Genomic DNA, 50,633 nt, shown 5'->3' with positions numbered 1-50,633 from the left:
CCGCGGGCAAGCTCATCTGCCCCGGAAAGGGCGATGACCTTCCGGCCAAGCACGCGAGCATAGACTACGAGATAACCGTCCGGTACAACTAAGGAACGCGCAAGGGGGACGCAAGTCCCCCTTGTGTAGCCCCCTGGTAGAGAAGCGCCTCTTACCCTCTCCATAGTTTTTAAGGTGTCATAAACTTTCCCTCCTCCAACTTTCCTATTACAAATAGCCTTATTACATATAGTCTCTTTAAATACTATTTGTAAGAAATTTATAGTACCCCATGCCGCAGGCCAAGCCCGATGACCGCTGCCTCGCCCTGGGCCAGAACATCAAAAAGCTCAGGGAGAAAAAGCATCTCTCGCAGGAAAAGCTCTCGGAGAAGGCGGACATCCATGTCTCCTATATAGGGCAGATAGAGCGGGGCCTGCGCTACCCGTCACTCAAGACCCTTTTCCGCATCGCGGACGCACTGGACGTAAGAATCAATGACATATTCAAGGGAATATATGATGTCAGGCGGAACGGGAAAGAAGACGCATAAAACCCCTCAAGAAGCGAAACCCTTTCTCAAGTGGGCGGGTGGCAAGAGATGGCTTATCCCGTATATCAGAAAAGATGGACCTTTGCTTTGATCCCTCTAAGGCGGCGGGCTACAAGAGTGGTTCCCAGATAGCACGTGTCCTAACCGAAAGCTGGGCGCGAACGAACCTCTACTGCGTTTCGTGCCGGGCCGACCGATTGGTACCAGCCCGCGAGAACACCAGGGTCGTTGACTTCGTCTGCGACAGGTGCAAGGAGCAGTACCAGTTAAAGAGCCAGAGCAGGCCCCTGGGCAGCAAAGTCGCGGACGCCGCCTATGCGCCCATGGCCGAGGCGATCGCACACGACAGGTCGCCGAACTTCTTGTTCATGCATTACAGCAGGGATGCAAAATGCGTGGAGAACCTTCTTCTGGTTCCAAGGCATTTCGTCACCCTCTCATGCATCGAGATGCGAAACCCCCTTTCACCCAAGGCACGGCGCGCGGGTTGGCAGGGATGCAATATCCTTTTGGGCGCTCTGCCCGGGGACGCCCGGATTCCGCTGATCCATGGCGGGCACGCGATGTCTCCCCGTGACGTGCGGAAGGACTACGCGCGGTTCAGGTTTCTTTCGGAGCAAAAGGCCAATGAAAGGGGCTGGCTGGCGGATGTCCTGAAATGCGTGCGCGACCTGGGCAAGGAAGATTTCACATTGCGGGAGGTCTATGAGTACGAAGCTTCCCTAAAGAGGCTTCATCCAGCCAACAAAAACGTCCGCCCCAAGATCCGCCAGCAGCTCCAGGTCCTCCGGGACAGGGGAATGCTAACCTTCCTCTCCCCCGGCCATTACCGGCTGAGGGTCTGAAACCCTATATCTTCCCCTTGGTGGAGGGCACGCCCTTCACCCGGGGGTCCACCTCCACGGCCTCGCGCACGGCGCGCCCCAGGGCCTTGAAGACCGCCTCCACCATGTGGTGGGTGTTCCGCCCGTAGGGCACAGAGACGTGGAGCGTCATGCCCGCAGCAGTGGAGAGCGCCTGGAGAAAGTCCTGCACCAGGTCCACGTCGAAGCCCTTGATGCGGGAGCGCTTGGGATAGCTGACCTGGTAGACCAGAAAGGGCCTCCCGCTCAGGTCCAGGCTCACCTCGGCCAGGGCCTCGTCCATGGGCACCCGGGCGCTTCCGTACCGCCGCACCCCCTTCATGTCCCCCAGGGCGCGTTTGAGGGCGGCCCCCAGCACCAGGCCCACGTCCTCCACGGTGTGGTGGTCGTCCACGTGCACGTCGCCCTTGGCTTTCACCGTGAGGTCCAGAAGGCCGTGCTTGCTCATAAGCTCAAGCATGTGGTCGAGGAAGGCAATGCCGGTGGCCACGGCGTACTTTCCCCGCCCGTCCAGCTCAAGCGTAAGGGAGATGTCCGTCTCCCTGGTCTTTCTTGTCTCGGTCACTTTTCTCATCGAAGCGTCTCCTTGAGGGCGTCCAGAAAGGCCCCGTTTTCCTCCGGCGCCCCCACCGTCACCCGCAGGCACCCGGGCAGGGCGCCCTCCATGTTCCTGACGAGCACCCCCCTTTTCAAAAGCCCCTTGTGCACCCGCCCGGCCCCCGGCACGCGGAAGAGGATGAAGTTCGCCTCCGAGGGATAGGCCGTCACGCCGGGCACCCTCCGGAGCTCCCGCATGAGGCGGCCCCTCTCCCTGACGATGCTCCGAACGGCCGCGCGCCTGGCGCGCTTCTCCCCCAGGGCCTCCACCGCCAGGGCCTGGGACGGGGCGCTCAGGTTGAAAGGCAGCCGCACCTTGTTGACCTGCTCCAGGGCCTCCGCCGAGCCCACCAGAAACCCCACCCTCAGGGCCGCCAGGCCCACCTTGCTCAACGTGCGCAGGATGAGGAGGTTGGGGTAGTCGCGAAGAAGCGGCAGGAAACCACGCTCGCTCGAGAAGGGCTGGTAGGCCTCGTCCACCACCACCATGCCCGGGGCCCGCTCGATGAGGCTGAGCACCCGCCCGGCGGAAAAACAGTTGCCGGTGGGGTTGTTGGGCGTGGAGAGAAAGGAAAGCCGGGGCTTCCTCTCACGCACGGCCCTGCGCATGGCCGTCTCGTCCAGGTCGAAGTCCTCGGAAAGGGGCACCTCCACGGTCTCCTCCCCCAGGGCCCGGGCGATGGCCCCGTACATGACGAAGGTGGGCGTGGGATAGAGGACGGGCCCGCCGAAGGTGGTAACGAGATAATAGATAAGCTCGTCCGAGCCGTTTCCCACCAGGACATTCTCCCTCCGGACGCCGAACTCCCGGGCCGCCCGCTTCCTCAGCTCCCTGGCCTCGGGGTCGGGGTAGCGGTTGGTTGCCGGCAGGGGAGAGCGGAGGGCGAACCCGTACGGGCTCTCGTTGGCGTCGAGCTTCACCCTGGCCGGCACCTCCCTGGCCTCGTATGCCTTGAGGCGCCGCACCGCAGGCCTAACCAGGCGAGTAATGTCCATGTTTCTTTTCATAAACACGCATTATACCATGCGCACCGCCACCAGCGGCCCGCCAGTGCCCACCAGTGCCCACCAGTGGGCTCTCTCTTAGGGCTGCCGGGGGATTTTGAGGCTGGCTGCCTTTCTTTCCTCCAGGCGGAGACGCAGAAGCAGCCAGGGCAGCACCCAGCCGGCCCCGGCCAGGAGGGCGTCGGTCAGGTCGGGATAGCGCCCCGGCACCCAGCGCTGAAGCCATTCCACGAAGAAGGCGAAAAGCAGGGCGGCCCCGCCGCCTGCCAGCAGATAGACCGAAGAGCGGGCCCTGTACAGGGTGAGCACCAGGTAGCCCACCGCCATGAAGGGCCACATGGCGTCTATGACGTCCTTCAGGGCGAAGATGCTGCCGAACTGCCCGCGGAAGGGGACCCAGTTGAACCCTCCCGCCAGTGCCCGCGGGCCCGGTGCAAGGGCCTCAAGGACGAAGCCCGCCGTAAGCGCCGTCACGCCCGCCCAGAGAAGCACCTCGCGGGGGGCCTCCCGCGCCATCCAGAAAAGGCCCAGGGCCACCCCGGCCCCGAGGACCGCCTCCAGGGTGAGCATCCTCTGCACCGCCGGCACCTTCAGGGCAAGCACCAGGAGCACGGCCGCCGAGAGAAGCCAGAGGGCCCTTTCCCTGGACCATTGCAAGGTGAGCGCCACCGCCCCCACGCCCAGGACCGAAAACCCCTCGGTGAGGGCCGTCGTCCCGTCCAGCCTGCCGGGGTCCCGCAGGGCCTCCAGGAGAGGCCGTACGCCCTGGGCCAGGTTGGCCGCCCTGAAGGAAGGCACCAGAGGGAAAAGCCCCGAGACCGCCCAGAGGACGAGCACCAGGAGGCCCACGCCCCGGAGGGGACCGTCATCATCGCGGGCGCCGAGGAAAGCGGCCAGACTGTCCCCCGAAGCCGACCGCGTGGCCAGCAGAACGCCCACAAGCGCCCCGGCCAGAGTGCCCGCGCTGTTTAACATGACGTCCAGGAGCGAGGTCACCCGGCCCGGAAGGAAAAGCTGAAGAAGCTCCAGGCTCCCGCTCAGGGCCGCCCCCATGAGGACCGCCCCCGCCGCCGACGCCCAGAGCCCCAGCCGCCCCCTCAGGGCGCGGGCGGCCAGGAAACCCAAGGGCACATAGAGCAGAAAATTCGTGACCACGTCGCTTCTGGAGATATACCGGGGCCAGCCCCCCTCCACGCTCTGGACGGCCCCGCCTCCGGGCCAGCTCCATCCCGAAAACGGGAAGAGCGACCCGTAAAGGATGAAAAGGGCCATGGCCACGACAGGAAGAAACCCACCCAGAGAAACCCGCCTCATTATCCTCATAGTATAAAGCATGGCGAGGGGCGGCCGGTACGGAGATATCAACGAGACAAGTGACGGGAAAGCGCAAGAGAAGGAGGGGAAGGGAAGGAGCCTAGAGCAATTTAATAAATTATGTAGCCGAAGGCCTCCTTGTCGTTGCCGTTTGACCTGAGGCGGCTTGGCAGTGACTCCTTTGGGGGAACTGCCTATGGAAGGCACCTCTCCCTTAAATCGGCCACAGGTTAAGTTGGATTGCTCTAGGGAGGAAAGAGGAGGGTCGAGGGGCGCTTCTTCTTCAATCACGCAGTGAAGCGGAAAGGGAGAAAAGGGGAGAGAAAAAGGCATCTGGATGCCTGGCTGGCCGCGGAAGTGGGGTCGAAAGGCAGTTCTCCTTCAATCACGCAGAACGGAAAAGAGGGGGAAGAAAAGGGCATCTGGATGCCTAGGGGATGACTTTGTTGAGCTGGTACTCCACGATGCCGGTGGCCCCGGCCGCCTTGAGCCGGGGGATGAGGTCGCGGACGACCTTCTCGTCGATGATGACGTCCAGGTCGTACCAGCCCGGCGTGGAGAGGGTGGAGACCGTGGGGGAGTGCAGCGAGGGCAGAAGGCTGGTGACCTTCTTCAGGTCTTTCTCGCGGACGTTCATTTTGAGTCCCACCTTCTCCTCGGCCGCCAGGGCGCCCCGGAGCAGAAGGACGATGTTTTCCATCTTCCGTCTTTTCCAGGGGTCCTTCCACGCCTTGCGGTTGGCGATGAAGCGGGTGGTGGACTCAAACAGGGTCTCGATGACGCGCAGGTTGTTCGCCCTCAGGGAGTTGCCCGTCTCGGTGAGCTCCACGATGGCGTCGGCCAGGTGCGGGGGCTTGACCTCGGTGGCGCCCCAGGAGAAGTCCACCTCGGCGTTTACGCCCTGTTTCTTCAAGTAGCGCCTGGTGTAGCCCACCAGCTCGGTGGCGATGCGCTTGCCCTCCAGGTCCTGGACCTTCCGCACCCTGGAGTCATGGGGGACGGCCAGCACCCAGCGGACCGGGCGGAGGCCCTCCTTTGCGTAGTTCAGCTCGGTGACCTCGTGCACCTTGGCCCCCTGCTCCAGGATCCAGTCCTTGCCGGTGAGGCCGCAGTCGATGATGCCCTTCTCCACGTAGCCGGCCATCTCCTGGGCCCGGATGAGCATGCCCTGTATCTGCGGGTCGTCGAAAGCCGGGTAGTAGGAGCGGCTGGAGACGTTGATGTGGTAGCCCGCCTTGCGGAAGAGCTTGAGCGTGCTCTCCTGCAGAGAGCCCTTGGGGAGTCCGAGCTTCAGAATGTCGGCCATCGTTTAAATTAGCAGAAGCCTGCGGGTGTTTTCAATAACGGCGGACGTTCAGCACCCCGTCCATCTGCACCACCTGCCGGAGGATGTGCAGGAGCTGCCGCTTGTCCCTGACCTCCAGGACGAAGACCAGGCGGGCCCTCCGGTCCTGGCTGCTGGTGGTGGCCTCCAGGTGGGAGATGTTGACCTTCTGCGCGCTCATCACGGCGGAGAGCTCCGCGATGATGCCGGGCTTGTCCACCGTGTTGGCCACGACACGGGCGTAGGAGGTGACGTCGGGGTTGGGCTTCCAGTCCACCTCGATGAGGCGGGCCTCGTCCACGGCCAGCCGCTCCAGGTTGGGGCAGTCGCTGCGGTGCACGGCCACCCCCTTGCCCCGGGTGATGAAGCCCAGCAGGTCGTCCCCGGGCACCGGGAAGCAGCACTTGGCCGTGTGGTAAAGGACGTCGTCCACCCCCTTGATGGTGATGCCCTTTATCTCCTTCTTCTGCCGGGTGATGCGGGGGCCCTCCTGCACGGCCTGGTCGGGCTGGAGGCGGTTTACCACCTGGTGGGCCGAGACCTTTCCGTAGCCCAGAGAGGCCAGAAGGTCGTCCACCGAGCGGAGCGAGAAGCTCCGGGCCACCTCCTCCAGAGCCTTGTTGTCCTTCATGAGGGCGCCGGGCAGGTTGTGCTTCTTGAGCTCGTCCTCCAGGAGCCGGGTGCCCAGCTCGATGCTCTGGGCGCGCTCCTCGGTCTTGAACCACTGCTTGATGCGGTTCTTGGCCCGGGTGGTGACCACGAATTTCAGCCAGTCGCGGCTGGGCTTGTGGGTCTGGGAGGTGATGACGTCCACGGTGTTTCCGCTTGCCAGCTGGTGCCTCAGGGGGACCATCCGGCCGTTTACCCGGGCCCCCACGCACTTGTGGCCCACCTCGGTGTGGATGGCATAGGCGAAGTCCACGGGCGTGGAGCCCAGGGGAAGCTCCTTGATGTCCCCCTTGGGGGTAAAGACGTAGATGACGTCCGGGACGACCTCGCTCTTGACCGCCTCCAGGAAGGCCCGGGCGTCGTCGGAGCCCTCCTCCTTCTGCACCTGCACCAGCTCCCTCAGCCAGGCCACGTAATCCTCGTCCTTCCGCTCGCTCGTGGACCTCTCCTTGTACTTCCAGTGGGCGGCGATGCCCTCCTCGGCCACCCGGTGCATCTCCTCGGTGCGTATCTGGATCTCCACGCGCTCGCCCCCGGGGGCGATGGCCGTGGTGTGCAGGGACCGGTACATGTTGGACTTGGGCACGCCTATGTAGTCCTTGAACTTCCCCGGGATGGGCTTCCACAGGCCGTGCACCAGGCCCAGGACGGCATAGCAGTTGGCCTTGGTGTCGGTGATGATGCGGAGCCCCAGCACGTCGTGCACCTGCTCGAAGGGGATGCCCTGCCGCTGCATCTTCTGGTAGATGCCGTAATAGTGCTTCACCCTTCCCTGCACCGCACCGGGGATGCCCTCCTCGGCGAGGTGCTTCTCGATGGCGGCGGCCAGGGCCTTGATGTAGCCCTCGTGCTCCTCGCGCATCTTGCGCACCTTGCGCACAAGCTCGTTATGGAGGTTCGGCAGAAGGAACCTGAAGCTCAGGTCCTCGAACTCCGTGCGGAGCTGCCCCATCCCCAGGCGGTTGGCCAGGGGGGCGTAAATCTCCAGGGTCTCGGTGGCGATGCGGTGGCGCTTGTTCTCCGGCAGGTGCCTGAGGGTGCGCATGTTGTGCAGGCGGTCGGCAAACTTGATGAGGATGACCCGCACGTCCTCGCTCATGGACAGGAGCATCTTCCTGAAGCTCTCGGCCTGGGCCACCTCCTTGGACTTGTACTCCATCCGGGAGAGCTTGGTCAGGGCGTCCACGAGGAAGGCCAGGTCGTAGCCGAAGCGCTTGCGGATGTCCTCCGTGTGGATGTAGGTGTCCTCGATGGTGTCGTGCAGGACACCCGCGGCGATGGTCGCCACGTCCATGCGCATGTCGGCCAGGATGGAGGCCACCTCCAGGGGATGTTTCATGTAGGGGGAGCCGTCCTGCCTGTTCTGAAGGCCGTGGGCCTCGCTGGCGAACCAGTAGGCGCGCTTGATGAACTCGGTGTCCGCCGCGGAGTTGTAGGAGCGCACCTTCCGGCACAGGTCCTCCACGCTCCTGACCTCCTGGACAGCCGGCTTACCGTTGAGCTTTTTCCCCATCTTTTCCCTCACTTCTATTATAAAGCGGGGAAAGGAGGATTTTCGAGACCCCGGGGAGCCTTTGAAGAAACGGGGTCGATTAAACCGAGGGGGTCGAGAAACCCGGAAGAGAACCTTGGGAAAGGACAAGCGGCGGCTCCACGCCCGGGAGGCCTTCGTCACCGCGGGCCGGGCGTCCGGGCCGGAAGAAAAAGAAAGGGGAGCCCTGTGGCTCCCCGTCGGGGCGTGTCAGGTTTTCTACCCCTCTATCCCTTGCCCATCTCCAGGACGTAGATTTCCATGTCCTTGTTGCCCCAGCGGATGGCCTCGTTGTATGAGTCCACGAAGAGGTCCACGTGGTAGCCCTTGACGGCGCCGCCCCGGTCCTCCACGGTGGCCTCTCCGTAGCCGGGGATGTAAAGACGGGTCCCCGGGGGAAACACGCGCCAGTCGGCTGCCGCGATGCCCCGGCGCGCCTGGGTGTTCGTGGCCGTAAGGCCGTCCCTCCATTTGGCCACGTCGATGGAGTAGGGGTCGTTGCTGTAGGCCGTGGCCTTCACATTGACCTTCATGGCCGCGGGGATGCTCGCCCGGAGCTTGGTGATTTCCTCATGCATGGCCATGTTCTGCACCATGAGGTCGTTCATCTCCGTTCTGGTGGCCAGGTAGTGATGCATGTACCCCAACAACCACCCCGCGAACAAGAGAATCAGTATGGCCGCCCGCCTGTTCATTGCACCCTTTACCTAACAATATCAATGCCAGGAGAATTGTCAAAGAAATAAAGACGAGTTATGGCGAGAAATGTATCGGGAAAGGGCCCAATATGGTGGAAATGACACAGTGTTAGGGCACAATTCGGCAATTTCACCACTTTTGGTCAACGGCCCTCCTGCGCGCGCACTCGCGCTGTTTCTTCGGCCTGCCTTGGTTGGTACAATAGGGAAATGAACGCCATCCGTTTTCCCGAGGACAGGGAGCGCCTGTATCGCTGGGCCGCCGCGCTGGCGCTGGTGACGGTCTCGTACAATTTTGCCGAGGGCCTGGTCTCCCTGTTTTTCGGGCTCGAGGACAAGACCTTCGCGCTCATGGGCTTCGGCCTCGACTCCTTCGTGGAGGTCATCTCCGGCGTGGGCATCTGGCACATGGTGCGGCGGATACGCCGGGGCGGCCAGGAGAGCCCGGACCGGTTCGAGGCGCGGGCCCTCCGCATCACCGGGGGGGCCTTCTACCTGCTGGCGGCGGGGCTGGCCGTAACGTCAGTCGTCAACCTCGTGGAGGGCCATGCCCCCGTGACCACCTTCTGGGGCATCGTGGTGGCCCTGGTCTCCATAGCCACCATGTGGCTTCTCATCCGCTACAAGATGGGGGTGGGCCTGGCCCTCCGGAGCGAGGCCATCGTCGCGGATGCCGCCTGCACGAGGACCTGCCTTTACCTCTCGGTCATTCTCCTCCTTTCAAGCGGAGGCTACGAGCTGACGGGCATCGGGGGGCTGGACAGCCTGGGGGCGCTCCTCATCGCCCTGCTGGCTTTCCGTGAAGGAAGAGAGGCCTTCCAGAAGGCCCGGGGGAAGCTCTGCTCCTGCGCGGCGGGCACGTGCCCCGGCCCGGAGCAGGCGGAGGACGCCAGAGCGGAGAAGCCCGCTACCCCCATCACCTTCGGCAAAGGCTAGAAACTGGAGACTGGAGATTAAGGGGACTATACAAGGGGACGCCAGTTGGCCCTGCGAGGAACAAACACCCTCACATGAGACGAAGAGAATACTTTTTCTTACCAAGGGGTACGTAGGGACACCGTTAGTCCTCCCTACGTAAAGCAAAGCTTTTCCGTTTTTTCCGGGGGGATACATGAGGGGGAGAAACTCCCCCTTATGCGCAGAGGGGGATACGTAAGGGGGATGCGAAATCCCCCTTACGCCCTCTAGAGATTCAGGGCGTCCAGGAGCCTGCCCACCGTGGGGTTGAACAGAAGCATCCCCCGCCCGGTCAGGCGCACCCTCCGCTGGCCGACCTCAAGAAGACCCTCGTCCTCAAGCTCCCGGAGGGCATCCCCGAGGTCCACACCCAGCTCCCTCTCGCACTTTTCCCTCTCGATGCCCTCCGTCTTCCGGAGGCCGAGGAAGAATACCTCCCTGAGGATGTCCTCCCGGCTGAGGGCGTTGCTTTCGGCCACGGGAAGCGCGCCCTCCGAAAGGCTTGCGATATAGCCCCCGATGTCCCTGGTGTTGCTTTCCCGCCTCTCCCAGAGGAGGGAGTGGGCCCCCGCCCCCAGGCCCAGGTACTCGCCCCTGTCCCAGTAGTTGAGGTTGTGGCGACATTCCCGTCCCGGCCGGGCGTAGTTGGATATCTCATAGCGGAAAAGGCCGTGGGCGGCGAGGGTGTCCACGGTGCGGGCGAACATCTCCAGGACCACGTCCTCCCCGGGCATGACGAGGTCTCCCCGCTCCAGGGCCTCCATGAGCGGGGTGCCCGCCTCGGGGGTGAGCTCGTAGGCCGATATATGGGCCGGGGAAAGGGAGAGGGCGCGCTCGAGGGTCTCCTGCCAGCCCTCCGGGGTCTGCCCCGGGATGCCGAAGACAAGGTCCAGCGAGACGTTCTCAAACCCGGCCTTCCTGGCCCTCTGTGCGGCCTCCTCGGCATCCCGGGCGCTGTGCACCCTTCCCAGGAGCCGCAGGTCCTCGTCCCTGAAGGACTGCACCCCGATGCTCAGGCGGTTCACACCCAGGGAGCGGAGCGTCCCGGCCCTGCCACCTCCCAGGGTGCCGGGGTTGGCCTCCATGGTGACCTCCGCGCCGGGCAGAAGGGTGAAGCGCTCCATGAGCGCCCCGAAGAGGGTTTTTAAGAGCGCATCCGGCAGGACGGTGGGCGTTCCCCCGCCCAGGTAAAGCGTCTTTATCTCGCCCCCCTCCCGCAGGCGGACCTCGCAGGCCAGGGCCTCCACGTACGCCCGGGCGAGCCCGGGGTCGAAGGGCACCGAGAGGAAATCGCAGTAGACGCACTTCCGCACGCAGAAAGGCACGTGGATGTAAACGCTCTCCATACCCCTATCTTAGAGGGGACCAGGGGGGCCAGCCCCCCTTTTTAACTCCATCGAAACGGGTTAGGAAGCAGGCCGTCCTAGGCATAATCCCCTTCGATGTCAAGTCGCTCCGGCCCGCTGGCCGGGGACCAGTCCCCTCTTTAACGCCAGTGAAACGGGACGGGAAGCAGGCCGTCCTAGGCATAATCCCCTTCAGTGTCCAGCCGCTCCAGGCCGCGCCTGGCTACTTGCCCAGGAGGTTCAGGAACGTGTTGTGGTGGTTCTCCTCGTCCCGCAGGATATCCTCGAAGAGCTTTCGGGTGGTGTAGTCCCCCTCCTTCTGGGCAAGCTCGATGATTTCCCGGTAGAGGGCCAGGGCCTCCTCCTCGGCCTTGACGTCGAGTTTGAGCATGGCCTCCGGGTCGGAGCCCCCCACGTTTATGGTTGCGGGCTCGGTGGTGGGCTTCCCGCCCAGGTAGTCCAGGCGCTCGGCTATCATCTCGGCATGGAGCATCTCGGTCAGGGCTATCTGCCGGAAGACGGGCCCCACCGACTGGGCATACAGGCCCTTGACCATCACGTGCTGCCACATGTACTGGATGCTCACCGCTATCTCCCGGGCTATGGCCTGGTTCAGCAGTTCCCCCATCTTCTTCGCTGCCATGGATGTCCCTCCTTGGTGGCTGAGTACCCCAAGTGTACCGGAACGGGAGGGCCGGGGCAAGGCCGCCCGCCGCCTTGCACCGGCCTTGCGGAAGGCTTTTCCGGAAGGGTATACTCAATCTATGAGCGCTACAAATAAGGGAAAAATCCTCATTATCGAGGATGAGCGAAGGATAGCGGACATCACCAGGGCCTACCTCGAGCGGGAGGGCTACCAGGCGGCGGTGGCCGAGACAGGTGAGCAGGCCCTGGCCCTCCTCAAGCAGGACCACGACCTGGTCATCCTGGACCTCATGCTCCCGGACATGGCCGGCGAGGAGATATGCACCCTCCTCAGGGAAAACTCCGACGTGCCCATCATCATGGTGACGGCCAAGAGCGCCGAGGAGGAGAAGGTCAAGGGCCTGCACATCGGGGCCGACGACTACGTGGTCAAGCCCTTCAGTCCGCGGGAGCTGGTGGCGCGGGTGAACGCCCTTCTGAGGAGGACGAGGAAGCCCGTGCGGGTCCTGAGCTTCAACGGCGGCATCCTCACGATAAACGTCCAGAACCACGAGGTACAGCGCGACGGCGCACCCGTGACCCTCACCCCCACGGAGTTCAGGATGCTGCAGATACTGGCCGAACGCCCCCAGGCCGTGCTGAGCAGGCTTCAGCTGGTCAACCTCGCGCAGGGCTACGACTTCGAGGGGTACGAGCGCACCGTGGACGCCCATATCAAGAACCTGAGGCAGAAGATAGAGCCCAACCCGCGTGAGCCCGTCTTCATAAAGACGGTCTACGGCCTGGGATACAAGTTCATCGGCACGCGGGATGAGGACTAAGCTTTTCCTGGCCTTCTTCGCCGTCATCCTCACCGCCCTGGTCAGCAACTTCATCTTCGAGCACCTTATCATCAAGGACTTCGAGGACTATGTCATGGGGGCCCGGGAGGACCGCCTCTACTGGGTGCTGGCCTCGGTGGAGGGCAGTTACGACCCCCGGAGCGGCTGGGACAGGAAGACCCTGGAGGACTACCTGCACTGGGCCACCATGCTGGGGTTCGACGTGCAGGTGCTGGACGCCGGGGGGAAGGGGGTCCTCACCTCGCGGGAGGCCCTGAAGGGGCTCACCCCCACCATGCGGAGGCGCATGGAGGCCCTGGTGAACCTGAACCAGCCGATGGGGGAGTTCGAGAGCTATCCCCTCTTTGCCCAGGGCAAGGAGATAGGCTCCCTGCACATACGGCCCCTGGAGAGGAGGGGGCTTCTGAAGGCCAAGGAGGGCATCTTCAAGCGCCGGGGCCGCACCTTCCTCGTCACCAGCTTCGTCATCGCCGGCGGGGGCGCCGTCTTCCTGTCGGCCGTCTTCAGCATCTTTCTCACCGGCCCCATAAAGCGTCTCACCCGCGCCGCCGGAAAAGTCTCCACCGGGGACCTGAGCGTCCGCGTGCCGGGCGGGTCCAAGGACGAGATAGGCCGGTTCACCCAGGCCTTCAACCACATGGTGGAGTCCCTGGAGAGGGAGGAGGCCCTGAGGAAGCACCTCACCAGCAACGTGGCCCACGAGCTGCGCACCCCGCTGACCGTGATGAAGGCCCACCTGGAGGGCGTGGCCGACGGGGTCGTCCGGTGCGACCGGGAGACCGTGGCCGGGCTGGCCGGCCAGGTGGAGAGGCTCATCTCCCTGGTGGAGGGCATCGAGGACTTCGCCAAGGCCGAGGCCAGCTTCTTCAAGCCAGCCGAATACGAGACCGTGGAGCTGGGCAGCCTCGCCCGGGGCGTCGTGGCCTCCCTTTCCCCCATGCTCGCGGGAAAGCCGGTGGAGGTCTCGGTCCTCCCCGAGGGGGAGTGCGCGGTCACCGCCGACCTGGAGAAACTGGAAATCATCCTCAGAAACATCATCACCAACGCCATAAAGTACACCGACAGAGGCGCCGTCCGGGTGGAGCTGGGCAAGACGGACGGGAGCTTCCACATCCAGGTGAGGGACACCGGGCGGGGCATAGCCCCGGAGGACCTGCCTCATATCTTCAAGAGGTTCTACAAGGGAAAGGGCTCCTCCGGCATGGGCCTGGGGCTGGCCATCGTCAAGGAGCTGGTGGGCATCATGGGCGGCCGGCTCGACGCCACAAGCGACCCGGGCGCAACGGCGCTCCCGGCCTTCAGTGCACCTTTCGGTAGAGACTCAAAGGGCCGAAAGAGCGCCCGCTTTTCAGGATGCCGCCCGCCCCCTCAGGAGAGCTTGACCTCCTTGCTGTATTTCCAGAGGCCGTGGATGTTGCAGTAGCTCGTTGCGTACAGCGTGCCGGGCTTGGCCGTCTTCATCTGCACGGTGACCGCGTGATGGGCGTGCACCGCCCCCGTGTCCGGCCCCTCCAGGCCCTCGCCGTGGGCCGTAAACTGGCAGTTTGCCACCTGCAGGGGGAACTTCTCGCCCTCGGGATGAAAATACAGCTCTATCCAGCGGATGTGGTGCTCCGTCTTGTTGGGATGGGCCACTTCCTTGCCGATGGTGGCCGTTACCGTGAACATCTCGCCGGCCTTCACCTTATCGGGACACTCGATGACAGGTACGTGCTTCTCCGTCTTCCAATCGGCGGTCTGGAAGAGTTCTCCGAATTTGGCCACTGTAACGTCCGCCATGGTGATGCCTCCTTCTCCTGGGATTCCCCGAATAAAAGAGTTGGTTCGCGCCCCGTCTCCGCGCCTTCCGTCAACCGGAATCCGGCTGTTAAGGAAAGCATGTCACCAAACCGGCACCCTGTCAAGCGGTTGGAGAGTCCGGAAACGGCAAAGGAAGGGCGGGCCGGTTTGAAAGCGGCCGCTTAGCTTTTTCGGTAGAGGCGGGAAATGTCCTCTTCGGCCAGAAGCTCCCTGACCACAGGGACGAGGGCCGCTCTTATCTCGTCCCGGGCACGGCGGAACTCGTTCATTACTTCCTCTTCCGTGCCCCGCGCCCCGACCGGGTCGTCGATGGGCAGGTGGAGGCGGCGGACCGAAGGCGGCGTGGAGGGGCAAGTGGCCTCGGCATGGCCACAAACGGTGATGACCAGGTCCATCCGCCGGAGGAGGGCGGGGTCCAGCTCCTTGGAGCTCTGCCCGGAGATGTCGATGCCGGCCTCCCGCATGGCTTTGACGGCCCGCGGGTTGACGCCCGCGGCCATGACGCCCGCGCTGTGGGCTTCTATCCTGCCCTTGCCCATGGCCCTCAGGAACCCCTCGGCCATCTGCGAGCGGATGGAGTTTGCCGTGCACAGCACCATCACCCGCTTCACCGGAGCACCCCCCGCACGATGACGTCCACGGCCTCCTCGGGCGTCAGGCCGTGGGCCAGCAGGGTCTCCAGCTGCCTCTGGTCCACGCTCCCGATGGCGGCCTCGTGGGTGATCTTGGCCCCCGGGTGGGAGACATTGACGATGGGCACAGCCCGGGCCACCGCCCGGTCCCTGACAATCTCCATGCAGTCCACGTGCCCCCGCGCCCCCTGGGCATTGCCCTCCGTGGCCCCGGTTATGTCCCCCCGGGCCTCGTCCTTCAGGGCCACGCGGGTCTTGATGAGGCTCCGGGCGTCCGCGCCGGAGAGGACGACCTTCTCGTCGATGGAAATCCTGTCCCTGCCCCGGCCGAAAACCCGGGCCGTCATCTCCACCACGGCGCTCTCCCGGGCGTCCGCGACGTAGTCGATGCGCAAGTCCCCCACCCTTCCGCGCGTAAGGGAGAAGTCCGTGAAGTACCGGGCACGGGGACCGACCTGCACCCGGGCGGTGGGCCTCACCTCGGCTCCCTCATGCTCCCCGTGGAAATGCACCTCGCTGTAACGCATCTCGGCCCCCTCCTCAAGCCCTATCTCGGCGTCCATCACGTGGCCCACGCCCGAGATGTCGGGAAACACGCAGTGGGCCAGAAAAGACGCCCGGGCCCCCCGCCCGAAGCGCACGTCGAGCACGATGTGCTGAAGCCCGCCGTGGAGCATCCCGAAGCACAGGTGCACGGGCTTCTCAAGCCTCACGCCCTCGGCCACCCGGATGGACGCATCGAGCCCCTCGGGGGTCTCACGGGCCGCGCAGGCGAAACCCTCCACCTCCCGCATGCTCACGATTCTGTTGCCCTCAAGCATCAGGTGGGCCGTGGCCCTGTCCGCAAGGGCGGCGTCCTCGCCGCCGGCCTCGCGATACGCCCGAAGGAGCCCGCCGAGCTCAGACATAGACGCACTCCCGGCCGTCGCATATCACGCACTTCCTGTTGCGGTAGTACTCGGCCACCCTGCCGGGGTCTCCCGCGCAGACGATGCGTCCCCCGCACAGGAGGCTCGCCGTGTCCGCCCCCCGGGCTATCTCCTCCCTGTGGGTGATGAGCAGAACCGACGCCCCCCTGCCCTTGAACGCCTGAATGACGTTTATCACGTCCTTCGTGGAAAGCATGTCGATTCCGCTGTCGGGCTCATCGAGAATCGCCAGTGCGGGGCCGAGCCCGAGCACCGAGGCCAGCTCCACGCGCTTTCTCTGCCCGCCGGAGAGCGAGCGGTCCACCATCCGGTGCAGGTAAAGCTCCGGACTCAACCCCACCATCTCCAACAGAGGGGTCACGGACCCCTTTTCACTGTCATTCGAAGCCTGGTTCTCAGTGGAACCCGCGGCGTTGTCGGGCCGCGTCTGCGGGGCTTCGGGAGTCCCCGGGGTCACGGACCCCTTTTCCTCGTCATCCGAGACGCGGCTCTCAGTAGAGCCCTCGGTGTTATCGGGCTTCGCTTGGAGAGACCGGGAGGTCACGGGGGTCACGGACCCTTTTTCACTGTCATTCGAAGCGTGGTTCTCAGAGAAGCCCGCGATGTCATCGGGCCGGGTGCGGGAGGTCACCGACCCCTCCCTTTTAAAAGCTTCCCCACCAGAGGTCGTGGAAAGGGGTCCGGGACCCCCGGGCCGTTGCCCTGCCGCCCCGGGCCGCTGCCCGGTCGCTGAGGGACGCGCCTGGTCAGTCGTTGTAGGCCCTGCTCGGTCTGTCGTTGCGGGCCGCGCCCACCCCAGGTGCAGGTAGTCCTTGACGGTAATGCCTTCAAACCGCACGGGCTCCTGCCAGGCCATGGTGATGCCCCGGCGGGCCCGCTCGTGGATGGGTAGGCCGGTGATGTCCTCTCCCTTGAAGAAGATGCGGCCGGCCTGGGGCCGGAGGCCTCCGGAGCCCATGATGAGGTTGGCCACGGTGCTCTTGCCGGTGCCGTTGGTGCCCAGGAGGGCGTGAATCTCTCCTTCCTTGATGGAGAAGGTAAGGCCCTTGAGGATGCTTCTCCCTTCCACGGCCAGGGTGAGGTCTCTTATGTCAAGAAGGGCCATTGAGGTGTTCCTCAGTGGGCGTGGTCCTCGTGCTCCTCGTGGGGGCGCACGGAGCAGGTGCGGCAGTACAGCCCGTCGGTGTCGCACTCCATGCACTCGAACTGAAGCATGATGTGCCGGATGCCCTTGTTCCTCAGAAGGTCCTCTATCTCCGTCCGGATGCCTTCCACTTCGCTCAGGAGCCGGTCGCGCACCCAGACGTGGGCCGTGAAGGCCACCCTGCCGTGGGTAAGGGAGCGGATGTGCACGTCGTGGACCCCCAGGACTTCCGGCAGGGAGAGAATCTCGTCGGCAATCTCCTCGACGTGAAAGCCCCTGGGCACGAGGTCGAGGAAGATGCTCCCGGCCTCCCGCACCACCCGGACACCCCCGACGATGATGATGGCGCCGATGAGAAGGCCCGCCAGGGGGTCGGCATAGACCCAGCCTGTAAAGTAGATGACCACGCCCGAGGCGATTACCCCCAGGGAGGACAGGGTGTCCCCCAGGACGTGGAGCCACGCGCTGCGGACGTTGAGGTCCTCGTGGTGGTGGCCCAGGATGGCGGCCATCAGAAGGTTGGCGAGAAAGCCGCCCACGGCCACCGGGAGCATCACGCCGAGGTGGACCTCCGGGGGGTTCATGAAACGCAGGTAGGACTCGTAGAAAATGTACAGGGCGATGCCCAGAAGGCTCAGCCCGTTTATGGCCGCCGCAAGGATGCCCACCCGGTGATAGCCGTAGGTCGCCCGGGGGTCCAGCGGCCTCATGCTGATGCGCGCGGCCGCCACGCTCAGCCCCAGGGCCAGGGAGTCCGTAAACACATGGCCCGCGTCGCTCAACAGGGCAAGGCTGTTGCTGATGATGCCGCCGGCCACCTCCGCCACGAGGATGAGCGCCGTGATGGAAAACGTTATGGTCAGCCGCTTCTCGGGCTTCATCGCACTCATGTTTTTATTTTATCGGAACGCACCCGTCCGTGCCAGAGGGTGATGAAAGGGGAAAGGTCTGCCGAAGGCGACGGAGCCCGGTTCTCTCAGGGAGAAGCGTCCATGCGCCTGAACTCTTCCAAAAGCTCCTTCTCCGTGATGAGGTTCTTCCTCAGGAGAAGTTTTACCAGGGCCTCGTAGAGCGACGGATGCCCCGCCCCGGCAACACCGCTTTGGGGCGGGTGCGGCCCGCAGCGGCCGGACGGAATGGATGACCCGGGCATTCGGGCTGTCCGTCCCGCGCCCTCGGTCCTCACGGTCCATCCGGCCCATTTCTTCTCCATCGACGCCTCGAAGTCCGTCCCCTCCAGCCCGTAATGCCTGACGATGGCCGCGATGATGTCCGGCTCCAGGGCCATCAGGGGGCGGATTCTCTTTCCGAGGAGAAACTGAAGGGTGTCCATCACTTCCAGGTCCATGGGGTTGGTGGCTGCCAGGGTGAGGGTCTTGCCGTCGTACTCCACGGGTATGACCAGGTACGAGGTGGCCAGGTCCGCCGGCACCAGGCGCAAGACCTCTTCCGGGATGTCCCGGTCGAAAAGCTGAATCCACCGTATGCCGAGCTGCTCCTCCAGGACGAGGGCCAGCTCCCGCTCGGCGACGAACCCCAGCCGGAGAAGCTCGGCCCCGAGCTTGCCGCCCCACTGTTTCTGCTCCCCGAGGGCCACGGCAAGCTGCATCTCGTCGATGAGGCCCGCCTCAAGGAGCATCTCCCCCAGGCGCTTTCTGCGGTTCCTCCCGCTCTTGCGTACGGACATGCGTCCTCCCCTCTCTCGAAAGCGCCCTACTATAGCATTTTCGCCTGGTGGCCCGGAAGGCCCGTGCTCACCGGAAGAGGGTCAGACAGGGCGGGAGCCGATGTATTTTTCCCAGACCTCAAAAAGGCCCTTGGTGGCGAAGAGGTCCCGGGCGCAGTAGCGGGCGATGTCCAGGTGGCGGCCCTCGCGGTACAGGCCGGCCACCTCGTAGCCGCTCATCTCCTGCTTGGGGCTCTCCAGGCCCAGGGCGCGGCACCATATGTCCAGGCTGAACTTCCGCCTGACCGAGCCGAAGAAGGAGAGGCGGTCCATGAGGTCGATGTGCAGGTCGCTGTAGCGGTTGGGCATGAGGTCCCGCGTGGGCGCTATGCCGTGCACGGCGGAGCGCACCAGGAGAAAGGGGCAGTCGAAACCCCGGCCGTTAAAGGTGACCAGGGATTCATAGGTCCGCACCGTCTCCCAGAACCTGGCCAGTATCTCCCTCTCGGAGCCCGTGGCGTACGTGATGCCGCCCTCCTCGAAGGGCAGGAGGGGGTCCTCGCCGGGGGTCTGGAAATACACGGCTCCGCGGGAGGTGTCGGGGTTGAGCAGGCCGATGGCCACCACCTCGGCCGTCACCGGGTAGAAGCCCAGGGTCTCCTCGACCTCCTTGACCTCCTCGGCCGTCTGTTTCCCCCGCAGAAAGTACGCCCTGGTGACATCGTCGAGCTCGCGAAGCTCCTTGCCTACCGTCTCGATGTCAACTATGAGCCGGGACATTCTCCACGCGGGGCAGAAACTCGCCGTCGGGAAGCTTCTTGAACGTCTCCCAGGCCTTCAGAAGGTCGATGGCCCGCTGAAGCTGGGTGTCGTCCTCCGGGCTCAGGCTGGAGAATATGACGGCCTTCTCCTCGCCGGTATCCGATGCGTCGCCCTGGCCCGCCTGTTCGTTCTCCAGGTGGCCCTTGAGGTCCTTCTCCCGCACCACGACGTGCTCGGCGGCTCCGTTGGCGGACTTCAGCTTCACCACGATATCCGGGGTTATGCCCGTGTTCTGGATGCTCTGGCCCTTGGGCGTATAGTACCGGGCGGTGGTGAGCCTGAGGCCCGAGCCGTCCGAAAGGCCGATGACGCTTTGCACGGAGCCCTTGCCGAAGGTCTCGGTCCCCAGCACGATGGCCCGCCTCCAGTCCTTGAGCGCGCCGGCCACTATCTCCGAAGCGCTGGCGCTCCCCTGGTTGACCAGGACCACCATCGGGATGTCCTGATAGGGCCCGTCCTGCACCGTGCGGTAGTCGGTGCGGTCCTCGGCCCGGCCCTTCGTATAGACCACCAGCTTGCCCGAGGGCAGGAACAGGTTGGCCACGTCGATGGAGCTGGTGAGGAGCCCGCCGGGGTTGTTCCGGAGGTCCAGGATGAGGGCGGTGACCTCCTCCTTGCCCACCAGGTCCTGGAGCGCCGCCTCCATCTCGGCCGCGGACTTCTCCTGGAACTGCTTGAGCCGCACGTAACCGATGCCGTCCTCGACGACCTTCGCATCCACGCTCTTTATCTCGATGATGTCCCGGACGATGGCGTAGTCCTTCGGCTCCTTCTCGCCCTCGCGGAAGATGGTGATGACGACCGAGGTGCCCTTGGGGCCGCGCATCTTGTTGACGGCCTCCTGGAGGCTCATGTCCTGGGTGGACTCACCGTCTATCTTGATGATCTTATCGCCGGCCTCTATGCCCGCGCGCCAGGCCGGGGTGTCCTCGATGGGGGCGATGACGGTAAGGACGCCGTCCTTCATGGATATCTGGATGCCCAGGCCGCCGAACTTCCCGCGGGTGTCTATCTGCATCTCCTTGTACATGTCCGGCGTCATGAACCCCGAGTGGGGGTCCAGGGACTTCAGCATGCCGGCCAGGGCGTCGTAGATGAGGTCCTGGGTATTGGTCTCCTCGACGTACTTGGTTTTCACCACCGAGAGGACCTCGGTGAAGACCTTGAGGCCTTCGTATACTTCGCCCTCCGCGCTCACCCGGGAGCCGGGGGCCCAGACGGCCAGGGAAATGGCCGCCACTACGGCAAGCGTAACAAGGAGGGCCAGAGCCCTCTTCCTTCGCATCACGTCGCTATCCCCTCCAGTTCTATCGCCTGTTTTTCGACAGCCATTGGGTCGGGTTCAGCGGTTTGCCGTTGTAGCGAATCTCAAAATAAAGGGACGGCCTGCTCAGCATTCCCGAGGTGCCGACCCGCCCTATGACATCGTCCTTCCCTATTATATCGCCTTGCTTCAAAAAAATCTCCGAGAGGTTCCCGTACAGGGAGTGGTAGCCGCCCCCGTGGTTGATGATGACCACCTGCCCGTAGCCCCGGAACCAGTCGGCATAGACCACGTCCCCGCCGTGCACGGCGCGGGCCAGGGCGCCCGGGGGGGCGGCGATGTAGATGCCGTTTCGGAATACCGGGGTCTTGAAGCGCGGGTCCTCCTGCACGCCGTAGGGGACGGCCACCGGGCCGTGCACCGGCCAGGGCAGCCTGCCCTTGAGCTTGCGGATGCTCGTCCCCCGGTAGCGGGTGGCCTGCTTGTACTGCTTGAGCATTTTCTGCAGGCGGGCCGAGGACCGCCGGAGCTCCTTGAGCATACGCTCATAGGAGCCCTTCTTGCTCCGGACCCGGGCCAGCAGCGCCTCCTTTTTCTTCTTCTCCCCGAGGAGGGCCTTCTCCGCCAGGAGCACCTTGTGCTCCTGATCCTTGAGCTCGCCGGTGACGGCCGCCAGCTCCTTGCGCTTTTGGGCACGCTCCGTGAGGTCGGCACGGTAAGCCTCCATGACGTCCTTGTCGTGGCGGGCCAGGACCCCCAGGTAGTGCCACCGCCTCACCAGCTGCCCCAGGTCGCTGGAGCCCGAAAGCACAAGCAGCATGTCCCCGGACCTGCTGTGCCGGTTCATGGCCCTCAGTTTCCGGACCAGCCAGTGCTTCCTGTCCTCGATGCGGGCCTCGAGAAAGGCCATCTCGCCCTCCAGGACGACCGTGCGGCTCTGGGTCTTCTTGAGCTTGGCCCTGTAGACGGACAGCTGCTTGGAGACCCGCACCAGCTTGCGGTCGGCCGCCTCCAGCTCCTTGAGGGTGACCCGCTCGAGCTTCCGCGCGCTCTTCAGCTGCGCTTCGTTGCCCTCTATCTTCTTCTGGACGTCCTCGAGGCGCTCCTGTACCGTGCCGGGGTCTTCGGCTGCAAATGCGGAGGGAACGAGCAGCACCAGGGAGAAGGCCGCGGCCAGAAGCAGGCTCACTCGCCGGAAAGCCATACGCTCAGAACTTTATCCTGCCCACGGCGAAGAAGGCCCCCACCAGGCCGACCAGGAGGCCCGCCGGCGGAGCGAGGAGGACCAGTTCCGAGGGGGTGGCTATGCTCAGAACGGCCGGCAGGGAGGCCCCCAGGCTCCCCAGCACCACGGAGTAAAGGACGGCCACACTGAGCCCGCTTATCGCGCCCCCGGCCAGCCCCACCACGCCGCCCTCGATGAGGAAGGGGGAGCGGATGAACCACCGGGTGGCCCCGAGGAGCTTCAGGGTGTCGATTTCGGGTTTCTTCCTGTAAAAGAGTATCTTCACCGTGCTGTAGCAGACGAAGAGCACCCCCGCCGAGAGGACCGTCACCAGAAAGAGCCCGAAGGCCCGCGAATAGCGGCCCACGCTCCTGATGGCCGCAAGCAGCTCCTCGCCGTACTGCACGTCCTGCACCCCCTGGAGGCCCGAGAGCGTGGCGGCCAGGTCGCCCACCCGGCCGCCCTTGACGGCCTCTTCCCCGAGCGTAAGCACCAGGGCGTCGGGAAGGGGGTTTTCATCCAGGCCCTCCAGGACGAAATCGGCGTCCTTGAGGGTGGAGGCCAGGTCCCTCAAGGCGTCGTCCTTGGAGACGTAGACGACCTTCTTCACCCCCGAGAGCCCCCGGACGGCCTTCATGACGTCCCCGGTGGCCCCGTCGTCCAGGCCGTCCTTCAGATAGGCGGTGATGGTGAAGCGCTCCGGCAGGGACCGGGTGGCCAGGTTGAGGTTGTAGACCACCAGGGCAGCCAGCATCATGATGAACAGGCCCGCCCCGATGGTGCACATGGACAGCACGTTTATCCATTTCTCTTTCCAGAGGCCCTCGAAGGCCACGCGGAAGGGATAGCTCACAGGCCCGCCTCCGGGAAAAGGCCGCCGCCCTCCAGGCGGAAGACCCTGCCCGCCGAGCCCCGGAAGAGGTCGCGGTTATGGGTTGCGTGAAGCACCGTGGTCCCCCGGGCGTTTATCTCCTTGAAGATGCGCATGATGCCCCAGGCCGTTTCGGGATCGAGGTTGCCGGTGGGCTCGTCGGCCAGAAGCACCGTGGGCTCCCCGATGAGGGCCCGGGCGATGGCCACCCGCTGCTGCTCGCCGCCGGAGAGGGTGGGCGGATAGCTGTCGGCCTTGTGCCGGAGGTTGACCATCTTCAGGGTCTCGAAGACGGCGGGCTTGATGGCCGACTCCGGCAGGCCCCGCACCCTCAGGGTGAGGGCCACGTTCTCGTAGGCGGTGCGCCGCTCCAGGAGCTTGAAGTCCTGAAACACCACACCCACCTTCCGCCTGAGGCGCGGGATGTCGGAGTCCCCGAGCTGGTCTATCCGCTGCCCGTCCACGGTGATGGTGCCGTGGTCGGGCTCCTCGGCAAGGAAGATGAGCCTCAAAAGCGTGGTCTTGCCCGCCCCGCTGGGGCCGGTCACGTAGGCCATCTCGCCGCGCTCCACCGAAAAGGTGATGTCCTTGAGGGCGGAAAGGGCGTCGTAGGTCTTCGAGACGTTCTGGAAATGTATCACTGGCCCTCCGGCCCGACGATGTAATCGATGATGGTCTCCTCCAGGGACTTCTCCTTCCCGTTGCCGGAGGCCGCGGGGTCGGGGTCTTGGCTCCAGCCGCCCTTCATGAGCTTGCGGATGACCGTGCGGTGCTGCTCCTTCATCCGCTCCAGGGCCTTCTCCTCCCAGTTCTCGTCGATGAGGAGGTCGGCATAGCTGGATTTCTCGGAGGCCAGTATCTCGCCCTTGTGGTAAAGGAGGGTGGTAAACACAGGGTTTCTCGCGCCGCCGTCTTCGGTCTGCACGTGGTACATCTTGCCCTTGAAAGGGACGTTGGTGTTGAACCCTGTAAGCATCGGGATATTATACTATAAACCCGGCCGGGCAGGAATTGAAAGCCCGGCTCTGAAAAAACGTGCAAACCCTCGATTCGCGCGCATTCCGGGAGAGGTGGCGCCGTGGCGGACATTCTGAGGCTCACGCTGTCTTTTCTGCTCATCGTCGTTCTGCTGAGGATGAAGATGAAGATAGGCTACGTCATGCTCATGGCGGCGGGCTTTCTCTCCCTGTCGGCCTGGATGAGCCCCTATGAAGTGGGCCGGGCGGTATACGTCTCGCTGACCGACCCCGTGACGGTGGAGCTCATTGCCGCGCTCTGGCTCATCAGGATGTTCGAGATGGTCCTCCGGGAGCACGACATCCTCGGCGAGATGATGGCGGCCGCCGGTGCGCTTACGCCGAGCCGCCGCGCGGCCATCGTCTCCATGCCCCTTCTCATCGGGACGCTCCCCTCGGTGGGCGGGGCCTATTTCAGCGCCCCCATGGTGGAGGCGGCCACCAGGGGGGAGGAGATGCCTCCGGAGGAAAAGGGCTTCGTCAACTACTGGTACCGCCATCCCTGGGAATACGTGCTTCCCCTGTACCCGGGCATACTCCTGGCCGCGGCCCTCTCGGGCATCGCGCTCCGGGACCTCATCCTGGCAAACCTCGTCTTTGCCGGGGTGATGGCCGCCTCGGGGTTTGCGGTGAGCATGCGAAACGTGAGGGGAAAGGAGGGCGGCCGGGGCCGGGAGGCGGGAAGAAAGCGCCTGGCGAGCTTCCTTCCCATCGGAGGGGTGCTCCTCCTGGTCATCGCCTTCCGGATGGAGCTGTACATGGCCATCCTGGTAGTGCTGGCCGCCCTGTTTCTGTTTTACCGCTACGGGTGGAAAGACCTGGCGAGGACCCTCCGGTACGGGATTTCCTGGGAGGTGGCCGTGCTCATCGGCGGGGTGATGCTCTTCAAGGGAGTAATGCAGGCTTCCGGCGCCGTGGAGAACCTCAGCGCGTACGCGGCCGCCCAGGGCGTGCCCCTTCTGCCCACGCTGTTTTTCCTTCCCCTCGCCACGGGGCTCTTGACGGGCCTTACCATAGGATTCGTGGGCTCCACCTTTCCGCTTCTGGCCAGCCTGGCCGGGGGCGGCTCTCTGGGGGCCGTGGCCCTGGCCTTCGCCGCGGGGTTTACGGGGGTGCTCTTCTCCCCCGTGCACGTCTGCCTGGTCCTCACCCGGGAGTACTTCGCCGCCGACATGGCGGGCATCTACCGGCGGATGCTCCTTCCCGCGGCCCTGGTGCTCGCCGCGGCCTTCGCGCTTTATTTTCTTCTGTGAGCGGCCTTCGCAGGAAACACGCGATGGAGGAAAAGAGAAAAGCCACTGGTGGGCGGCTGGCCGCCCGCTGGTGGCCTGGCGGCCGATTGACCGGTATTTGTTTTTTGTGATAAGGTTTTATTCTTTTCGGCGACCTTCGGGCGCCGGAAAGATTTTTCTTCGGAGGACGCGGTGAAGAAGATCGTTCTAGCCTACTCCGGGGGGCTTGACACCTCGGTGGCCATCGCCTGGCTCAAGGAGCGGTACGGCGCGGAGGTCGTCGCCTTCTGCGCCGACCTGGGCCAGAAGGAGGACCTGAGGGCGGTACGGAAAAAGGCCCTCGCCACCGGGGCCTCGAAGGTCTACGTGGAGGACCTGAGGGAGGAGTTCGTCCGCGACCATGTCTTTCCCATGCTCCGGGCGGGCGCCGTCTACGAGGGGGGCTACCTGCTGGGCACCTCCATCGCCCGGCCCCTCATCGCCAAAAAACAGATAGAGGTGGCGCGCAGGGAGAAGGCCACTGCCGTGGCCCACGGGGCCACGGGCAAGGGAAACGACCAGGTGCGCTTTGAGCTTGCCTACTACGCCCTCATGCCCGAGGTCACGGTCGTCGCGCCCTGGCGCGAGTGGGGCTTCGAGGGCCGCGAGGCCCTCATCCAGTATGCGAAGGAAAAGGGCATCCCGGTGCCCGCCACCCGGAAAAAGCCGTACTCCACCGACATGAACCTCCTGCATATAAGCTACGAGGGAGGAGTTCTGGAGGACCCCTGGGCCGAGCCCCCGGCGGACATGTACACCATGATGGTGCCGCCGGAGCGGGCCCCCCAGAAGCCCGCCTACGTGGAGGTGGGCTACCACGAGGGAAACCCGGTGAGTGTGAACGGGCGGAGGATGAAGCCCCACACGCTCCTTGAGAAGCTCAACGCCCTGGCCGGCAGCCACGGGGTGGGACGCCTGGACATCGTGGAGAACCGCTTCGTGGGGATGAAGTCCCGGGGGGTCTACGAGACCCCCGGGGGGACCGTGCTTCACGCCGCGCACAGGGCCGTGGAGTCGGTCACCCTGGACAGGGAGGTCATGCACCTCGGCAACTCCCTCATGCCCCGGTACGCCGAGCTGGTGTACAACGGCTTCTGGTTCTCCCCCGAGCGGGAGGCCCTGCAGGGCATGGTGGACGACATCCAGAAGAAGGTAACCGGCACCGCCCGGCTCAAGCTCTACAAGGGCTCGGTCTCCGTGGTGGGCCGAAAGTCCCCGGTGAGCCTCTACCACCCGGGCTATGCTACCTTCGGGCCCGAGCGGGTATACGACCAGGCCGACGCCGAGGGGTTCATAAAGCTTACCGCCTTACGCCTGAGAATCGGACGCCTTCTGGGCCGCCAGTAAGGCCGGCCGCCCGTGGACACCGCCCTGCTGGCCCTCTGTTCCCTCCCCCTGCTGGGACCGATGACCGTGCGGCGCCTGCTCCGGCACTTCGGCTCCGCGGAGGCCGTCTTCGGGGCCGACACGGGGGAGCTTGCCCGGGTGCCGGGCATGGGGGGAAAAAGGGCCGCGGGCATCCGGGAGTTCGGGGGCTTCGAGGAGCTGGAGAGGAATCTCGCCCTGCTCCGGCGCGAAGGCGTCAGGGTATGCCTGGAGGGCGAGGAGGGCTACCCCGAGGGTCTCCTCGCCCTGGGCGAGGACGCGCCCCTGGTGCTTTACCTGAGGGGAGAAATCGTCCGGGAGGACCGGTTCGCCGTGGCCATGGTGGGCTCACGGCGGCCCACCCGCTACGGGCTGGCCACGGCCGAGACAATGGCCGCCGAGCTGGCCGGCATGGGCCTTACCGTGGTGAGCGGATTGGCCCGGGGCGTGGATGCCGCCGCCCACAAGGGGGCGCTCAAGGCCGGCGGGCGGACCCTGGGCGTGCTGGGCTCGGGAATAGACGTGCTTTATCCGGCCGAAAACAGGGGGCTCATGCTCCGGATGACCGAGACCGGGGCGGTGATGTCGGAATTTCCGCCGGGCAGGCCGCCGCTTCAGCAGAATTTCCCCCGGCGAAACAGGCTCATAAGCGGCTTGTCCCTGGGGGTGGTGGTCATCGAGGCCGCGGCCCGGTCCGGCTCGCTCATTACGGCCCGCCATGCCCTGGAGCAGGGCAAGGAAGTATTCGCCGTCCCGGGCAACATCAGCTCGGCGGTCTCCGAAGGGACCAACGCCCTCATACGCGACGGGGCACGCGTCGCCCTGGGGGCCCAAGATGTGATTCAGGAACTTGCGCCCCAGCTCCGAGGTTATATAAAATCTGCCAGAAGGGGGGACACGGTCCCTCTCTCCGACGAGGAGAAGGCCCTATGCGAGGCGATGAGCAGGGAGCCCAGGCATATAGACGACATCTCCCGGGAGTGCGGGATGGGCGTCTCCACGGCCTTGGCCCTTCTGCTTCAGCTGGAGCTGAAAGGGGTCGTCGGACAGACTGAGGGGAAGAGGTTTCAGATTCTTTAGGCGTGGCAAAGGGACAGATAGAAGAAACCCGGGAATTCACGGACTACCTCAATGACTCCGAGGCAATGGACAGCCTCCGGGCGGCGATGGTCCTTATCCTCATGAGGGAGACCGACATGGACATGGACACCATCTACTCCGTGGTCTTCCTGGGCGGAGACAAGATTACCTGGCATTAGAACCTGTCTCAAAAATTGATTTCGAAGCGTATCAATGCCCTAAAGTCCATGGGGTGTAAGGTATTTTCACAGCTTCAATGCAAAGACAAAAACTAACTGGTTAGTAATACGTCGCACGGGAGGGGAAAAGCAGACATGGCTTCAAAGCTCGTTATCGTGGAATCACCCGCAAAAGCGCGGACTATCAATAAGATACTGGGCAAGCAGTACGCCGTCAAGGCCTCGGTGGGCCACGTCAAGGACCTGCCGGCCAAGGTGCTCGGCGTGGAGGTAAAGGACGCCTTCCGCCCGGACTACCAGATAATCCCGGGCAAGGAGAAGGTGGTCAAGGAGCTCAAGCAGGCCGCGGCCAAAGCCCGGGACATCTATCTGGCCCCGGACCCCGACCGCGAGGGCGAGGCCATAGCCTACCACATCGCCACCGAGATAAACGGCTCCAAGGAGCACGCCATCCACCGGGTGACCTTCAACGAGATTACGGCCCGCGCGGTCAAGGAGGCCATGGAGCACCCCGGCAGGATAGACATGGACAAGGTGGAGGCCCAGCAGGCCCGGCGGGTGCTGGACCGGCTGGTGGGCTATCAGTTGAGCCCCCTTCTGTGGAAGAAGGTCCGCCGGGGATTGAGCGCGGGCCGCGTCCAATCGGTGGCCCTGCGCCTCGTCGTGGACAGGGAAAGAGAGATAGAGGCCTTCAAGCAGGAGGAGTACTGGTCCATCGTCGCCTCCCTGGCGGGACCGAAACCGCCCGCGTTCAACGCCCGCCTGCACACCCTGGAGGGCGCGGTCGTCATCAACCGCGACGCCCCGGAGGGCGAGCGGTTCCTCCTGACCAGCGCCGAGCAGGCCGAGAGAGCCGCCGGCGACCTCCGCCAGGCCGAGTACACCCTATCCGGGGTGGAGAAGAAGCTCCGGAGGCGCTCCCCTGCCGCGCCCTTCACAACCAGCACCCTTCAGCAGGAGGCCTCGCGCAAGCTGGGCTTCGCGGCCAAGAAGACCATGGTCCTGGCCCAGCAGCTTTACGAGGGCGTGGAGCTGGGGCCCGAAGGAGCGGTGGGCCTCATCACCTACATGAGGACCGATTCCGTTCGCGTGGCCGCCGAAGCGCAAGCCGGAGCGCGGAAATACATCCGGGAGAGGTTCGGCAAGGACTACCTGCCGCCCTCGCCGCCGGCCTACAAGAGCAAGGCCGGCGCCCAGGAGGCCCACGAGGCCGTCCGGCCCACCCTCATGACGAAGCCCCCGGAGGCGGTAAAACCCTACCTCTCCCGCGACCAGCAGAGGCTCTACACCCTCATCTGGAACAGGTTCATGGCCAGCCAGATGAAGCCCGCGGAGCTGGAGCAGACCACCTTCGAGATAGCCGCCCGTAACGGCGCGGCGGCCGTCTTCAGGGCAACGGGCAACGTGATGAAGTTCCCCGGGTTCATGGCCCTGTACTCCGAGGGCGCCGACCAAGCCCCGGGCGAGGAAGAGGAGGGCGCCATGCTCCCGCCCCTGGCCGAGGGAGACAGGCTCACCCTCAAGGAGCTCCTGCCCCGGCAGCACTTCACCCAGCCGCCGCCGCGCTACACCGAGGCCTCGCTGGTCAGGACCCTGGAGGAGAAGGGCATCGGCAGGCCCAGCACCTACGCCGCCATACTCTCCACCATCGCCGACCGCAAGTACGTCCACAGGGAGGACAAGCGGTTCGTGCCCACCGAGCTGGGCATGGTGGTCAACGACTACCTGGTGGAGAACTTCGCCGAGCTCCTGGATCTCGGCTTCACCGCCCGCATGGAGGACAAGCTCGACAAGATAGAGACCGGGGACTTCCGCTGGGTGGACGTGGTCAAGGACTTCTACGGCCCCTTCGAAAAGGACCTCGTCTCCGCCTCCCAGGTGCAGGGCAAGGTCAAGCCCAAGGACATCGAGACCAACGAAGTCTGCGAGAAGTGCGGCGCCCCCATGGTCATCCGCTGGGGCCGCCACGGCAGATTCCTGGCCTGCTCGGCCTACCCCGCCTGCAAGAACACCCGCCCCCTGGAAGGAGAGAAGCGGGAGGCCCCCGAGGAGAAGCCCACCGGAGAGGTCTGCCCCACCTGCGGAGCGCCCATGGTGCTCAAACGAGGGCGCTTCGGCCCTTTCATTGCCTGCTCGCGCTACCCCGAGTGCAAGACCACCAAGCCCCTCTCCACGGGGGTCAAATGCCCCGAAGACGGCGGCGACCTCATCGAGCGCCGCACCAAGAGGGGCAAGCCCTTCTGGAGCTGCTCGAACTACCCCCAGTGCAAGTTCGCCATCTGGCACAAGCCCATCCCGGAGAAATGCCCCGCTTGCGGAGCCCCCTTCATGGTCATCAAGAAAGAGCGCTCCGGCCGGGTGGTGAAAAGCTGCATCCGCAAGGAATGCGGCCACAAGGAAGAACTCAAGGAACCCGAAGCCGCCTAGGGCACCAGTGCCCATTTTAAACATCAATTGAGACGTGGTTGGGGCACCAGTGCCCCTTTCTTTAACCAGCGAAACGTCGTTGGTTCCGGAGCCGTCTCTTGAACAACACACGCGGTCCCACCGTCCCTTGAGCACCACGCTCCGATGTTAAGTCGTTCCGGGCCGCGCCCGGGGGGACCAGTCCCCTTTTCTTTAACCATCGAGACGTGGTTGGACCGTCCCTTGGGCACCACGCCCCGATGTTAAGTCGCTCCAGGCCGAGCCTGGCCGGGCCGTGCCCGGCCAGTCCCCTTTTTAAACTTCAATCGAGATGTAGTTGGTTCCGGAGCCGTCCCTTGGGCACGACATTTCGATGTCAGAACGCTCCAGGGCGCGCCCGGGTGCCTGGGATGGTGGAAAAATTTTATAATAAATGCATGGCTCCTTTTCTCATCGGCATCGGGGGCGCCCATTCGGGCGCGGGCAAGACCACGGCGGCCGAGGTCCTCCTCAGACACCTGAAGGGGTGGGGCGCCCTCAAATGCACGCCCACCCTCCTTTACACCGCCCTCACCGATGGCCGGAGCGCCCTGGCGCAGAAGGACAAGGACACCGCCCGGATGCTTGAGGCGGGGGCTCAGGAGGTCCTTTGGGTGCAGGCCACCGAGGAGGACATGGCCGAGACCCTCAGGATGTCCGTGGAGAGGCTTTCCCACCTGGAGGGCGTGGTGGTGGAGGGAAACAGCGCGATTGAGCTTTTAAAGCCCGATATCGTAATATACATGGCTGGTGAGCCGGGCAGAGGCAAAGAAAGTGCACGGGCCGTGCTCAGAGTGTCCGACATCGTCGTCCACGCCGGTGCGCCCCCCGAGGAGACGCCTTCCGGGTGCGCGCTCTTTCACCGCGACGACCGTGACGGCCTGCTGGCTCACATCGACGAGGTTTTCCATGAAAGAAGAACTGAAAGACATGCTTAGAGAGCGCGCCCGTGACGGCAGGCTCTCCTGCGCGGAGGCCATGGGCATCGCCAGGGAGCTGGGGGTCCCCCGCAAGGAGGTGGGCCAGGCCGCCAACGAGCTTTCCATAAAGATAACCGACTGCCAGCTGGGGTGCTTCTGATGAGTGTATATCCCTTCGAGCTGGCCCTGACCTTCTACTTCGCGGCCGCCCTGTTCGGCGTCATCGAGATCATCCGCGGCTCCCGCGCCACCTCCTGGCTGATGATGATATCGGCGGGCCTGGGGTTTGCAAACCACACGGTCAGCATCCTCTACCGGTACGCCGCCGCCGGGCATCTGCCCATCAGCAGCCCTCATGAGGCGGCGAGCTTCTTCGCCTGGTCCATCATGCTTCTTTTCTTCGTCCTCAGGATGCGCTACCGCATCGGGCTCATGGGCTCCTTCATCATGCCGGTGGTCTTTCTGCTGATGCTGGCCTCCTCGATGCTCTCGCGCGACATCAAGCCCCTGTCGCCCACGCTTCAGAGCTACTGGCTGTGGATACATACGTTCCTTGCCTTCACGGGCGACGCGGCCTTCGCGCTGGCCTTTGTCACGGGCATCATGTACCTGGTGCAGGAGCACTATCTGAAGTCCAAGCACATGGGGGGCCTGTTCGACCGGCTGCCGAGCATCCAGATGCTGGACTACCTGAACTACCGGCTCATCACCATCGGGTTTCCCCTGATGACGCTGGCCATCGTCACCGGGGCGCTCTGGGCCGACTCGGCCTGGGGCAGCTACTGGAGATGGGACCCGCGGGAGGTGTGGTCGCTCATCATCTGGTTCCTTTACGCCATCATCCTGCACGCCCGGCTGGTGGCCGGCTGGCGGGGCAGGCGCGCCTCGGTGCTCTCCATACTGGGCTTCCTGGTCATCGTGGGGGCGTTTTTCGGCATCAAGTTCTTCCATAAGGGGTTGCACATCTTCCCATGAGGCTTCTGGTCGTGGGCCTGAACCACAAGAGCGCCGCCGTGGAGGTGAGGGAGAAGCTCGCCTTCGACGGCCCGAAGCTCCAGGACGGGCTCACGGCCCTGTGCTCCCTGCCGGAGGTGCAGGAGGCCCTGGTGCTGTCCACCTGCAACCGGGTGGAGATGTACATAAGCACCCGGGAGCCCGAGCTGGCCGCCCGGTCCGTCGAGGCCTTCTGCGCGAGCTTCCACGGCATAGACCCCTCCCTGCTCGAGGGCGCCCTGTACGTGAAGACCGACCAGGAGGCCGTCCGCCACGCCTTCCGGGTGGCGGCCAGCCTGGACAGCATGGTGGTGGGGGAGCCCCAGATTCTGGGGCAGATGAAGGACGCCTTCGAGTTCGCCCTCTCCAGGAAGGCCACCGGGGTCTTCCTGAACAAGCTCATGAAGAAATCCATATCCGTGGCCAAGCGCATCCGCACCGAGACGGCCATTGCAGAGAACGCCGTCAGCATCAGCTTCGCCGCCGTGGAGCTGGCCAGAAAGATATTCCGTGACCTGAACGAACACGCCGTCATGCTCCTGGGCGCGGGGGAGATGGCCGAGCTTGCCGCCAAGCATCTCCAGAGCACCGGCATCAGGGAGCTCATCGTGGCCAACCGCACCTACGAGCGGGGGGTGGAGCTGGCCCGGGAAATGAACGGCAGGCCGGTACATTTCGAGAGCTTCCTCGACGAAATGCTCGGGACCGACATCGTCATCTGCTCCACCGGCGCTCCCACCTACGTGATTACCCGGCCCGACATGCACGCCCTCATGAAGGAGCGCAAGCAGAAGCCCGTCTTCGTCATCGACATCTCGGTCCCGCGCAACGTCGACCCCGGGATAAACGACCTGCCCAACGTCTACCTCTATGACGTGGACGACCTGCAAGGGGTCGTGGACACCAACGTCAAGGAGCGCGAGAAGGAGGCCCAAAAGGCCGAGGGCATCGTCGAGGAGGAGATAGAGACTTTCCGGCGCTGGCAGGCGTCGCTGGATTCCGTCCCCACCATCAAGGCCCTGAGGGAGCACGCCGAGGGGATAAAGAGGCAGGAGCTGGAGCGGGCCCTGAACAAGATGGGCGGCCTGGGCGAAAAGGAGAGAAAGGCCGTGGAGGCCCTGGCCTCGGCCATCGTCAACAAGCTCATCCATCCGCCCACCGCGGCCCTCAAGGAAGACGCCGAGGACAAGGACATCCTCATCGCCACCATCAAGCGCCTCTACACGCTCAACGACAAAGGCGGGGACTAGGGACCCGTCCCCGGGGACCAGTCCCCCTTTTAAATCATCCGGGAGGCTGTACGACATGGGTACTTCAATGAGAAGCGAGGTCCGAGAGTGAAAGACAAGGTCGTTATCGCCACGCGGGGGAGCAAGCTCGCCCTCTGGCAGGCCGAGTGGGTTCGCTCGCTCATTGCCGGCGCAAACCCGTCCCTGGCCGTGGAGCTCCTGAAGATAAAGACCACCGGGGACAAGATACTGGACGTCCCCCTGGCCAAGGTGGGCGGCAAGGGCCTCTTCGTCAAGGAGATAGAGGAGGCCCTGCTCAGGGGCGAGGCGGACCTTGCCGTGCACAGCATGAAGGACGTGCCCACCTACCTGCCCGAGGGCCTTCACCTGGGGGCCATCCTTCATAGGGAGGACCCGCGCGACGCCCTGATAAGCACCAAGGGGACCTTCAAGGAGCTTCCCCGGGGGGCCACCGTGGGGACGTCGAGCCTCCGGCGCTCCTCGCAGCTTGCCAACGCCCGCGGGGACCTCGAAATCGTCTCCCTCCGGGGCAACCTGGACACCAGGCTCCGGAAACTGGAGGAGGGGCAGTTCGACGCCATCGTGCTGGCCGCCGCCGGGGTGAAGCGCCTGGGGTTCGAGGACCGCATCACCGAGGTCCTGGAGCCCTCGGTCTCGCTGCCGGCCATAGCCCAGGGGGCCGTGGGCATAGAGTGCCGGAAGGACGATGCCTTCGTAAACGGGCTTATCGCCCCGCTGGCCCACGAGGAGACCACTGTCTGCGTGACGGCGGAGCGCGCGGCCCTCATCAGACTGGAAGGGGGCTGCCAGGTGCCCATCGCCGCCCATGCATACCTGGCAGACGGGAGGCTCGTCATGGACGGGCTGGTGGGCAGCGTCTCGGGCGACACCATCATCCGGGCGCACCGGGAGGGAGCGGCCGCGGAGGCCGCCGCCCTGGGGACCGCCCTTGCCGAGGAGCTTCTGGGGATGGGGGCGAACCGCATACTGGCCGAGATCTACGGAAAGGAGCCGCCGCTGAACGGCGAGCTGTCAAGCTAGAGGGTGTTCCGCTTTCTCATCCTGAGCATCGTAACCGGTGTTGCGGGCGCCCTCATTGCCGAACGCAAGGGCAGAAACACCGCCCTATGGGGTGCGCTGTGCTTTCTCTTCCCCATTCTGGTCCTTCTGGTCCTGGTGCTTCCGTCCACCGTCTCCAGGGGCAGGACGAAGAAATGCCCCTATTGTGCCGAAATCATCAAGGAGGAGGCCCAGGTCTGCAAGCACTGCGGGCGGGAGCTTCCCATCGAGATGGTGGAGTGCCCCGGTTGCGGAAAGTACGTGCCCCGCGGGGAGAACTGCCCGGAGTGCGGCCATTCCCTTCCCCGGTAAGGAAGCGGAAAACTTGACAGAATTTTCCGCAACCACCTATACTTTTTTCATGCCTTGGGAAACGAAGGAACTTTACGAGCGCGCCAGCGACCTCTTCGAGAAGAACAACTACATCGAAGCCGAAGGCATCCTCAAGGAGGTCGCCCGGCAGAAACCCCGGTATGCCGACGTCCTGAACAAGCTCGGCGTCATCGCGCACCTGGACGGCCGGCTCGAGGAGGCGTGCGAGTACTTCGAGCGGGCCCTCAACGTCAACCCCGGCTATACGGAGGCCGCCCTGAACCTCACCATCACCCTCAACGAGATGGGGGCCACCGACCGGGCCTACGAGGTCTTCATGACCCTGGTGAAGGACGCCCCCCGGCAGAACGGCTACAGGGACTGCTACGCCGCCGGGAAGCTGGCCAACGAGCATTACAGGCTGGGCAACATCTACTACTCCATGGGCTCCTTCGACGAGGCCATAGAGGAGTACCGGAAGGCCCTCGCCCGGCGGCCCGGCCTGACCGACATCCACACCCGCCTGGGGATGGCCCTCAGGGAGAAGGGCCTCTTTGACGACGCCATCACCGAGCTGACCAAGGCCAAGCAGGCAAACCCCGTCTACGGGCAGGCCCGGGTGCAGCTTGGCCTGACGTACTATCTGAAGGGCCACATGGGCCTGGCCTTCGCGGAGTGGGAGCAGGCGGCGGGGCAGGACCCGGAGCTCAAGGAAGCAAGGACCTTCCTGCACATCCTCCGGCGGGGGGGCTGACCCAGGGAGTGTCCGTCCTCGAAATCAACGGCCTGAACATTTCCTTCCACTCCGCCCAGGGCGTGGTCGAGGTCGTCAAGGACCTGTCGCTTTCCCTGAAAAAGGGGACCGTCTTCGGCCTTGCGGGGGAGAGCGGCTGCGGCAAGAGCCTTACGGCCCTGGCCGTCATGGGCATCCTGCCCCCGGGGATGCAGGCCACCGGGGAGGTCGCCTACGGCGGGAGAAACCTCCTCGGCCTCAAGGACGCCGAGCTCCGGCGCATTCGCGGGTGCGAGATATCCATGATATTCCAGGAGCCCATGACCTCCCTGAACCCGGTGCTCCGGGTGGGCTACCAGATAGAGGAGGTCATCAGGACACACCTGAAAGTGGGCCGCAAGGAGGCCGAGAAGATAGCCCGGGGCATCCTCCGCGCGGTGCACATCCCCTCCCCGGAAGTCCGTATGCGGGAGTATCCCCACCAGATGTCCGGCGGGATGAGGCAGCGGGTCATGATGGCCATGGCCATCGCATGCAGCCCCGCCGTGCTCATCGCGGACGAGCCCACCACGGCCCTGGACGTCACCATCCAGGCCCAGCTGCTCCGGATGCTCAGGGAGCTGGTCGACGAAAAGCATATGGCCCTTCTGCTCATCACGCACGACCTGGGCATCATCGCCGAGAACGCCGAAACGGTGGCCGTCATGTACGCCGGGCGCCTGGTGGAGACCGCACCGTCGGCGATGCTCTTCGAGAGACCGGCCCATCCCTACACGGTGGGTCTTCTCCGCTCCCTGCCCAGCGCCCGGGGCGTGGAGCTCCGGCCCATCCCGGGAACGGTGCCCCGGCCGGGACACCTTCCTCCCGGCTGCACGTTCTCCGACCGGTGTCCCTGCGTGGTTGACGCCTGCCACGACCGGGAGCCCGAGCTCCTGGAGGTACGCCCGGAGCAGCGGGCCCGGTGCATACGCTCCGAGGAGATACTCCGCGGAGATGCCCGAGTGCACGTGCCGATGCAGGAATTGAGATGAAAAGCAAGTTGTTGCAAGGTTTCAATGTGAAGATGAAAACTGACTGGTCAGTGCCATGAGTGAGACGGGGACCGGGGAAGCCCTTGAGAGAAGGCCCGCCGGGGCAGGCACGGCTGTGCCCCTCCTTGAGGTGCGCGGCCTGGCCAAGCATTTCCCTTTCAGGCGGGGAGCCTTCGCCCGCCGGGAGCACCTGAGGGCCGTGGACGGGGTGAGCTTCACCCTGGGGCGCGACAGGGTCTTCTCCCTGGTGGGGGAGAGCGGCTGCGGGAAGTCCACCGTGGCGAGGCTGGTGCTCAGGCTTCTGGAGCCCACCGGGGGAGAGGTGCTCTTCAAGGGCAGGAACATCTCCGCCCTCCACGGGGAGGAGCTCAAGAGGTTCCGCCGGGGGGCGCAGATAATCTTTCAGGACCCCTTTGCGTCCCTGAACCCCCGCAGGACGGTCTTTGACACCGTGGCCGAGCCGATGCGCATCCATGCCCTGGCACCCCCGGAGGAGCTGCGCGACAGGGTGACCGCGCTCCTTGAGAAGGTGGGTCTGCAGGACGTCATGGACCGCTATCCCCACGAGTTCAGCGGCGGGCAGCGGCAAAGGATATGCATCGCCCGGGCCCTGGCCGTCTCACCCGAGCTCATCGTGGCCGACGAGCCCCTCTCGGCCCTGGACGTCTCCATCCAGGCCCAGATCATGAACCTCCTGATGGACCTCCGGCGGGAGTCCGGCATATCCTACCTGTTCATAAGCCACGACCTGCACGTGGTGGAGTACCTGAGCGACGAGGTGGCCGTGATGTACCTGGGCAAGATAGTGGAGCAGGCCCCCGCGGATGAGCTCTTCCGGGAGCCCCGCCACCCTTATACCGTGGTGCTTCTGAGCTCGGCCCCGTCGCTAAAGCCGACCGGGCGCGAGAAGGTCATCCTCACCGGCGAGGTCCCCAGCCCGCTGAACGTGCCGCCGGGCTGCCCCTTTCACCCCCGGTGCCCCAGGCGGTTCGAGCCCTGCGACAGGGTCGTGCCCCGGCTGGCCGCGGAGAGCGGACGGCCCGTTGCCTGCCACCTGTGGAACACACCGAGACTGGAAACTGGAGACTAGAGAGGAAACTAGTCCGGCCCCACCCTCGCTCTCTCTCCCCTCAAAAGGAAAAGAACGTTTATGACGCACCAAGCCCCCGGTAGATAAAAAAGACTTTTCCTTACCAGGAGGGTACGTAAAGGGGATGCCAAATCCCCATACATGTTTTTGGGGGGATACACAAGGGGGACGCAAGTCCCCCTTGTGAGCGGCGCGAGTCCCCCTTACGAGCGCTATCGAATGCCCACCTCGCCCAGCCCCTTGAGCGAGACGTTCACAAGGACCGTGAAGTCGTCCGGGGGGCGGCGCACATAGGCCACCCTGGCCCCCCAGCACTGGCTCAGGTAGCCCAGGGAAGCCCATATCTCTTCGAACCCCCCTTCCTCCTTGTCGTCGTACCGCAGCCCGGCGGCCACATCCAGCGCCCGGGTAAGGGGCCGGCTCATCCGAAGCGTGTAGGTGGAGACGTCGGCCCGGGCATCGAAGCTCTGCCCGGCCGTAAGCCTCAGGAGGCGGTAAGAGAAGGAAAGCGCGGAGTTCACCGCGGCCACCCGCCCTTCCTCCTGGTCGTACGTGCCCGAGACCGCGGCATAAAAGGGCCGCCGGAGGACGACCTCCAGGAGCAGGGGAAGAAAGTGAGCGTTCCCGTCGCCAAAGTCGTAGCCCTGCTCAACCCGGGCCGTCAGGTACTCCCCGCCCTCTCCGTAAAGGCGGTTCAGGAGCGTGAGGGCCACGACCGACTCGTCCCGGACCTGTTCCCTCAGGTCGAAAAATGGGGCGGTGTCCCCTTCGGTAAGCACATACCGGTAGGTCAGGGCGGGCTCCAGGGAATGCCGGTATCCGCCCACCGGCCGGATGAACGCGCCCTCCAGGGCGGCCTGGTAGGTGAAGACCTCGCTGTGCAGCGAGTCCTCTCCGGGGGCTCGGGCCAGGTCGTACAGGGTTTCCCGGACCTCCACGCTCTGCGTAAGGGCGGGCACACGCCCAAGCGTATGAAGGGTCCTCAGGCGGAGGTCGTACCGCTGTCCGCGCGCCCCCAGGTCCCGGTCGAAACGCACCCCGTCGGCATCCCCCATGAACAGGAGAGGGCCCACCCGCGTGGGCGTGAGGAAGGCGCCCGCCTCCGGGAGGCTCTGCACCACCGTGTCGTCATCCACGCCCTCCTTGAGGTCCTGCCGGAAGCGGCCCAGGAGGAAGAGGCGGGCCGGGCCCGCCCAGGCCCAGAGCCTGGCGGTGGATTCCGTAAAGCGCGTGGCGCTTTGCTCCAGGTAGGGCTCGTAGATGCGGAGGTACTGGTCGTGGCTTATCACCCGGAGGTCCAGGATGCCTCCGGCGTTTCGGCTCCTCTGCCGGTGGAAGGCCTGCCACTCGGAGAAGACCTCGTCCCGCTCGCTGTCGTCCAGGGCGCGCACATAGAGCCTGCCTTCCGTCTTGGGACCCTCCACGTAGCGGTACTCCACCGAACCGCCCAGGGCCCGGCGGCTGTAGTAGTCGACGGTGAAGGTGGCGTCCCGGTTATCGGCCATGGCCCAGAAGAAGGGCTGGCTATAGAAAAACCCGGTGAGGTCCCGGTAGCCCGCCGTGGGCATGAGCAGGCCGGTCCTTCGCTCCCTGATGATGGGGACGTTGAGGTAGGGGGTGTAAAGGACGGGGACGCCCTTTATGCGGAAGGTGGCGTGGGTGGCCTTGAGCCACTCCCCCAGGAGGATGTTCACCTTCCTGCCCCGCAGGCACCAGTCGGGGGAGCCTTCCCCCCCTGCGGCCCCGTCCCCCTCACAGGTGGTGGCCGATGCCCGGCGGAGGGTGTAGCGGTCGGGGGCGACGCGCCGCACCTCCTCGCCCTTGACGTGGAAGCCCTCTTCCTTGATGTAGATGCTGGCATCGTGGAGGGTGCCGGTGCGGGTGACGAGGTTCAGTTCCGCCCGCCGGGCCTGGATGCTTACCTGGGGGTCCTCGTAGGTGACCCCGCCGGTGGCCTCCACGTCCCCGGTGAGGCGGTTATAGAGGGCGCGCTCCGTCCTGATGACCGCTCCTTCCCTCTTAAGCACCACCGAGCCCTCGAAGAGATAGGCCTCACCCATCCCGGTCATGGAGTCGGCGGTGATTTGCACCTTCGCCCCCCGGGCGGGGGCTGTCAGAAGGAGAAGAAACCCGGCCAGCAGAATGAAAATCTTTCTCAGACCGGCTTGTGCCATTCCCTCAGGCGTGAGAGTGTGCCCCGCGTCCCCAGGGTCTCCATGGCCTCGCCGATGGTGTAGAAGGAGCCGGTGACGAGCACCGGGTCCCCACCCTGCCGGGCGGCCTGGAGGGCCTCTCCTACGGAGGGCGCCGCCTCGGAGGCAAAGCCCAGGGAGGCCGCCGCTTCCCGAAGCGCCCGGGGCTCGGCCGACCGCCCGAAGGCGGGGGCGGCGAAGATGACCCTGCTTGCCAGGGGCAAAAGGGGCCCCAGTATCCCCTTTATGTCCTTGTCGGCCATGACCCCCGCAAGCAGGGTGAGGCGCTCGCCGGCACGGAGAAAGCCCTCCCTCAGCGCCTCTGCCAGGGCGCGCGCGGCATCGGGGTTGTGGGCCCCGTCGATAAGCACCGGGGGGTCTTCGCCCACGACCTGAAGCCGCCCGGGCCACCTCAGGGAGGCCAGGGCCGCCCTTATCAGGCCGGCAAGCTCCCCTTTCTCGGGGGCCAGGAGCTCGAAGGCCCGGATGGCCAGCGAGGCGTTCAGGGCCTGGTAGTCCCCGGCCAGGGGGAGAAAGACGTCGGCCACCCGGCGAGAATCGCTCCGGTACTCGAAGGCAAGCCCGCCTGTGGTCCGCGCCTTTATGCCAGCCTGGAAATCCTTTCCCGCAACATGGAGAGGGGCTTCCCTCGAGAGAGCCGCCTCCCGGATGACGGCCATCTCCGCCGTGCCGTGCGGTGCCGTGACCACGGGCACCCCGGGCTTGATGATGCCCGCCTTCTCCCGGGCGATGTCCTCGGGCCTTTCCCCCAGAAACTCCCGGTGATCCATCCCCAGGGTGGTGATGATGGTAAGAGCGGGCGCAAGGACGTTGGTGGCATCCAGCCTGCCCCCGAGCCCCGTCTCCACCACGGCCCAGTCCACCCCGGCCCGGGCGAAGTGGAGAAAACCCATCACCGTGACCACCTCGAAGAAGGTCGGCGTAAGCCCCCCCGACCGCCCCCGGACCTCCCGGGCCAGGGAGACCACCTCGGCCTCGGTTATCTCCACGCCGTCCACCGTCATTCGCTCGGTGAAACTCACCAGGTGGGGCGAGGTGAAAAGCCCCACCCGGGCGCCGCCTTGCTTGAGCATGGCCGCCAGGCAGGCGGCAGTGGAGCCCTTGCCGTTGGTCCCGGCGATGTGGACCGAGCGGAACCGCCTCTGGGGGTTGCCGAAGCGGGCCAGAAGCTCGGTGGTGTTGTGCAGGCCGAGCTTGGTCCCGTGCCGCCCCAGGGCATAGAGGTACTGGATGGTGTCGGTGTAGCCCATACAGGAGAGATTTTACATCATGCCATGTCCCCCTGTCATAAGCGCGCCGAGGAGGGGGCTTGGGAGGCTACCGGGCGACGGCCTCTTTGGCGGGGGGCGGGGCGAGGTGGCCGATAAGGATGGCCAGGGTCTTTTTCATGTCCCTGCGCTGCACGATGGCGTCGATGAGCCCGTGGGACAGGAGGAACTCCGCCCGCTGGAAGTCCTGGGGAAGCTGCTGCTTGATGGTCTGCTCGATGACCCGGGGACCGGCAAACCCGATGAGGCTCCGGGGCTCGGCCAGGATGACGTCGCCGAGCATGGCGAAGCTGGCCGTCACGCCGCCGAAGGTGGGGTCCGCGATGACCGAGATGTAAGGGACCCCGGCGTCCTTGAGCCTGCCGATGGCCGCCGAGACCTTGGACATCTGCATGAGGGAGAGGATGCCCTCCTGCATCCGGGCCCCGCCGGAGGAGGAGACGGCCACCAGGGGCGTCCTCTCTGAAAGGGCCAGCTCCGCGGCCCGCACGAGCTTCTCGCCCACCGCCGAGCCCATGCTGCCGCCCATGAAGGAGAAGTCCATGACGACCAGCACCACCGGGTTGCCCTTGATGCGGGCCTTCCCCGAGATGACCGCCTCCCTCAGGCCGCTTCTGGCCTGGCTCTCGGTTACGCGCTCGGGGTAGGGCTTCTGGTCCTTGAACTGAAGCGGGTCCGCGGAAGTCACCCCCCGGTCCAGCTCCTCGAAGCTCCCGTCATCGGCCAGGTACTTCAAACGCAGCCCGGCGTTTATGCGGAAGTGGTACCGGCACTTGGGGCAGACCTGGAAGTTCCGGTCTATCTCCTTCCGGTAGATGATCTCCTTGCACCCGTCGCACTTGACCCAGAGGCCCTCGGGTATCTTGACCTGCTTCTTCGGCCCCCCCTGCTTCGTCTTCTTGAACCAGGCCGACATATCCCCTATACCTCGAACACCTCCCCGTCCCTCAGGACGTGGAGGTTCTTCATGCGGAGAAAGCGAAGCTCCCGTGCGACGGCGTCATGGTACTGGGGCTTGACGTGCGAGATGAGAATCTGCTCCGGAACCCGATGCATTTTCCTGATTTCCTCCCCCAGAAGAGCGGGCGTGAGGTGCCCCGCCCGAAGGGCCAGCTTCCGCATCCTGTTGGGAAGCGAACACTCTATGATAGCACAGTGGATGCCCCGGGCGGTCTCCTTCCAGAGCGTCTCCGTGGGGCCGGTATCCCCGGTGTAAAGAAGCCGTCTGCCCCGCCTGTCCTCAAGCACGTAGCCCGCGGCAGGCACCGCGTGGTCCACCCGGTGGGCCCACACCCGATAACCCCCCACCTCGAAGGGACGGCCCGCACGCACGGCATCCAGGGAGAAGACAGGATGGGCTGGTTTTTCCGTGAGGTCGGGCCAGACCCTGTCGTTCAGAATGTTGGTCGCGAGCGCCCGGAGCACGGGCGGGAGCGCCCGCACGGAGACCGCGCACGTCCTGCCCCGGAGGGCCAGGTTGTCCCCGAAGAAGGCCAGCGCCCTCAGGTGGTCCAGGTGCGGGTGGGTCAGGAGGACGGCGCGTATCTTCCGCTGCTCCTTTTCCGTGAGAACGCCCCCTATGGTCCCTGCGTCAAGCAGGACGGTGCCGTCCACGAGGAACGCCGGCAGATGCCTGCCGGGCATGTCGCTGCCTGAAGCTCCCAGAACGCGAACCTCCACGCCGTCGCCTTCCTTTCCCTCAGATGGCCTCTCTGAGGGAGGTGAGGAACTCTTCGAGGCCGGAGTCGGGAACACCAGTGTCCGGGGCGACGGTGCCCTGGGCACTGGTGCCCTGGGCACTGGTGTCCTGGGCGATGCGCTTGACGATGGCGCTTCCCACGATGACCCCGTCGGCCATGGCGGCCACCTGGCGGGCCTCCTCGGGGGTGGAGACCCCGAAGCCCAGGGCCACGGGTTTGCCCGACATCTCCCTGAGGGCCCGGATGCTCTCCCCGGCCTCCCCGGCCAGGGCGAGCCTGGCCCCCGTGATGCCGGTTATGGATACGTAGTACAGAAACCCGGAGGAGGCCCGGGCTATCTTCTTCCTTCTCTCCTCCGTGGAGGTGGGCGCCACCAGAAATATGGTGTCCACGCCGTGGGCCCTGGCCAGTTTCCGGTACTCCCCGGCCTCCTCCGGCGGAAGGTCCGGCACGATGACCCCGTCCACGCCGGCCTCCGAGGCGTCGCGCATGAAGGCCTCCAGGCCGTAGCGGAAGACCGGGTTGAAGTACGTCATCAGGACCAGGGGAATCTGCGTCTTCCGGCGGATGTCGGAGACGAAGCGGATGACCTTCCGAAGCGAGACGCCCCCCTTCAGGGCCCGCTCCGCCGCCCGCTGGATGACCGGCCCGTCGGCCAGGGGGTCGGAGAAGGGAACGCCCAGCTCCACGATGTCGGCCCCGTGCCTCTCCAGAAGACCGATGAGCTCCCCGGTGCGCTCAAGCGAGGGGTCCCCCGCCATGATGTAGGGGATGAAGGCCTTTCGGCCCTTCCGCTTGAGCTTTTTGAATGTCTTTCCGATGCGCGTCATGCTGACCAGTTGCTCTTCACTTTGGCTGAGTCATTTGGTTTCCCGTGCCGGGCTTCGGGCGCTCAGACCTCCGCCCCCCGCAGCCGGGCCACGTGCTCCACGTCCTTGTCGCCCCTGCCCGAGAGGTTCACCACCATGATGGCGTTCGGCATCGCGGGGGCGAGCTTCGCGGCCTCGGCCAGGGCGTGGGCGCTCTCCAGGGCGGGTATGATGCCCTCGGTGCGGGATAGGAGGTCGAAGGCGCTCAGGGCCTCCTCGTCCGTGGCGTAGGTGTAGCGCACCCGGCCCACTTCCCTGAGATGGGCGTGCTCCGGCCCCACGGAAGCGTAGTCCAGCCCCGCCGAGACCGAATGGGTGGTAAGGACGTTTCCCACCTCGTCCTGAAGGAGATAGCTCTTACAGCCCTGAAAAACACCCACGTCCCCGCCGGCAAAACGGGCGGCATGCCTGCCGGAGGCGATGCCCTGCCCTCCGGCCTCCACGCCCACCATCCGGACGTCGTCCTTGAGGAACTCGTGGAAAAGGCCCATGGCGTTGCTTCCCCCGCCCACGCAGGCCACCAGCACGTCGGGCAGCCTTCCTTCGGCCCTCAATATCTGCTTGCGCGCCTCACGGCCTATGACCGATTGAAAGTCCTTCACCATGGAGGGGAAGGGATGGGGGCCGAAGACGGTCCCCAGGACGTAGTGGGTGGTGCGGACGTTGGTCGTCCAGTCGCGCAGGGCCTCGTTGATGGCGTCCTTGAGGGTGCGGGAGCCCAGGCTCACCTCCCTCACCGTGGCCCCGAGAAGGCGCATCCGGTAGACGTTCAGGGCCTGCCGGCGCATGTCCTCGCTGCCCATGTAGACCTCGCAGGCCAGGCCCGCCAGGGCGGCACCCGTGGCGGTGGCCACGCCGTGCTGCCCCGCCCCGGTCTCGGCGATGAGGCGCTCCTTGCCCATCCTGCGGGCCAGAAGGGCCTGTCCCACGGCGTTGTTTATCTTGTGGGCGCCGGTGTGGGCCAGGTCCTCGCGTTTGAGGTAGATGCGCGCTCCCCCGAGCTTCGCGGTCAGGCGGGAGGCGAAGTAAAGGGGGGTGGGCCGACCCACATAGGTGCGCCGAAGCTCATCGAGCTCCCGCCGGAAGGAAGCATCCCTCCTCAAGCGCGACCAGGCGCCCTCCAGCTCCTCCAGGGCGGGCATGAGGGTCTCCGGCGCGTACCGGCCGCCGAAGGCCCCGAAGTATCCCTTCAAAAGCGCATCTCCCGGCCGCAGTTGCAGTTGCGCCCGTGGGTGCAGCCCTCCTGGGAGTCAAGCGCCAGCGAGGCCGGGATGAACTCCCCGCAGCGGCACTCCCATCCCTCCGCGGTGCGCTGCTCTTCGTCCAGCTCCCGTCCGCAGATGGGGCAGTGCAGGATGCTCTCCCGGGGGGCGTTTTTCCGCTCGTCGTTTTCCATATCCAATTATTATATCAGACTATTATCGGGTCCCGGGCGCGTCCCGTCACAATTCCGTTGACAACGCCCCTGCTTCTTAATACAATGCTAATCTAGTGACATTCAAACCCCGAGGTGTGCATATGTCCGCTGAAGCAAAACGTCCCCGTTCCGCCAGAAGGGCAAAGAAGGAAACGCCGAAGACGACCAGGGACCCCATGAAGGCCACGGCCCCAGCCCCCGAGACGGCTTCGAAAGCCCCGGAAACTGCTGCCAAAGCCCCCGGGACACCTCCCAAGGCCCCCGAGACGACTCCGGGAGCCCCTGAAGCCGCTCCCAAAGCCCCCCCGGCAGCGGCCGCCAAGGCAAAGAAGGCGGCCCCGAAGGAAGCCCGGGCCAAAGGGCCTTCCCGCGAGGCCCCGGCATCGCCCCACGTGTGCAAGTCCACGGACTACGCGGCCAAGAAGAAGTACCTGAAGAGCAAGCCGGAGTGTCAGGTGACCTTCGTCCTGCCCAAGGATGCCGCCCCCAAGGCCCGTAAAGTGGTCCTCGTGGGAGACTTCAACGACTGGGACATGAAAGGCATTCCCCTGAAGGCCAGCAAGGACTCTTTCAAGGTGACCGTCAAGCTGCCGTCCAACGGCGCCTACCGCTACCGTTACCTCATCGACGGCTCCCGGTGGGAGAACGACTGGTGCGCCGACCGCTACGAGCCGAACCAGTTCGGCTCGGACGACTCCGTCGTCGTCACCTGAGGCGGCCAGCCGGCGCCTGGAGACGGGAGGGACACCGTTCCCTGTGTGTCGGGACGGCACGCCACGGGAGAAGGCACCTTTTCACCCTCATCCCGTAGAATATCCGGGTGGGGCATCTCGTTCGGGGCACGAAAGACTTCTTTTCCCGGCACAGGAAGTACATGCCCGTGGTTTTCTTCCTGGCCGGATTCCTGTGGGACAGTCTTACCCTCACCCGGATAGACAACCTTGTCGATAACCTCGTCCTCCTTGCATACCTGCTTTTGCTGGGCGGGCTCATCGTCATCACAAACCTTACCTCCGGAGGGCGGCTGAACCGTCCCCTTCTGGAGCGCCACAGGCGGTGGTATCCCCTGGGCATCCAGTTCTTTCTGGGCGGGCTCCTGAGCAGCTACGTGGTCTTTTACTTTCAGAGCGCCTCCATGGGACGGACCTCCCTGTTTCTCATCATCCTGGTCCTGCTTCTCGTCGCCAACGAGTTTCTGGAGAATAGGCTTGAGAACCTGCCCCTTCAGATGTCGCTGTACTTCCTGGCCACGAGCAGCTTCCTCGTCTTCTTCATCCCCGTGGTCTTCAAGGCAATGAACCATGGGACCTTTGTTCTGAGCACCCTCTTCGGCCTTCTCGTCACGGGCGCGCTCATGCGCTCCTTCGTCAGAAGGGGCGTCTTCAAGGGACGAGGTGAGTTCGCCTTCACGGGGGCCCTGGTAGGAGGGCTCTTCGTTATGCTGAACGTCTTTTATGTGATGAACTGGATACCTCCGGTGCCCCTCTCCCTCAAGGACATGGGCGTTTATCACAGTGTAGAGCGGATGGACGGCCGTTATCGCCTGACGTATCAGAAGCCCCCCTGGTACAGGTTCTGGGCGAGAGACGACGAGCCCTTCGTCTATGCCCCGGGCGACAGAGTGTATTGCTTTACCGCCGTCTTCGCCCCTGTGGGATTGACCAAGGACATCTATCACCTGTGGCAGACCTACAGCCCGAGGAAGAAACAATGGGTGACCACCGACCGGCTGCCCTTTGAGATCTCGGGCGGAAGGGGGAAGGGTTACAGGGGCTATACCTTCAAGCAGTACGCCGCCCCAGGCAGGTGGAGGGTGGAGGTCCGGACCGGGGGCGGCCTGCTCGTGGGCTACGTGGTCTTCGACGTCATAGCCGCCGGCGATGCAAAGAGGTCGTGGACGACTGCGGTCAAATGACGTGGGCTGCTGGTAGCTGGCTAGTGGCAGCCGGCTACTGGTAGCCCAGCTACTGGTAGGCGGACTTGTCGCCGATGTCGTAGGCCAGGGGCATGAAGAGCTTCCGGGCGAGGAAGTACAGGTACATGCCGGTGATGACGAACAGCCCGTAGGACGCGCCCCTCGTGCCCACCTGCCCGGTGGACAGCACCAGGAGGAAAAGGGGCATGACGATTGCCAGGAGATATCCCTCCGGGAGCTGAAAGCAGAAGGCCTCCTTGGCCGTGGCAAACCCCAGGCAGAAAGAGACGGGCAGGAGGAGAAGCAGGCCCTGGGGATGGGCGGCGATGTACAGAGCGGGGTCGCCCCCGCCCAGAGCAAGCAGAAGGCCCAGGGCGGCCAGGGCCGCGGCGTAGCAGGCCATCAGCAGGCGCTTGAGCTTGCCGATGTAAAGATGAATGAAGAAAACGCTCAGGGCGGCGGAGCCGTAAACCCCGTAAAGGAGCAGGTTATAGGGGACCTGTTCTCCGAGGTTCATGAGGAAGGCCGCCGCGGCGATGATGAGGGCCGCCAGGACGATGCCCGCCCGGTAGAGCACTACGGTCAGCCTGTCCCCCGGGGTAAGGGGCTGATAAATGACCCGCTCTCCCATGACCCTATGTTACCAGAACCTATCCCAAAATTGATTTCGAAGCGAAAGAGAGAAGAAATGGCGGCAGACAAGGAGGGAAGGGGAAATCGCCCAGAGGCGCAGCAGCGCTGCGTTGAGGACGATTTCCCCTTCAGGACGCCGTATGACGCCATTTGGGCCTCTTGCAGCCGGAAGCGATTTTGAGATAGGTTCCAGAGCCGGAGAGGAGCGTGCACGATGGTGGCGGCGGGGCAAAGGTGATAGACTTTCTTCATGGACGGCAACAAGGAAGCGGGGCACCGCGCCCTGGTGCTCGGGGCCACGGGGTTTCTCGGCAGAAGGCTTCTCCCGGAGCTTCTCTCCCGGGGCATACCCGTGCGGGCCATGGTGCGGCAGCCGGGGAAAATCGAGCCGGGCTTGCGCGAGCGCATGGAAGTCGTCCAGGGGGACGCCCTGGATGAAGAGGACCTTGCCCGGGCCCTCACGGGCATGACCGCGGCGTTCTATCTCATCCACTCCATGGGCGGACGGAGCATCGCCCGCAACAGGGTCTATGCCGAGACGGACCGGCGCATCGCGGAGACCTTCATGCGGGCGGCCCGGCGGACGGGCCTCGGGCGCGTCATCTACGTGGGGGCGCTGGGGGAGACCGGCCCGGGGCTTTCCGAGCACCTGAGGAGCCGCGCCGAGGTGGCCCGGATACTCTCCTCCGGGGGCCCCCGGGCGACGGTCCTCCGGGCGGCCATCGTCATCGGGGCGGGGGGCGCCTCCTTCGAAATGCTCCGCTACCTGACGGAGCGGCTCCCCGTGATGGTCTGCCCCAAGTGGATAGACACCCGCATCCAGCCCATCGCCGTGAGGGACGTGCTTGAGTACATGATAGGCTGCCTCCTCGCCCCCGAGACCGCCGGAGAGAGCTTTGACGTCTGCGGCCCCGAGGTGCTCACCTACCGGGAGATGATACAGCAGTACGCCGCGGCCCGCGGCCTGGCCAGGAGAGTCATCTTCCGGGTGCCCCTCCTTACGCCCCTCCTTTCGGCCTACTGGGTGGACCTCGTCACCCCCGTTGCCTCGGGCATCGCCCATCCCCTCATCGAGGGCCTCAAAAGCGAGGTCGTCTGCCGGGACAGCCGCATCGATAAATACGTGCCCGTAAAGAAGACCCCTTTCCACGAGGCGGTGCGCATCGCTTTCTCTGAGGAGACCTCGGGCCCCGGGGTGACGGGCTTTTAGAGGCATGGTCATCGAGGAGTCAATGGCAATCCACGCCTCGCGCGAGCGCGTCTGGGAGGCCCTCATCGACCTTTCCTGCTGGAACGAGTGGAGCACCACCGTCACGGACGTCGAGGCGGAGGGCTCCCCCCGGATGAAAAAGGGAAAGCGCTTCGCCTACTGCATCCGGCCCTTCGTCTTCCCCATAAACGTGAGGCCCCGGGTGGAGGAGGTGGTCCCCGGCCGGAGGGTCGCCTGGTCGGCGCGCGTTTACGGCGTGTATGCTCTTCATGAGTTCTTCTTCGACGAGGTGCCCGGGGGCGTGGTGCTCACCAGCCGGGAGACCCTGAGGGGCGGGCCGGTCCGCATGCTCCTGGGAGCGCTGGGGGAGGAGCGGCTGCGCCACCTCGTGAAGGCGATGCTCAAGGAGCTGAAACAGTGGGCGGAGGCGGGACGGTGAGCGCGGAAGGAGCCCCTCGCGTGGGGGTCTGCACCTGCCTCCTCGGCGAGAAGGTGCGCTTTGACGGCGGGGACAGGCTGGACCGCTACGTCACGGGCACCCTAGCGCAGCACGTGGCCTGGGTGCCCGTCTGTCCCGAGACCGAATCGGGTCTTTCGGTCCCGCGGGAGCCCATGCGCCAGGTGGGCGACCCCGACGCTCCCCTTCTCCTGGGATGGGAAACGGACACGGATTTTACGGAAAGGCTCTCCGCCTGGTCGGCAGGGAAGGTCGCGGAGCTGGAGGGGACAGGCCTGTCGGGCTTCGTCCTCAAGACCCGCTCGCCGAGCTGCGGCCTTCGAGGGGTGAAGGTCTATCCCCCCGGAGGCGGAGTGCCCGGCACGCGGGGGGTGGGCATCTTCGCTCGCGCCCTCATGGACGGGCTCGGCAGCCTCCCGGTCATAGACGAGGAGCTTCTCGGGGACATCCACCTGAGGGATAACTGGCTCACCCGGCTCTTCGTCCGGAGGCGCTGGCTCGAGATGCTCAGGGAAGGGGGCTCCCTGCACGCCCTGGTGGAGTTTCACGGCAGGCACAAGCTCCTCCTCATGGCCCACAGCCCCGAGCGCTGCCGGGAGCTGGGACGCCTGGTGGCCCGCGGCAAGGAGCACCTGAGGGAGGAGCTTCTTCGCCTTTATATCGACGCCCTCATGGACGCCTTGCACCAGTTGGCCACGCGGCGGAAGAACGTCAACGTCCTGTACCACGCCATGGGGTACTTCAAGAAGGACCTGAAACCGGATGAGAAGATGGAGCTTCTGGAGCTCATGAGCGCCTACCACCTGGGGAAGACCCCGCTTCTTTCCCCCCTCACCCTCATAAACCACTACGCCCGCACTTTCGGGGTGGAGTATCTTCAAAAACAGGTCTACCTGAACCCCGACCCCGCGGAGGCCGCCCTCCGCTTCGGCCCCTGACTGGCCAGCCAGTGGCCAGTCACTTTTCTAATCGGAGGGCGCGATGAGGCCCAGCTCCCGGAGCGCCTGCTTGACGGCCCCGAGGGGGAGGCCCACCACGTTGAGGAAATCCCCCTGGACGCCCTCGACCAGGGCCGCCCCCCTCTCCTGGATGCCGTAGGCCCCGGCCTTGTCCAGGGGCTCCCCGCTTCTGACGTATTCCTCGATGTCCTCCCCGGAGAGGGGCCTGAACCGGACCGTGCTTTCCACGGAGCGGACTATCTCCCTGCCCCCCGGGACCACCACGGCAAACCCCGTTATGACCGTGTGCGCCCTTCCCGAGAGGGCCCGGAGCATCCGGCGGGCCTCGCCGGGGTCTGCGGGCTTCCCCAGGACGGCGCCCTGCAGGACGACCAGGGTGTCGGCGGCCAGGACGGCCGCCTGCGGACGGCGGGCGGCCACCTCGCGGGCCTTGCCCCGGGCGATGTGCCGGGCCAGCTCCGCCGGGGGAAGCGGCAGGGAGAGGTCCTCGGCGTACCTGCTCTCAAGGACGGCGAAGGGAATGCCCGCCTCCTCCAGGATGCGCCTCCGGCGGGGAGAGGCCGAAGCAAGGA

General features: G+C 65.0%; 53 protein-coding genes. 24 read left to right on the top strand and 29 right to left on the bottom strand.

The features are described 5' to 3' along the window. The first annotated feature begins 271 nt into the window (after positions 1-271). Both P8Y39_02405 and P8Y39_02400 read left to right on the top strand, forming a co-directional pair. Positions 272-532, top strand: coding sequence for a helix-turn-helix transcriptional regulator (locus tag P8Y39_02405; GenBank protein ID MEJ2191190.1), 261 nt, complete (start codon positions 272-274; stop codon positions 530-532). A gap of 74 nt (positions 533-606) precedes the next feature. Continuing rightward, positions 607-1,377 (top strand): DpnI domain-containing protein, encoded by a 771-nt coding sequence (locus tag P8Y39_02400; protein ID MEJ2191189.1) that lies wholly within the window; start codon positions 607-609, stop codon positions 1,375-1,377. A gap of 4 nt (positions 1,378-1,381) precedes the next feature. Here P8Y39_02400 and hisB read toward each other — a convergent pair whose 3' ends face one another. The 6 genes from hisB to P8Y39_02370 all read right to left on the bottom strand — a co-directional run bounded on the left by hisB (position 1,382) and on the right by P8Y39_02370 (position 8,530). Then, complete coding sequence (hisB, locus tag P8Y39_02395; protein ID MEJ2191188.1) at positions 1,382-1,969, bottom strand: imidazoleglycerol-phosphate dehydratase HisB; 588 nt, start codon at positions 1,967-1,969, stop codon at positions 1,382-1,384. Continuing rightward, positions 1,966-3,000 (bottom strand): histidinol-phosphate transaminase, encoded by a 1,035-nt coding sequence (gene hisC, locus P8Y39_02390; GenBank protein MEJ2191187.1) that lies wholly within the window; start codon positions 2,998-3,000, stop codon positions 1,966-1,968. Before hisC ends, hisB begins: the two co-directional genes overlap by 4 nt. A gap of 75 nt (positions 3,001-3,075) precedes the next feature. Continuing rightward, on the bottom strand, positions 3,076-4,311 hold the full coding sequence (locus P8Y39_02385) for a VanZ family protein (GenBank protein MEJ2191186.1): 1,236 nt from the start codon (positions 4,309-4,311) through the stop codon (positions 3,076-3,078). A 430-nt stretch (positions 4,312-4,741) separates the two neighbouring features. Then, a complete protein-coding gene (gene hisG, locus P8Y39_02380) occupies positions 4,742-5,617 on the bottom strand; it encodes an ATP phosphoribosyltransferase (protein MEJ2191185.1) in 876 nt (291 codons plus the stop codon). A gap of 31 nt (positions 5,618-5,648) precedes the next feature. Further along, on the bottom strand, positions 5,649-7,817 hold the full coding sequence (locus P8Y39_02375; GenBank protein ID MEJ2191184.1) for a bifunctional (p)ppGpp synthetase/guanosine-3',5'-bis(diphosphate) 3'-pyrophosphohydrolase: 2,169 nt from the start codon (positions 7,815-7,817) through the stop codon (positions 5,649-5,651). Positions 7,818-8,062: 245 nt separating this feature from the next. Continuing rightward, positions 8,063-8,530, bottom strand: a complete 468-nt coding sequence (locus P8Y39_02370) for a 3D domain-containing protein (protein MEJ2191183.1) — start codon at positions 8,528-8,530, stop codon at positions 8,063-8,065. 213 nt (positions 8,531-8,743) lie between these two features. Between P8Y39_02370 and P8Y39_02365 the strand changes: the two genes are divergently transcribed. Further along, positions 8,744-9,469 carry a cation transporter gene (locus P8Y39_02365; GenBank protein MEJ2191182.1) on the top strand — a complete coding sequence of 242 codons (726 nt, stop codon included), beginning with the start codon at positions 8,744-8,746 and terminating at the stop codon, positions 9,467-9,469. Positions 9,470-9,717: 248 nt separating this feature from the next. Here the strand turns inward: P8Y39_02365 and hemW are convergent, their stop codons facing one another. Together hemW and P8Y39_02355 are read right to left on the bottom strand one after the other, a co-directional pair. Then, positions 9,718-10,836, bottom strand: coding sequence for a radical SAM family heme chaperone HemW (gene hemW / locus P8Y39_02360; protein ID MEJ2191181.1), 1,119 nt, complete (start codon positions 10,834-10,836; stop codon positions 9,718-9,720). Between the two features lie 223 nt (positions 10,837-11,059). After that, positions 11,060-11,479, bottom strand: coding sequence for a ferritin-like domain-containing protein (locus P8Y39_02355; protein ID MEJ2191180.1), 420 nt, complete (start codon positions 11,477-11,479; stop codon positions 11,060-11,062). A 121-nt stretch (positions 11,480-11,600) separates the two neighbouring features. Between P8Y39_02355 and P8Y39_02350 the strand changes: the two genes are divergently transcribed. Together P8Y39_02350 and P8Y39_02345 are read left to right on the top strand one after the other, a co-directional pair. Next, complete coding sequence (locus P8Y39_02350; protein MEJ2191179.1) at positions 11,601-12,302, top strand: response regulator transcription factor; 702 nt, start codon at positions 11,601-11,603, stop codon at positions 12,300-12,302. Further along, positions 12,292-13,746 carry a HAMP domain-containing sensor histidine kinase gene (locus P8Y39_02345; protein MEJ2191178.1) on the top strand — a complete coding sequence of 485 codons (1,455 nt, stop codon included), beginning with the start codon at positions 12,292-12,294 and terminating at the stop codon, positions 13,744-13,746. The genes P8Y39_02350 and P8Y39_02345 overlap by 11 nt, the downstream gene beginning before the upstream one ends. Here the strand turns inward: P8Y39_02345 and P8Y39_02340 are convergent. From P8Y39_02340 to P8Y39_02285, 12 genes are all read right to left on the bottom strand, one after another. Beyond that, positions 13,692-14,102, bottom strand: a complete 411-nt coding sequence (locus P8Y39_02340; GenBank protein ID MEJ2191177.1) for a class II SORL domain-containing protein — start codon at positions 14,100-14,102, stop codon at positions 13,692-13,694. The genes P8Y39_02345 and P8Y39_02340 overlap by 55 nt on opposite strands. 182 nt (positions 14,103-14,284) lie before the next feature. Next, positions 14,285-14,722: an arsenate reductase ArsC gene (locus P8Y39_02335; GenBank protein ID MEJ2191176.1), complete on the bottom strand. Its 438-nt coding sequence runs from the start codon at positions 14,720-14,722 to the stop codon at positions 14,285-14,287. An 8-nt stretch (positions 14,723-14,730) separates the two neighbouring features. Next, positions 14,731-15,663: a SufD family Fe-S cluster assembly protein gene (locus P8Y39_02330; GenBank protein MEJ2191175.1), complete on the bottom strand. Its 933-nt coding sequence runs from the start codon at positions 15,661-15,663 to the stop codon at positions 14,731-14,733. Then, positions 15,656-16,789 carry an ATP-binding cassette domain-containing protein gene (locus P8Y39_02325; GenBank protein ID MEJ2191174.1) on the bottom strand — a complete coding sequence of 378 codons (1,134 nt, stop codon included), beginning with the start codon at positions 16,787-16,789 and terminating at the stop codon, positions 15,656-15,658. Before P8Y39_02325 ends, P8Y39_02330 begins: the two co-directional genes overlap by 8 nt. 11 nt (positions 16,790-16,800) lie before the next feature. Beyond that, positions 16,801-17,718 (bottom strand): cation diffusion facilitator family transporter, encoded by a 918-nt coding sequence (locus P8Y39_02320; protein MEJ2191173.1) that lies wholly within the window; start codon positions 17,716-17,718, stop codon positions 16,801-16,803. 86 nt (positions 17,719-17,804) lie between these two features. Continuing rightward, positions 17,805-18,515 carry a hypothetical protein gene (locus tag P8Y39_02315; protein MEJ2191172.1) on the bottom strand — a complete coding sequence of 237 codons (711 nt, stop codon included), beginning with the start codon at positions 18,513-18,515 and terminating at the stop codon, positions 17,805-17,807. Positions 18,516-18,596: 81 nt separating this feature from the next. Beyond that, complete coding sequence (locus tag P8Y39_02310) at positions 18,597-19,274, bottom strand: ribonuclease H-like domain-containing protein (GenBank protein MEJ2191171.1); 678 nt, start codon at positions 19,272-19,274, stop codon at positions 18,597-18,599. After that, complete coding sequence (locus P8Y39_02305) at positions 19,255-20,601, bottom strand: S41 family peptidase (GenBank protein MEJ2191170.1); 1,347 nt, start codon at positions 20,599-20,601, stop codon at positions 19,255-19,257. The genes P8Y39_02310 and P8Y39_02305 overlap by 20 nt, the downstream gene beginning before the upstream one ends. A 22-nt stretch (positions 20,602-20,623) precedes the next feature. Further along, a complete protein-coding gene (locus tag P8Y39_02300) occupies positions 20,624-21,784 on the bottom strand; it encodes a peptidoglycan DD-metalloendopeptidase family protein (GenBank protein MEJ2191169.1) in 1,161 nt (386 codons plus the stop codon). 4 nt (positions 21,785-21,788) lie between these two features. After that, the gene (locus P8Y39_02295) at positions 21,789-22,658 is read right to left on the bottom strand and encodes an ABC transporter permease (GenBank protein MEJ2191168.1); all 870 of its coding nucleotides are present in this window, start codon (positions 22,656-22,658) and stop codon (positions 21,789-21,791) included. Beyond that, positions 22,655-23,317: a cell division ATP-binding protein FtsE gene (ftsE, locus tag P8Y39_02290; protein ID MEJ2191167.1), complete on the bottom strand. Its 663-nt coding sequence runs from the start codon at positions 23,315-23,317 to the stop codon at positions 22,655-22,657. Before ftsE ends, P8Y39_02295 begins: the two co-directional genes overlap by 4 nt. Beyond that, entirely contained in the window at positions 23,314-23,652 is a 339-nt protein-coding gene (locus tag P8Y39_02285) for a hypothetical protein (protein MEJ2191166.1), read from the bottom strand. The genes ftsE and P8Y39_02285 overlap by 4 nt, the downstream gene beginning before the upstream one ends. 102 nt (positions 23,653-23,754) lie before the next feature. Between P8Y39_02285 and P8Y39_02280 the strand changes: the two genes are divergently transcribed. From P8Y39_02280 to P8Y39_02215, 14 genes are all read left to right on the top strand, one after another. Further along, positions 23,755-24,945, top strand: a complete 1,191-nt coding sequence (locus tag P8Y39_02280) for a DUF401 family protein (GenBank protein ID MEJ2191165.1) — start codon at positions 23,755-23,757, stop codon at positions 24,943-24,945. Positions 24,946-25,116: 171 nt separating this feature from the next. After that, positions 25,117-26,310, top strand: coding sequence for an argininosuccinate synthase (locus P8Y39_02275; GenBank protein ID MEJ2191164.1), 1,194 nt, complete (start codon positions 25,117-25,119; stop codon positions 26,308-26,310). Between the two features lie 12 nt (positions 26,311-26,322). Then, positions 26,323-27,408, top strand: coding sequence for a DNA-processing protein DprA (dprA, locus tag P8Y39_02270; GenBank protein MEJ2191163.1), 1,086 nt, complete (start codon positions 26,323-26,325; stop codon positions 27,406-27,408). Between the two features lie 2 nt (positions 27,409-27,410). After that, complete coding sequence (locus tag P8Y39_02265) at positions 27,411-27,587, top strand: hypothetical protein (protein MEJ2191162.1); 177 nt, start codon at positions 27,411-27,413, stop codon at positions 27,585-27,587. 135 nt (positions 27,588-27,722) lie between these two features. Beyond that, positions 27,723-30,014: a type I DNA topoisomerase gene (gene topA / locus P8Y39_02260; protein MEJ2191161.1), complete on the top strand. Its 2,292-nt coding sequence runs from the start codon at positions 27,723-27,725 to the stop codon at positions 30,012-30,014. Between the two features lie 416 nt (positions 30,015-30,430). After that, complete coding sequence (locus P8Y39_02255; GenBank protein ID MEJ2191160.1) at positions 30,431-30,970, top strand: hypothetical protein; 540 nt, start codon at positions 30,431-30,433, stop codon at positions 30,968-30,970. Next, a complete protein-coding gene (locus tag P8Y39_02250; GenBank protein ID MEJ2191159.1) occupies positions 30,963-31,112 on the top strand; it encodes a hypothetical protein in 150 nt (49 codons plus the stop codon). Before P8Y39_02255 ends, P8Y39_02250 begins: the two co-directional genes overlap by 8 nt. Next, positions 31,112-31,927 carry a c-type cytochrome biogenesis protein CcsB gene (ccsB, locus tag P8Y39_02245; GenBank protein MEJ2191158.1) on the top strand — a complete coding sequence of 272 codons (816 nt, stop codon included), beginning with the start codon at positions 31,112-31,114 and terminating at the stop codon, positions 31,925-31,927. Before P8Y39_02250 ends, ccsB begins: the two co-directional genes overlap by 1 nt. Continuing rightward, a complete protein-coding gene (gene hemA, locus P8Y39_02240) occupies positions 31,924-33,195 on the top strand; it encodes a glutamyl-tRNA reductase (GenBank protein MEJ2191157.1) in 1,272 nt (423 codons plus the stop codon). Before ccsB ends, hemA begins: the two co-directional genes overlap by 4 nt. An 87-nt stretch (positions 33,196-33,282) precedes the next feature. Next, complete coding sequence (gene hemC, locus P8Y39_02235) at positions 33,283-34,236, top strand: hydroxymethylbilane synthase (protein MEJ2191156.1); 954 nt, start codon at positions 33,283-33,285, stop codon at positions 34,234-34,236. Positions 34,237-34,239: 3 nt separating this feature from the next. Continuing rightward, positions 34,240-34,566: a zinc ribbon domain-containing protein gene (locus P8Y39_02230; protein MEJ2191155.1), complete on the top strand. Its 327-nt coding sequence runs from the start codon at positions 34,240-34,242 to the stop codon at positions 34,564-34,566. Between the two features lie 49 nt (positions 34,567-34,615). Continuing rightward, positions 34,616-35,320 (top strand): tetratricopeptide repeat protein, encoded by a 705-nt coding sequence (locus tag P8Y39_02225; GenBank protein ID MEJ2191154.1) that lies wholly within the window; start codon positions 34,616-34,618, stop codon positions 35,318-35,320. 8 nt (positions 35,321-35,328) lie between these two features. Next, on the top strand, positions 35,329-36,330 hold the full coding sequence (locus P8Y39_02220; protein ID MEJ2191153.1) for an ABC transporter ATP-binding protein: 1,002 nt from the start codon (positions 35,329-35,331) through the stop codon (positions 36,328-36,330). A gap of 55 nt (positions 36,331-36,385) precedes the next feature. Further along, on the top strand, positions 36,386-37,420 hold the full coding sequence (locus tag P8Y39_02215; GenBank protein MEJ2191152.1) for an ATP-binding cassette domain-containing protein: 1,035 nt from the start codon (positions 36,386-36,388) through the stop codon (positions 37,418-37,420). A 212-nt stretch (positions 37,421-37,632) separates the two neighbouring features. On the opposite strand, the gene lptD is transcribed toward P8Y39_02215, so the two are convergent. The 7 genes from lptD to P8Y39_02180 form a co-directional block, all read right to left on the bottom strand. Continuing rightward, positions 37,633-39,594, bottom strand: a complete 1,962-nt coding sequence (gene lptD / locus P8Y39_02210; GenBank protein MEJ2191151.1) for an LPS assembly protein LptD — start codon at positions 39,592-39,594, stop codon at positions 37,633-37,635. Further along, positions 39,576-40,883 carry a bifunctional folylpolyglutamate synthase/dihydrofolate synthase gene (locus P8Y39_02205; protein MEJ2191150.1) on the bottom strand — a complete coding sequence of 436 codons (1,308 nt, stop codon included), beginning with the start codon at positions 40,881-40,883 and terminating at the stop codon, positions 39,576-39,578. Before P8Y39_02205 ends, lptD begins: the two co-directional genes overlap by 19 nt. Before the next feature lie 67 nt (positions 40,884-40,950). Further along, entirely contained in the window at positions 40,951-41,817 is an 867-nt protein-coding gene (gene accD / locus P8Y39_02200; protein MEJ2191149.1) for an acetyl-CoA carboxylase, carboxyltransferase subunit beta, read from the bottom strand. A 5-nt stretch (positions 41,818-41,822) separates the two neighbouring features. After that, on the bottom strand, positions 41,823-42,581 hold the full coding sequence (locus P8Y39_02195; GenBank protein MEJ2191148.1) for a 3',5'-cyclic-nucleotide phosphodiesterase: 759 nt from the start codon (positions 42,579-42,581) through the stop codon (positions 41,823-41,825). Between the two features lie 19 nt (positions 42,582-42,600). After that, positions 42,601-43,431 carry a tryptophan synthase subunit alpha gene (gene trpA, locus P8Y39_02190; GenBank protein MEJ2191147.1) on the bottom strand — a complete coding sequence of 277 codons (831 nt, stop codon included), beginning with the start codon at positions 43,429-43,431 and terminating at the stop codon, positions 42,601-42,603. A gap of 62 nt (positions 43,432-43,493) precedes the next feature. After that, on the bottom strand, positions 43,494-44,663 hold the full coding sequence (trpB, locus tag P8Y39_02185) for a tryptophan synthase subunit beta (GenBank protein MEJ2191146.1): 1,170 nt from the start codon (positions 44,661-44,663) through the stop codon (positions 43,494-43,496). Continuing rightward, complete coding sequence (locus P8Y39_02180; GenBank protein ID MEJ2191145.1) at positions 44,660-44,866, bottom strand: hypothetical protein; 207 nt, start codon at positions 44,864-44,866, stop codon at positions 44,660-44,662. Before P8Y39_02180 ends, trpB begins: the two co-directional genes overlap by 4 nt. A 413-nt stretch (positions 44,867-45,279) precedes the next feature. Here P8Y39_02180 and P8Y39_02175 point away from each other — a divergent pair, with 413 nt between their 5' ends. Beyond that, complete coding sequence (locus P8Y39_02175; GenBank protein ID MEJ2191144.1) at positions 45,280-45,600, top strand: isoamylase early set domain-containing protein; 321 nt, start codon at positions 45,280-45,282, stop codon at positions 45,598-45,600. 107 nt (positions 45,601-45,707) lie between these two features. Then, positions 45,708-46,802: a DUF2914 domain-containing protein gene (locus P8Y39_02170; GenBank protein MEJ2191143.1), complete on the top strand. Its 1,095-nt coding sequence runs from the start codon at positions 45,708-45,710 to the stop codon at positions 46,800-46,802. A 49-nt stretch (positions 46,803-46,851) separates the two neighbouring features. On the opposite strand, the gene P8Y39_02165 is transcribed toward P8Y39_02170, so the two are convergent. Further along, a complete protein-coding gene (locus P8Y39_02165) occupies positions 46,852-47,433 on the bottom strand; it encodes a DUF2301 domain-containing membrane protein (GenBank protein ID MEJ2191142.1) in 582 nt (193 codons plus the stop codon). Positions 47,434-47,685: 252 nt separating this feature from the next. Between P8Y39_02165 and P8Y39_02160 the strand changes: the two genes are divergently transcribed. From P8Y39_02160 to P8Y39_02150, 3 genes are read left to right on the top strand one after another with little or no spacing between them, the layout of a single operon-like run. Continuing rightward, entirely contained in the window at positions 47,686-48,645 is a 960-nt protein-coding gene (locus tag P8Y39_02160) for an NAD(P)H-binding protein (GenBank protein MEJ2191141.1), read from the top strand. 4 nt (positions 48,646-48,649) lie between these two features. After that, positions 48,650-49,084, top strand: coding sequence for an SRPBCC domain-containing protein (locus P8Y39_02155; protein MEJ2191140.1), 435 nt, complete (start codon positions 48,650-48,652; stop codon positions 49,082-49,084). Then, entirely contained in the window at positions 49,081-50,040 is a 960-nt protein-coding gene (locus P8Y39_02150) for a DUF523 and DUF1722 domain-containing protein (protein ID MEJ2191139.1), read from the top strand. The genes P8Y39_02155 and P8Y39_02150 overlap by 4 nt, the downstream gene beginning before the upstream one ends. A 27-nt stretch (positions 50,041-50,067) precedes the next feature. Here the strand turns inward: P8Y39_02150 and P8Y39_02145 are convergent. After that, positions 50,068-50,633 (bottom strand): Maf family protein (locus tag P8Y39_02145; GenBank protein ID MEJ2191138.1); only part of this gene is annotated, 566 nt, incomplete at its 5' end.

This window comes from Nitrospirota bacterium (genome assembly GCA_037386965.1).
In the GTDB taxonomy this organism is placed as follows: domain Bacteria; phylum Nitrospirota; class Thermodesulfovibrionia; order Thermodesulfovibrionales; family JdFR-86; genus JARRLN01.
Note: the sequence above shows the minus strand (reverse complement) of the source record. Positions and strands in the feature narration are given on the sequence as shown.

Bases quoted from the DNA above. Each gene is read 5' to 3' on its own strand.
- P8Y39_02405 (MEJ2191190.1), top strand. From the start codon at position 272: ATGCCGCAGGCCAAGCCCGATGACCGCTGCCTCGCCCTGGGCCAGAAC.
- P8Y39_02400 (MEJ2191189.1), top strand. From the start codon at position 607: ATGGACCTTTGCTTTGATCCCTCTAAGGCGGCGGGCTACAAGAGTGGT.
- hisB (MEJ2191188.1), bottom strand. From the start codon at position 1,969: ATGAGAAAAGTGACCGAGACAAGAAAGACCAGGGAGACGGACATCTCC.
- hisC (MEJ2191187.1), bottom strand. From the start codon at position 3,000: ATGAAAAGAAACATGGACATTACTCGCCTGGTTAGGCCTGCGGTGCGG.
- P8Y39_02385 (MEJ2191186.1), bottom strand. From the start codon at position 4,311: ATGAGGCGGGTTTCTCTGGGTGGGTTTCTTCCTGTCGTGGCCATGGCC.
- hisG (MEJ2191185.1), bottom strand. From the start codon at position 5,617: ATGGCCGACATTCTGAAGCTCGGACTCCCCAAGGGCTCTCTGCAGGAG.
- P8Y39_02375 (MEJ2191184.1), bottom strand. From the start codon at position 7,817: ATGGGGAAAAAGCTCAACGGTAAGCCGGCTGTCCAGGAGGTCAGGAGC.
- P8Y39_02370 (MEJ2191183.1), bottom strand. From the start codon at position 8,530: ATGAACAGGCGGGCGGCCATACTGATTCTCTTGTTCGCGGGGTGGTTG.
- P8Y39_02365 (MEJ2191182.1), top strand. From the start codon at position 8,744: ATGAACGCCATCCGTTTTCCCGAGGACAGGGAGCGCCTGTATCGCTGG.
- hemW (MEJ2191181.1), bottom strand. From the start codon at position 10,836: ATGGAGAGCGTTTACATCCACGTGCCTTTCTGCGTGCGGAAGTGCGTC.
- P8Y39_02355 (MEJ2191180.1), bottom strand. From the start codon at position 11,479: ATGGCAGCGAAGAAGATGGGGGAACTGCTGAACCAGGCCATAGCCCGG.
- P8Y39_02350 (MEJ2191179.1), top strand. From the start codon at position 11,601: ATGAGCGCTACAAATAAGGGAAAAATCCTCATTATCGAGGATGAGCGA.
- P8Y39_02345 (MEJ2191178.1), top strand. From the start codon at position 12,292: ATGAGGACTAAGCTTTTCCTGGCCTTCTTCGCCGTCATCCTCACCGCC.
- P8Y39_02340 (MEJ2191177.1), bottom strand. From the start codon at position 14,102: ATGGCGGACGTTACAGTGGCCAAATTCGGAGAACTCTTCCAGACCGCC.
- P8Y39_02335 (MEJ2191176.1), bottom strand. From the start codon at position 14,722: ATGGTGCTGTGCACGGCAAACTCCATCCGCTCGCAGATGGCCGAGGGG.
- P8Y39_02330 (MEJ2191175.1), bottom strand. From the start codon at position 15,663: ATGTCTGAGCTCGGCGGGCTCCTTCGGGCGTATCGCGAGGCCGGCGGC.
- P8Y39_02325 (MEJ2191174.1), bottom strand. From the start codon at position 16,789: ATGGCCCTTCTTGACATAAGAGACCTCACCCTGGCCGTGGAAGGGAGA.
- P8Y39_02320 (MEJ2191173.1), bottom strand. From the start codon at position 17,718: ATGAGTGCGATGAAGCCCGAGAAGCGGCTGACCATAACGTTTTCCATC.
- P8Y39_02315 (MEJ2191172.1), bottom strand. From the start codon at position 18,515: ATGTCCGTACGCAAGAGCGGGAGGAACCGCAGAAAGCGCCTGGGGGAG.
- P8Y39_02310 (MEJ2191171.1), bottom strand. From the start codon at position 19,274: ATGTCCCGGCTCATAGTTGACATCGAGACGGTAGGCAAGGAGCTTCGC.
- P8Y39_02305 (MEJ2191170.1), bottom strand. From the start codon at position 20,601: ATGCGAAGGAAGAGGGCTCTGGCCCTCCTTGTTACGCTTGCCGTAGTG.
- P8Y39_02300 (MEJ2191169.1), bottom strand. From the start codon at position 21,784: ATGGCTTTCCGGCGAGTGAGCCTGCTTCTGGCCGCGGCCTTCTCCCTG.
- P8Y39_02285 (MEJ2191166.1), bottom strand. From the start codon at position 23,652: ATGCTTACAGGGTTCAACACCAACGTCCCTTTCAAGGGCAAGATGTAC.
- topA (MEJ2191161.1), top strand. From the start codon at position 27,723: ATGGCTTCAAAGCTCGTTATCGTGGAATCACCCGCAAAAGCGCGGACT.
- P8Y39_02255 (MEJ2191160.1), top strand. From the start codon at position 30,431: ATGGCTCCTTTTCTCATCGGCATCGGGGGCGCCCATTCGGGCGCGGGC.
- P8Y39_02250 (MEJ2191159.1), top strand. From the start codon at position 30,963: ATGCTTAGAGAGCGCGCCCGTGACGGCAGGCTCTCCTGCGCGGAGGCC.
- ccsB (MEJ2191158.1), top strand. From the start codon at position 31,112: ATGAGTGTATATCCCTTCGAGCTGGCCCTGACCTTCTACTTCGCGGCC.
- hemA (MEJ2191157.1), top strand. From the start codon at position 31,924: ATGAGGCTTCTGGTCGTGGGCCTGAACCACAAGAGCGCCGCCGTGGAG.
- P8Y39_02225 (MEJ2191154.1), top strand. From the start codon at position 34,616: ATGCCTTGGGAAACGAAGGAACTTTACGAGCGCGCCAGCGACCTCTTC.
- P8Y39_02215 (MEJ2191152.1), top strand. From the start codon at position 36,386: ATGAGTGAGACGGGGACCGGGGAAGCCCTTGAGAGAAGGCCCGCCGGG.
- lptD (MEJ2191151.1), bottom strand. From the start codon at position 39,594: ATGGCACAAGCCGGTCTGAGAAAGATTTTCATTCTGCTGGCCGGGTTT.
- P8Y39_02205 (MEJ2191150.1), bottom strand. From the start codon at position 40,883: ATGGGCTACACCGACACCATCCAGTACCTCTATGCCCTGGGGCGGCAC.
- accD (MEJ2191149.1), bottom strand. From the start codon at position 41,817: ATGTCGGCCTGGTTCAAGAAGACGAAGCAGGGGGGGCCGAAGAAGCAG.
- trpA (MEJ2191147.1), bottom strand. From the start codon at position 43,431: ATGACGCGCATCGGAAAGACATTCAAAAAGCTCAAGCGGAAGGGCCGA.
- P8Y39_02180 (MEJ2191145.1), bottom strand. From the start codon at position 44,866: ATGGAAAACGACGAGCGGAAAAACGCCCCCCGGGAGAGCATCCTGCAC.
- P8Y39_02165 (MEJ2191142.1), bottom strand. From the start codon at position 47,433: ATGGGAGAGCGGGTCATTTATCAGCCCCTTACCCCGGGGGACAGGCTG.
- P8Y39_02160 (MEJ2191141.1), top strand. From the start codon at position 47,686: ATGGACGGCAACAAGGAAGCGGGGCACCGCGCCCTGGTGCTCGGGGCC.
- P8Y39_02155 (MEJ2191140.1), top strand. From the start codon at position 48,650: ATGGTCATCGAGGAGTCAATGGCAATCCACGCCTCGCGCGAGCGCGTC.